This is a genomic window from Streptomyces sp. ISL-36 (assembly GCF_018614205.1).
Taxonomy (GTDB): domain Bacteria; phylum Actinomycetota; class Actinomycetes; order Streptomycetales; family Streptomycetaceae; genus Streptomyces.
This window is the reverse complement of the sequence record NZ_JAGGOS010000065.1, coordinates 1-43832: the sequence shown is the minus strand read 5'-3', so window position 1 is coordinate 43832 and position 43832 is coordinate 1. Positions and strand designations below refer to the sequence as shown.

Annotated in this window: 37 protein-coding genes; 12 read left to right on the top strand and 25 right to left on the bottom strand. The window is 70.9% G+C overall.

The genetic code is table 11. From position 1 onward, the window contains the following. The 3 genes from J7E93_RS17785 to ybaK form a co-directional block, all read left to right on the top strand. Positions 1-922, top strand: a 922-nt coding sequence (locus tag J7E93_RS17785) for a hypothetical protein (protein WP_251066689.1), incomplete at its 5' end; no start/stop codon positions are given. 5 nt (positions 923-927) lie between these two features. Continuing rightward, positions 928-1665 (top strand): LON peptidase substrate-binding domain-containing protein, encoded by a 738-nt coding sequence (locus J7E93_RS17780; RefSeq protein ID WP_215070540.1) that lies wholly within the window; start codon positions 928-930, stop codon positions 1663-1665. A gap of 13 nt (positions 1666-1678) precedes the next feature. After that, positions 1679-2182, top strand: a complete 504-nt coding sequence (gene ybaK, locus J7E93_RS17775; protein WP_215070539.1) for a Cys-tRNA(Pro) deacylase — start codon at positions 1679-1681, stop codon at positions 2180-2182. Between the two features lie 125 nt (positions 2183-2307). Here the strand turns inward: ybaK and J7E93_RS17770 are convergent, their stop codons facing one another. The 4 genes from J7E93_RS17770 to J7E93_RS17755 all read right to left on the bottom strand — a co-directional run bounded on the left by J7E93_RS17770 (position 2308) and on the right by J7E93_RS17755 (position 6195). Then, a complete protein-coding gene (locus J7E93_RS17770) occupies positions 2308-2943 on the bottom strand; it encodes a DUF2567 domain-containing protein (RefSeq protein WP_215070537.1) in 636 nt (211 codons plus the stop codon). A gap of 34 nt (positions 2944-2977) precedes the next feature. Further along, positions 2978-3805 (bottom strand): ABC transporter permease, encoded by an 828-nt coding sequence (locus J7E93_RS17765; protein ID WP_215070535.1) that lies wholly within the window; start codon positions 3803-3805, stop codon positions 2978-2980. 76 nt (positions 3806-3881) lie between these two features. Continuing rightward, the gene (locus J7E93_RS17760) at positions 3882-4853 is read right to left on the bottom strand and encodes an ABC transporter ATP-binding protein (RefSeq protein ID WP_215070548.1); all 972 of its coding nucleotides are present in this window, start codon (positions 4851-4853) and stop codon (positions 3882-3884) included. A gap of 37 nt (positions 4854-4890) precedes the next feature. Then, the gene (locus J7E93_RS17755; RefSeq protein WP_215070550.1) at positions 4891-6195 is read right to left on the bottom strand and encodes an NYN domain-containing protein; all 1305 of its coding nucleotides are present in this window, start codon (positions 6193-6195) and stop codon (positions 4891-4893) included. A gap of 223 nt (positions 6196-6418) precedes the next feature. Here J7E93_RS17755 and J7E93_RS17750 point away from each other — a divergent pair, with 223 nt between their 5' ends. Then, positions 6419-6592 carry a hypothetical protein gene (locus J7E93_RS17750; RefSeq protein ID WP_215070533.1) on the top strand — a complete coding sequence of 58 codons (174 nt, stop codon included), beginning with the start codon at positions 6419-6421 and terminating at the stop codon, positions 6590-6592. Between the two features lie 134 nt (positions 6593-6726). Here the strand turns inward: J7E93_RS17750 and dnaE are convergent, their stop codons facing one another. Further along, positions 6727-10266, bottom strand: coding sequence for a DNA polymerase III subunit alpha (gene dnaE / locus J7E93_RS17745; protein WP_215070531.1), 3540 nt, complete (start codon positions 10264-10266; stop codon positions 6727-6729). 224 nt (positions 10267-10490) lie between these two features. On the opposite strand from dnaE, the gene J7E93_RS17740 reads away from it, so the two are divergent. The 5 genes from J7E93_RS17740 (at position 10491) to J7E93_RS17720 (ending at position 16663) form a co-directional block, all read left to right on the top strand. Further along, positions 10491-11816 carry a DUF2252 domain-containing protein gene (locus J7E93_RS17740; protein ID WP_215070529.1) on the top strand — a complete coding sequence of 442 codons (1326 nt, stop codon included), beginning with the start codon at positions 10491-10493 and terminating at the stop codon, positions 11814-11816. A gap of 63 nt (positions 11817-11879) precedes the next feature. Further along, positions 11880-12566, top strand: a complete 687-nt coding sequence (locus tag J7E93_RS17735) for a hypothetical protein (RefSeq protein WP_215070527.1) — start codon at positions 11880-11882, stop codon at positions 12564-12566. 71 nt (positions 12567-12637) lie between these two features. Continuing rightward, positions 12638-13453: a DsbA family protein gene (locus J7E93_RS17730; protein WP_215070525.1), complete on the top strand. Its 816-nt coding sequence runs from the start codon at positions 12638-12640 to the stop codon at positions 13451-13453. A gap of 272 nt (positions 13454-13725) precedes the next feature. Beyond that, positions 13726-15375, top strand: coding sequence for an alkaline phosphatase (locus J7E93_RS17725; RefSeq protein ID WP_215070523.1), 1650 nt, complete (start codon positions 13726-13728; stop codon positions 15373-15375). A 325-nt stretch (positions 15376-15700) separates the two neighbouring features. Beyond that, positions 15701-16663 (top strand): zinc metalloprotease, encoded by a 963-nt coding sequence (locus tag J7E93_RS17720; RefSeq protein ID WP_251066687.1) that lies wholly within the window; start codon positions 15701-15703, stop codon positions 16661-16663. 60 nt (positions 16664-16723) lie between these two features. Here the strand turns inward: J7E93_RS17720 and J7E93_RS17715 are convergent, their stop codons facing one another. Further along, the gene (locus tag J7E93_RS17715; protein WP_215070521.1) at positions 16724-17302 is read right to left on the bottom strand and encodes a dienelactone hydrolase family protein; all 579 of its coding nucleotides are present in this window, start codon (positions 17300-17302) and stop codon (positions 16724-16726) included. Positions 17303-17349: 47 nt separating this feature from the next. On the opposite strand from J7E93_RS17715, the gene J7E93_RS17710 reads away from it, so the two are divergent. Next, complete coding sequence (locus J7E93_RS17710; RefSeq protein ID WP_215070519.1) at positions 17350-18507, top strand: mechanosensitive ion channel family protein; 1158 nt, start codon at positions 17350-17352, stop codon at positions 18505-18507. A gap of 12 nt (positions 18508-18519) precedes the next feature. Here J7E93_RS17710 and J7E93_RS17705 read toward each other — a convergent pair whose 3' ends face one another. From J7E93_RS17705 to J7E93_RS38075, 5 genes are all read right to left on the bottom strand, one after another. Continuing rightward, the gene (locus J7E93_RS17705) at positions 18520-20106 is read right to left on the bottom strand and encodes a Na+/H+ antiporter (RefSeq protein WP_215070517.1); all 1587 of its coding nucleotides are present in this window, start codon (positions 20104-20106) and stop codon (positions 18520-18522) included. Positions 20107-20312: 206 nt separating this feature from the next. Then, positions 20313-20780 (bottom strand): GNAT family N-acetyltransferase, encoded by a 468-nt coding sequence (locus tag J7E93_RS17700; RefSeq protein WP_215070515.1) that lies wholly within the window; start codon positions 20778-20780, stop codon positions 20313-20315. Next, positions 20777-21718 (bottom strand): RluA family pseudouridine synthase, encoded by a 942-nt coding sequence (locus J7E93_RS17695; protein ID WP_215070513.1) that lies wholly within the window; start codon positions 21716-21718, stop codon positions 20777-20779. Before J7E93_RS17695 ends, J7E93_RS17700 begins: the two co-directional genes overlap by 4 nt. A gap of 41 nt (positions 21719-21759) precedes the next feature. Further along, positions 21760-22326 carry a signal peptidase II gene (gene lspA, locus J7E93_RS17690; protein ID WP_215070511.1) on the bottom strand — a complete coding sequence of 189 codons (567 nt, stop codon included), beginning with the start codon at positions 22324-22326 and terminating at the stop codon, positions 21760-21762. Between the two features lie 84 nt (positions 22327-22410). Then, positions 22411-22986 (bottom strand): TraR/DksA C4-type zinc finger protein, encoded by a 576-nt coding sequence (locus J7E93_RS38075; protein WP_308368701.1) that lies wholly within the window; start codon positions 22984-22986, stop codon positions 22411-22413. Between J7E93_RS38075 and J7E93_RS38070 the strand changes: the two genes are divergently transcribed. Continuing rightward, on the top strand, positions 22943-23596 hold the full coding sequence (locus J7E93_RS38070; RefSeq protein ID WP_308368700.1) for a hypothetical protein: 654 nt from the start codon (positions 22943-22945) through the stop codon (positions 23594-23596). The genes J7E93_RS38075 and J7E93_RS38070 overlap by 44 nt on opposite strands. A gap of 541 nt (positions 23597-24137) precedes the next feature. Beyond that, on the top strand, positions 24138-27281 hold the full coding sequence (gene ileS, locus J7E93_RS17680) for an isoleucine--tRNA ligase (protein WP_215070507.1): 3144 nt from the start codon (positions 24138-24140) through the stop codon (positions 27279-27281). A gap of 333 nt (positions 27282-27614) precedes the next feature. Here the strand turns inward: ileS and J7E93_RS17675 are convergent, their stop codons facing one another. From J7E93_RS17675 to J7E93_RS17610, 14 genes are all read right to left on the bottom strand, one after another. Beyond that, on the bottom strand, positions 27615-28766 hold the full coding sequence (locus tag J7E93_RS17675; RefSeq protein WP_215070499.1) for a DivIVA domain-containing protein: 1152 nt from the start codon (positions 28764-28766) through the stop codon (positions 27615-27617). 55 nt (positions 28767-28821) lie between these two features. Continuing rightward, positions 28822-29112, bottom strand: a complete 291-nt coding sequence (locus J7E93_RS17670; protein ID WP_019885526.1) for a YggT family protein — start codon at positions 29110-29112, stop codon at positions 28822-28824. A 77-nt stretch (positions 29113-29189) separates the two neighbouring features. Further along, on the bottom strand, positions 29190-29816 hold the full coding sequence (locus J7E93_RS17665) for a cell division protein SepF (protein ID WP_215070497.1): 627 nt from the start codon (positions 29814-29816) through the stop codon (positions 29190-29192). Between the two features lie 124 nt (positions 29817-29940). Next, on the bottom strand, positions 29941-30660 hold the full coding sequence (locus J7E93_RS17660) for a YggS family pyridoxal phosphate-dependent enzyme (RefSeq protein ID WP_215070544.1): 720 nt from the start codon (positions 30658-30660) through the stop codon (positions 29941-29943). A gap of 16 nt (positions 30661-30676) precedes the next feature. After that, positions 30677-31408, bottom strand: coding sequence for a peptidoglycan editing factor PgeF (gene pgeF, locus J7E93_RS17655; protein WP_215070495.1), 732 nt, complete (start codon positions 31406-31408; stop codon positions 30677-30679). Further along, entirely contained in the window at positions 31405-32619 is a 1215-nt protein-coding gene (gene ftsZ, locus J7E93_RS17650) for a cell division protein FtsZ (RefSeq protein WP_215070493.1), read from the bottom strand. The genes pgeF and ftsZ overlap by 4 nt, the downstream gene beginning before the upstream one ends. 279 nt (positions 32620-32898) lie before the next feature. Then, positions 32899-33702: an FtsQ-type POTRA domain-containing protein gene (locus tag J7E93_RS17645; RefSeq protein ID WP_215070491.1), complete on the bottom strand. Its 804-nt coding sequence runs from the start codon at positions 33700-33702 to the stop codon at positions 32899-32901. A 28-nt stretch (positions 33703-33730) separates the two neighbouring features. After that, entirely contained in the window at positions 33731-34825 is a 1095-nt protein-coding gene (murG, locus tag J7E93_RS17640; protein WP_215070489.1) for an undecaprenyldiphospho-muramoylpentapeptide beta-N-acetylglucosaminyltransferase, read from the bottom strand. A 6-nt stretch (positions 34826-34831) separates the two neighbouring features. Next, positions 34832-36172 carry a putative lipid II flippase FtsW gene (gene ftsW / locus J7E93_RS17635; protein WP_215070487.1) on the bottom strand — a complete coding sequence of 447 codons (1341 nt, stop codon included), beginning with the start codon at positions 36170-36172 and terminating at the stop codon, positions 34832-34834. Positions 36173-36226: 54 nt separating this feature from the next. Further along, positions 36227-37666, bottom strand: a complete 1440-nt coding sequence (gene murD, locus J7E93_RS17630) for a UDP-N-acetylmuramoyl-L-alanine--D-glutamate ligase (protein ID WP_215070485.1) — start codon at positions 37664-37666, stop codon at positions 36227-36229. Then, a complete protein-coding gene (gene mraY, locus J7E93_RS17625) occupies positions 37648-38718 on the bottom strand; it encodes a phospho-N-acetylmuramoyl-pentapeptide-transferase (RefSeq protein ID WP_215070483.1) in 1071 nt (356 codons plus the stop codon). Before mraY ends, murD begins: the two co-directional genes overlap by 19 nt. Beyond that, on the bottom strand, positions 38715-40139 hold the full coding sequence (gene murF, locus J7E93_RS17620) for a UDP-N-acetylmuramoyl-tripeptide--D-alanyl-D-alanine ligase (RefSeq protein ID WP_215070481.1): 1425 nt from the start codon (positions 40137-40139) through the stop codon (positions 38715-38717). Before murF ends, mraY begins: the two co-directional genes overlap by 4 nt. Positions 40140-40142: 3 nt before the next feature. Continuing rightward, a complete protein-coding gene (locus tag J7E93_RS17615) occupies positions 40143-41798 on the bottom strand; it encodes a UDP-N-acetylmuramoyl-L-alanyl-D-glutamate--2,6-diaminopimelate ligase (RefSeq protein ID WP_215070479.1) in 1656 nt (551 codons plus the stop codon). A gap of 15 nt (positions 41799-41813) precedes the next feature. After that, on the bottom strand, positions 41814-43787 hold the full coding sequence (locus J7E93_RS17610; protein ID WP_308368702.1) for a penicillin-binding transpeptidase domain-containing protein: 1974 nt from the start codon (positions 43785-43787) through the stop codon (positions 41814-41816). Positions 43788-43832: the final 45 nt, after the last annotated feature.

Here is a 43832-nt window from a genome sequence, read left to right as displayed (position 1 = left end):
CGTGGCGGCGGCCCTGGCCGACCCCGAGCCCGCGGCCGAGCTGCTCGCGACGACCCGGGACGCCGCCGAGTGGGAGAACCGGGACCGTTACGTGGCGCGGCTGGCCACGTTCGCGTACAGCCGTGACGAGTGGCTGGCCCAGTGGCTGGCCGCCGCGCCCCGCGATCCGGACGCGCTGCTCGTCAAGGCGGAGCTCGCGGTGCGCAGGGCCTGGGAGTCGCCGGCCCGCGCGGAGCGGTTGCGCGAGCTCGGGCCGCTGATCGACGCCGCCGCCGAGGCTTCGCCGCGCGACCCGGTGCCGTGGCGGCTCGCGCTCGACCACGCGCGCGGCACCCACGCCGCGCACACGGCCTTCGAGTCGCTGTGGGAACAGGCCGTACGCCGCTCGCCGCACCACTACGGCTGCCATGTCGCCGCCCTGAAGTACCTCTCGGCCCAGTGGTACGGCTCGCACCGCGAGTGCCTGGACTTCGCCGAGCAGGCAGCGGAGGACGCGCTGCCCGGCTCGCTCGTCCAGGCCCTGCCCCTACGCGCCGCCTTCGCCCAGCTCCTCACCGGCTCCCTGCCCCTGCAGGAGGAGCGGATCGACGAGGCGGCGGACCGGGGCATCGCGCTGTCGCGGGAGTATCCGGCGGGCGATCCCTGGCCCGCCGAGGTCCGCAATCTGCTGGTGTGCGTGCTGCTCCGGAGGGGACGCTGGCCGGACGCGCTGGAGGAGTTCCGCAGGATCGGGCCGTACGCCACGTCCTTTCCGTGGGCCTTCGTCGGGGAGGATCCGCTCGGACGTTTCCTGGACGCGCGGGACGGCGTACGGGCGGAAGTCGCCCGCACGATGCCGCTGAGCGGAGCCTGGCGCGGAGCCGGCCGGGCAGCCCGGTGCGGACGGGCCGGACGACGCGGTCCCGGCGGCCATTACGCTTGACCGCTGTGACCACCGCTCGCCTGCCTCTCTTCCCGCTCAACGCGGTGCTGTTCCCGGGCCTCGTGCTGCCCCTGAACGTCTTCGAGGAGCGTTATCGCGCCATGATGCGCGAGCTGCTCAAGACCGACGAGTCGGAGCCGCGCCGCTTCGCCGTCGTCGCGATCCGCGACGGCCGTGAGGTCGCGCCGACCGCTCCGGGCATGCCCGACCCGACGGCACAGCCGGAGAAGGGGCCCGCCGCGGGGTTCGGCTCCGACCCCATCCAGGCCTTCCACCGGGTCGGCTGCGTCGCCGACGCGGCGTCGATCCGGGAGCGCGCGGACGGCAGCTTCGAGGTGATGGTCACCGGCACCACCCGGGTGAAGCTGCTGTCGGTGGACGCGAGCGGGCCGTTCCTGGTGGCCGAGGTGGAGGAGATCCCGGAGGAGCAGGGCGAAGAGGCGGGCACGCTCGCCGAGGGCGTGCTGCGGGCGTTCCGGAACTACCAGAAGCGGCTGGCGGGAGCGCGGGAGCGGTCACTGACGACGAGTGAGCTGCCGGACGACCCGTCGGTGGTGTCGTACCTGGTCGCCGCTGCGGCGGTGCTGGACACCCCGGCGAAGCAGCGGCTGCTGCAGGCGCCCGACACGGCGACGCGGCTGCGGGAGGAACTGACGCTGCTGCGGGCGGAGACGGCGGTGCTGCGGCATCTGCCGTCGCTTCCGGCGGTGGACCTGACGCGGGCGCCGACGAGCCCGAACTGACGGAGGAGTCCTGTTGGCGAAGAAGCAGAAGAAGCAGGCGAACGGCGGCGGCACCCCGGCGACGGTGGCCCTGACCGCGTCCGGGACCCCGTTCACTCTCCACTCCTACGAGCACGACCCGGCGTCGCCCTCGTACGGCGAGGAGGCGGCGGAGGCGCTCGGCGTCTCCCCCGACCGGGTCTTCAAGACCCTGGTCGCGGACGTCGACGGCGAACTGACGGTCGCGGTCGTCCCGGTCGCGGGCCAGCTGGACCTGAAGGCGCTCGCCTCGGCGGTCGGCGGCAAGCGGGCGGCCATGGCGGACCCGGCCGCGGCCGAACGCACCACGGGTTACGTCCGCGGCGGCATCTCCCCGCTGGGTCAGCGCAAGCGCCTGCGCACGGTCCTGGACGCGTCGGCCTCCGGCCACGCCACCATCTGCGTCTCGGCGGGCCGCCGCGGCCTGGAGGTCGAAGTGACCCCCTCGGACCTGGCGACCCTGACCTCGGCGGTCGTGGCCCCGATCGGCCGCGCATAGGTCATGACGGCGCCAGTCGGCCGCCCGAGGTCATGAGCGCGTAGGTCATGAGCGCGTAGGTCATGAGCACGTAGGTCATGAGCACGTAGGTCATGACCGGCCCGGTCGGCCGGGCGCGTCGGCCGTTACGGCGCCGGCGGTGTGTGGGTCTCCGGCGCGGGCCACTCCGGTTCCGGGTCGTGGGGGCCGAAGAGGGCCGTCAGGGCGAGGTGGACGATCATCGCCGCGATCGGCCACGCCAGCATCGCGCCGGCCCACATCTCCAGCTTCAGAGGCGCGTCGAACTCCACGTTGACCCCCACCGCCTTCGCATGCCCCACCACGTCGTGCGTCGGGCCCAGGAACGTCCCCACGCCCCATCCCAGCAGCGACCCCAGCACGCCTCCGACCGCGAGCGCGAGCACCAGGGCCACGCCGCCGTGCCGGTGGAAGAGGAGGACGAGGCCCGCCGCGACCGCCCCGAACGCGAGGGCGAGCAGCACGAACGTGCCGTCCGCCCCGATCGCCGACTCCCCCTCGCTGTGGCGCAGGAACACCGCCTTGCCGTCCGAGATCAGCGGCACCCGCGGAGCCAGCCACAGCCACAGCAGCCCCAGCGCCACTCCGGCGACCGTCGAGACGGCGGCCACCACGGAAGCCTGCCGGAGCTCCGTCGCCACGCTCGGGGCGCCGTCGGACTCGGGCAGCGGAGGATACGGCGCCGGCCATCCGTCGGAGTCGTGCGGCGGTGGCTGGTGAGGCGGTGTCAGAGGTGCGGTCACCCCGCCATCGTGCCAGGTGCGGACCGCCGCCGCCTCAGCGGACCGCCGCCCGCCGGTACGCCCACGTCGCGACCGCCAGCGACACGACCCCGACCGCCCCGCACACCGCGAGGTCGAGGCCGACCGCGGCCCAGTCCGGGTGCGGATCGAAGGTCCTGGCCAGTGCCTCCACCCCGTACGTCGACGGCAGCAGGTCCCGCGCCCAGCCGATCGGTCCCGGCAGCCGCTCCGCCGGCAGGACGCCGAGCAGCAGCGCCGCCGACATGCCGAGCTGGCCCAGCAACGTGGCCAGCTCCTGGCGGGGTGCCAGCAGCCCGAGCGCCGCGCCGAGCCCCGCGAGTGCGGCGCCCGAGAGCGGGACGACGGCCGCGAGGATCCACAGATGCCCGAGCGGCAGCCCGAAGAGAAGCGAGCCGATGACGGCCGTCACGACCGTCCCCGGCACGGTGAAGGAGGCGTAGGCCCCGGCCGCGCCGAGCACCACGGCCGCGGGCGGCACCGGCAGCGTGGCGTAGTGGTCGAGGCCGCCGCCCGCCCGCAGCTGCCCGAAGTACTGGGCGAGCAGGTTGAGGGCGACGAAGGCGACGACGAGGACGGCCGAGCCGGCCACGACGGCCCGCGCCTCCGAGCCGCCGTCGACGACCCCGCGCATGAGGACCATGATCCCGACGGACTGGAACGTCGCCACGAAGAGCAGCGGAATACGGGAGACCCGGGCGCGCGAGAGCTGTGCGCGGTACACGGCGGCGAGGGCCGGCAGCAGCCGGGCGCGCGGGGCGAGGGGCGCGGCGCCGTCCTCGTCACCCCGCACCGGGGCCGGGAGCGCCCCGGTCGACAGGGCCTCGGCGGGCACGATGCTCACTGCGTACTGCTCCTGTCACTCGGGCTCAAGCGATCCCTCACGCCGTCGGCCGGCCGCCCGTCGATCGGTCGGTCCTTCACGCCTTCACCAGTCCCTCGGTCGCGCCGCCCAGCGCCAGATACACGTCCTCCAGGCTCGGCGTCGCCAGCGTGAAGTCGTCCAGGGCGGCGAACGCCGCCCCTCCCGTCACCGCCGCGACCGCCGCCCGGGCCTCGTCCGGGGCCAGCCGGAGGGTCCAGCGCCGCCCCGATTCCTGGGCCAGTTGCCGCAGCGCGGCGACCTCGGGGACCTCCAGCGGTGGGTGTTCGCGCCAGACCAGGTCGACTCGGACCTCTCCGGCGACGCGTTCTTTCAGTCCGGCCGGGGTGTCGCAGGCGATGACCCGGCCGCGTTCGAGGACGGCGACCCGGTCCAGTACGGTCTCGGCCTCGATCACGTTGTGGGTGACGAGCAGCACCGTGGTGCCGTGTTCGGCGCGCCGCCGGTCGACGGCCGACCAGACGGCTCGCCGGGCGAGCGGGTCCATGCCGGTGGTGGGCTCGTCGAGGACCAGGACCGGCCGCTCGCCGACGAGGGCGGCGGCGACGCAGGCCAGTCGGCGCTGTCCGCCGGAGAGCTTCCTCAGGGGGCGGGCGGCGAGGGCGGTGAGGCCCAGTTCGTCCAGGACCGCGTCCCGCTCGGCCCGGGCGTCACGGGCGGAGAGCCCGCGCAGCCGCCCGGTTGTCTCGGCGGCGAGCGCGACGGTCAGTTCGTCGAGTGCGGTGGACTCCTGGCCGAGGTGGGCGAGAAGCCGAGAGGCCCGTTCCGGGTGGCGTACGAGATCGTGGCCGAGCATCCGGACCGTGCCGGAGTCGGGGCGCATCAGTCCGGTCAGCTGACGCACGAGCGTGGACTTGCCGGCGCCGTTGGGCCCGAGCAGACCGAAGATCTCGCCGCCGCGCACATCGAGGCTGATGCCGTCGGTGGCGCGGATCTCGGGGGTCGCGGGCGCTCCTCGCCTGCCGCGCGCGGCGGGGTACGTCTTGACCAGATCCCGCACCACGCACACCGTACTCACGAGGGATGAGCCTACGGGGTCCTGCCGCCTACTCCCCCGCGGGGGCGTGTTCCGCTGCGGCCCGGACGTCGATCTCGCGCCAGAATCCGGCCCTGATGGCGTACCGGTCGTGCTCGTCGATCTGGTCGTCCTTGTGGGCGAGCAGGCCGAACCTCGCCGCGTACCGGAGCAGTTCGCCGTCGATGCGGTGCGGGATGCGTGGGTACATCGTGGACAGCTTCTGGACGTGGCTCTGCTCGGGGAGCCGTTCCATCCACCGTCGGGCGAACACCTGTCCGACCTCGAAGGGGTCGCCGCCGACGGTGGTGATGTCCTCCTCACGGTCGGCCCACCGCTGCTCGGCGCTGGTGAGCTGGGCGAGGGTGGGCAGGGAGGCGGTCTCGGGGGGCTCGCCGAGCGCGCTGCCGCCGGGGCGTTCGATCCAGCCCTTGTCCGAGGACCAGCGGAGGGTGGCGCCGGCGGGCTGGGGGGCGGGGGCCGGGGCGCCGGGGGCGCGCAGTGCCGCGAGGTCCTTGGGGGTGGGGACGCCCTTTCCCGTGGCCGGTGCGGGGACGCCGGTGGCCGATCCGTTCTCGGCGGACGCGGTGGCGGAGGCGGAGGAGGATGCGGGCTCCGAGGGGGCGCCGGGCGCGGGCGCCCGGGTCCCGTTCCGTACGGCGGCCGCCGCTGCCGCCTCGGCGGCCCGTTCGGCGGAGGCGGCGAGCGCCGACTCGGGCAGCGGGGCGGAGAGGATCGCGGCGATCTCGGGGCGCGGGGCGGGCGGGGGCGCGCAGATACCGGTGAGGTCCTTGGCCCGGACGGCGCGGGTGATCCAGGCGCGGTCGAGGACCCGGCGCTCGTCGGCCTCGGCGACCAGGTCCTCGGACTGGTTGTAGTCGCCGTCGGCGGCCTGGACGGCCCAGAGGTGGACGGCGACGCCGTGTTCCTTCGCGGACATCAGGCCGGGCAGCAGGTCGCCGTCGCCGGTCACCAGGACCACGTCGGAGCAGGCACGGTTCCTGGCCAGCTCGGTGAGCTCGGCGTGCATGGCCGCGTCGACACCCTTCTGGGCCCAGCGGCCGTCGCTGCGGGTCAGGGCGCCCAGCCGGACGGTGACCCGGGGCATCACGCGCAGCCTGCGGTGCTCGGGCTGGGGCACCCGGTCGGGCGCGCCGTCGAACCAGTAGATGCGCAGCAGCGGCTGCTCGGTGTCCGCCTCGGCCCGTTCACGGAGTCCCTGGATGAGGGCGGCGTGGTCGACGGTGATCCGGGAGCGGGCCGGTTCCCCGGCGAGGAGGCTCGCGGCGGCGCCCAGCAGATAGCCGGCGTCCACGAGAACGACGCAGCGGTCCACGTGTTCCACCCTCTTTCGGGAACCTCGGGATCGGGAGTTGCTTCGAATTCCTTCGAGTCTGCCCGACCGCCGGGGGGTTGACGGCCGGAACTCGATCATCGGCGTGGCGAATGTCACGCTCCCCGACGCTCACCGTCCGTAATGATCCAAAATGCGGCGGTTCAGGCGGTATGTGAGTCTGGCAGCGGCCCTGGCCCCGAGATTCCCCTGAGGAGGCATCACCATGGCCAAGAACAAGAACCAGACCCGCAGCCAGAAGCAGCAGTCGCCGGCGGAGCGTGGCACCCAGCAGGCGCAGCAGTCCGCGATGGAGTCCCAGACCGAGCAGCGCACGTCGCAGGTGACCCCAGGCGATATGGCCCGCAAGGGCAGGCAGAAGCGCTTCGGCCACAACTGACGCTGCGGCCGTAACGGCAAGGGGCGCGCCCGTGACGACGGGCGCGCCCCTTCCGCGTGCGTGCGGCTTCCGTGCGCGTAACGGCTTCGTCCGCGTGCGGCTTCCGCGTGGGTGCGGCTTCCGCGTGCGTGCGGCTAGCCCGCCAGGCAGGACGGGCCGAGCAGCACCTTCAGATCGCCGAAGAGCGCCGGGTCGGGCTGGACCCGGTGGCGGTCGAGTCGCAGGACGGTCGTCTTCCGCGGGCCCTGGAGCTTGATCCGTACCTCGGTGTTGCCCTTGTGGTGGCCGAGGATCTCGCCGAGCCGGCTGATCATGGGCGGGGTGACCTTCACCGTCGGGATGGTCAGCACGACGGGCGCGTTGGTCCCGGCGTTCGACAGGTCGGGGACCATCAGCTCCATGGCGACCAGCCGGGGCACGTCCTCACGCTTGTCGAGCCGTCCCTTCACGAAGACGACCGTGTCCTCGACGAGCTGGGTGGAGACCAGCTGGTACGTGGCCGGGAAGAACATGCACTCGATGGAGCCGGCCAGGTCCTCGACGGTGGCGATCGCCCAGGCGTTGCCCTGCTTGGTCATCTTGCGCTGGAGCCCGGAGATGATGCCGCCGATGGTGACGACCGCGCCGTCGCTGTGCTCGCCGCCGGTGAGCTGGGAGATCGCCGCGTCCGTCTTGTCGGACAAGACGTGCTCGATACCGAAGAGCGGGTGGTCGGAGACGTAGAGGCCGAGCATCTCGCGCTCCTGGGCGAGCAGGTAGGACTTCTCCCACTCGACGTCGGAGAACTCGACGTCGAGGCCGAAGCCCGGCTCGTCGCCGGCCTCGTCGCTCATGCCGCCGAAGAGGTCGAACTGTCCCTCGGCCTCCTTGCGCTTGACCGCCACCACGTTGTCGATCATGGGTTCGTGGTGGGCGACGAGCCCCTTGCGGGTGTGGCCCATCTCGTCGAAGGCACCGGCCTTGATCAGCGACTCGATGGTCCGCTTGTTGCAGACGACCGCCTCGACCTTGTCGAGGAAGTCGGGGAAGGAGGAGTACTTCCCCTTCGCCTTGCGGGTCTTGATGATCGAATCGACGACGTTGGTACCGACGTTGCGGACGGCGGAGAGGCCGAAGAGGATCACGTCGTCGCCCTGGGCGGCGAAGTTCGACTCGGACTCGTTCACATTGGGCGGCAGGACCCTGATGCCCATGCGGCGGCACTCGTTGAGGTAGACCGCGGACTTGTCCTTGTCGTCCTTGACCGAGGTGAGCAGCCCCGCCATGTACTCGGCGGGGTGGTTGGCCTTGAGATACGCGGTCCAGTACGAGACCAGACCGTACGCGGCGGAGTGGGCCTTGTTGAAGGCGTAGCCGGCGAAGGGGACCAGGACGTCCCACAGGGCCTGGACGGCCTCGTCGCTGTACCCCTTGTCCCGGGCGCCCTTCTGGAAGAGGACGAAGTTCTTCGCCAGCTCCTCGGGCTTCTTCTTGCCCATCACGCGGCGGAGGATGTCGGCCTCGCCGAGGGAGTACCCGGCGATGATCTGGGCGGCCTTCTGCACCTGCTCCTGGTACACGATCAGGCCGTAGGTGACGTCCAGGACCTCCCTGAGCGGCTCCTCCAGCTCCGGGTGGATCGGCGTGATCTCCTGCTGCTTGTTCTTGCGCAGCGCGTAGTTCGTGTGGGAGTTCATGCCCATCGGGCCCGGGCGGTACAGGGCCGAGACGGCGGAGATGTCCTCGAAGTTGTCGGGCTTCATCAGCCGCAGCAGCGAGCGCATGGGGCCGCCGTCGAACTGGAAGACACCGAGGGTCTCACCGCGCTGGAGCAGTTCGAAGGTCTTGGGATCGTCCAGCGGCAGCGCCAGCAGGTCGAGGTCGATGCCCTTGTTGGCCTTCACCATCTTGACGGCGTCGTCCATGATGGTCAGGTTCCGCAGGCCCAGGAAGTCCATCTTGAGCAGGCCGAGCGACTCGCACTGCGGGTAGTCCCACTGCGTGATGGTCACGCCGTCCGTGTGCCGCACCCAGATCGGGGCGTGGTCGACGATGGGCTCGCTGGACATGATCACGCCGGCCGCGTGGACGCCCATCTGCCGGACCAGGCCCTCGACGCCCCTGGCGGTGTCGATGACCTTCTTCACGTCCGGCTCGTTCTCGTACATCGCCCGGATCTCGCCCGCCTCGCTGTAGCGCGGGTGGGAGGGGTCGGTGATGCCGTTGAGGTCGATGCCCTTGCCGAGGACGTCGGCGGGCATGGCCTTTGTGAGCCGGTCGCCCATGGCGTACGGGTAGCCGAGGACGCGGGCGGAGTCCTTGATCGCGTTCTTCGCCTTGATCTTGCCGTACGTGCCGATCATGGCGACCTTGTCGGAGCCGTACTTCTCCGTCACGTACCGGATGACCTCGACGCGCCGACGCTCGTCGAAGTCGATGTCGACATCGGGCATCGAGATGCGCTCGGGGTTGAGGAAGCGCTCGAAGATCAGGCCGTGCGGGATCGGGTCGAGGTCGGTGATGCCCAGGGCGTAGGCGACGATCGAGCCGGCCGCGGAGCCTCGGCCGGGGCCGACGGCGATGCCCTGCTTCTTGGCCCACATGATGAAGTCGGCGACGACGAGGAAGTAGCCGGGGAAGCCCATCGAGATGATCGTGTCCATCTCGTACTCGGCCTGCCGCATCCGGTCGTCGGGGATGCCGCCGGGGAAGCGCCGGTGCATACCGCGCATGGTCTCCTCGCGGAACCAGGTGACCTCGGTGTAGCCCTCGGGGATGTCGAACTTCGGCATGAGGTTCTTGGCCTCGAACATGCCGCTGGTGTCGATCTGGTCGGCGACCAGCTGCGTGTTGGCGCAGCCTTCCTGCCAGGCGTCGGAGGAGTCGATGGCGTACATCTCGTCCGTCGACTTCAGGTAGTAGCCGGTGCCGTCGAACTTGAAGCGGTCCGGGTCGGAGAGGTTCTTGCCGGTCTGGATGCACAGCAGGGCGTCGTGGGCGCCGGCCTCGTGCGCGTACGTGTAGTGCGAGTCGTTGGTGACCAGCGGGGGGATGCCGAGCTTCTTGCCGATCTCCAGGAGCCCGTCACGGACCCGGCGCTCGATCTCGATGCCGTGGTCCATCAGCTCCAGGAAGTACCGGTCCTTGCCGAAGATGTCCTGGTACTCGGAGGCGGACTTCAGGGCCTCGTCGAACTGGCCGAGGCGCAGCCGGGTCTGCAGCTCGCCGGAGGGGCAGCCGGTGGAGGCGATCAGCCCCTCGGACCACTGGGAGATGGTCTCCTTGTCCATCCGGGGCCACTTCTGCAGCCAGCCCTCGGCGTAGGCGTCGGAGGAGAGCTTGAAGAGGTTGTGCAGCCCCGTCGCGTTGGCCGCCCAGATCGTCTTGTGGGTGTAACCACCCGAACCGGAGACGTCGTCCTTCTTCTGGTGCGGCTGGCCCCACTGGATCTTCCGCTTGTTGCGCCGGGACTCGGGTGCGACGTAGGCCTCGATGCCGATGATCGGCGTCACGCCGGCCTTCTTCGCGGAGTGGAAGAAGTCGTACGCCCCGTGGAGGTTGCCGTGGTCGGACATGGCGATGTGGGACATGCCCATCTCGTTGCACGCCTCGAACATGTCCTTGAGCCGCGCGGCACCGTCCAGCAGGGAGTACTGGGTGTGGACGTGAAGGTGCGTGAAGGGCGGCTTGGTCACGGCGGAAGGCCTCCAAAACAGTCTGGGGGGACAGCGTGGAAGTCTACGTCTCCCCACTGACAACCCGGAGTGGAACACTGCGGGGCGGAGCCCTCCAGTGGGGGCGCCGGCCGGGCGACGGGTGGGCACTCCGGAGTACGGTCGCGCGTTGAGGACACGGAAACACGCGTCCTTTTTGTCATGCACCATTTTGCGCCACAGCCCGTACCAGGAGGCACCCACCGATGTCGGTCCCCCAGCCCACCGCCGCCGAGCGCGGTGAGCAGATCCTCGCCGTCTTCGACACCGCCTTCGGTGAGCTCCTCGCCGCCGACCCGGCCGCCTTCCGGGTCAAGTTCCGCAAGATGGCCGCCTCCGCCTTCGCCTTCTACCGGGGCACGGCCTGCCTGTTCTACGCGGACCTGGAGCGGGAGCGCCACGGCGGGCCGTACCTGGACGAGCGGACCGGCCGGGTCTGGATCCACGGCGACCTGCACGCCGAGAACTTCGGCACGTACATGGACGCCACCGGTCGGCTGATCTTCAACGTCAACGACTTCGACGAGGCGTACGTCGGCCCCTTCACCTGGGACCTCAAGCGGCTCTCCGCCTCCCTCGCGCTGATCGGCTACACCAAGGCGCTCGGTGACGAGCAGATCACGGAGCTGGTACGGATCTACGCCGCCGCCTACCGGGAGCGCATCCACGCCCTGGCGACCGGCGCCAAGGACGACGAGGTCCCGCCCTTCACCCTGGACACGGCCGAGGGGCCGCTCCTGGACGCCCTGCGCGACGCCCGCGGCATGACCCGCTTCGGGCTCCTGGACTCGATGACCGAGATCCGCGACTTCGAGCGCCGCTTCTCCTCGGGCGGCGGCGCCATCGAGCTGGACGCGGCCACCCGCTACAAGGTCCTGGCGGCCTTCGACGGCTACCTGGAGACCCTGCCGGAGTCGAGCCTGACCCGCCCGGACTCGTACCGGGTCAAGGACGTGGTCGGACGGCGGGGCGTCGGCATCGGCTCGGCCGGCCTCCCCTCGTACAACATCCTTCTGGAGGGCAACAGCGACGCCCTCGAGAACGACGTCGTGATCTACCTCAAGCAGGCGCAGACCCCGGCGGTGTCGCGCCATGTGACGGACGCGGCGGTACGGGAGTACTTCCAGCACGAGGGCCACCGCACGGTCATCTCCCAGCGGGCGCTGCAGGCGCACGCGGACCCGTGGCTGGGCTGGACCGAGCTCGACGGCTCGGGGCAGCTGGTCGCGGAGGTCTCGCCGTACGCGGTGGACCTGGACTGGTCGGACATCGACGACTCGGAGGAGATCGCTGCGACCGTGGCCGACCTCGGCCGGGCGACGGCGACGATGCACGCGGCCGCGGACGACTCAAGCGGCCACTCCCTGGTGCCGTTCTCGACCGAGCGGGCCATCGACGCGGCCATCGCGGCCGACGAGGAGGGCTTCGCGGAGCTGCTCGTCGACTTCGCGCACCGTTACGGCGCACGCGCGCGTGCCGACCACCAGATCTTCGTCGACCTGTTCCGCAACGGCCGGATCCCCGGCCTGTAGGCCGGTCCAGGGGCGCCCCTTCAGAGGGGTCCTACAGGAAGGCATGGCACACTCTCCAGCGCTATGGACATATCAGGGACGCGGCTCAGGGGGCTGCGGGCGGCGCTCTTCACGGCACTGGTCGTGACGCTGTCCGCCGGCTCCCATGTGCTGCTCTCCCGGGTGCCGCTGCCGCTGCTGACGGTGGGGCTCCTCTCGGCCGGCGTGTTCGCCGTGGCGTACGCGCTGGCCGGCCGCGAGCGCGGCTTCGGCCCGATCGCCGGGCTGCTCGTGCCGCTGGAGCTGGCGGCCGACACGGTCTTCACGACCGGCCAGACGGTCTGTTACGGCCCGTCCGGCGGACCGGTCGCCGGATCGCTGCGCGCGGTGGGCGTGGACGTGCTGTGCGGCGGCGCGATCGGCGCCCCGCTTCCGGGGGTGGCCGTCCCCGAGCACGGGGGCGCGGTGGCGCTGCTGAACTCCTCCGACCCGGCCCTGCCGTGGCTGCTGCTCGCGGCCCATGTGTCGGTGGGGCTGTGCGCGGCGGCCTGGCTGCTCCACGGCGAGCGGGCGCTGGCCCGGCTGATCGGCGCGGTGGCGGCGTTCGCGTTCCGGCCGCTGCTGCTCCTGTCCGCGCTGTGCGGCGCCCCGCGCCCGGCGCGGGGGCGCGGAGGGCGTCCTTCGGAGCGGCCGCGCCGGTCCCGTACCCGTCTTCTCGTGCACTCCGTCGGACGGCGGGGACCGCCGCGCTCGGGCTTCGCCCTCGTCTGAGCACCGCAGCTTCCTTCCCTTTCTGCCTCCGACGCCCCCGCGCGTCGGTTCGTCCCACGGAGATCACGACCATGAGTGCACGCAACAGCCAGGCCAACAAGGCGGCCGCCCGCGAGCGGCTGCGCATCGAGCGCGAGCGCCAGGCCAAGAAGGACAAGGCCCGCCGCCAGGTGATCGTCGGTGTCTCGGCCGTCGCCGTTCTGGCGGTCGCCGGCGGCATCGGTTACGCCGTCGTCCAGGCCAACAAGCCGTCCCACTGGGAGGCGATGGCCAAGGAGTCGAACGTCACCGCGCCCAAGAACACCGAGGGCACGAACGGCACGACGGTGGTCATCGGCAAGCCGATCGCGAAGAAGACGCTGGAGCTGTACGAGGACTCGCGCTGCCCGGTCTGCGCGACGTTCGAGCAGCAGGTCGGCGCGACGGTCGAGAAGGACGTCGAGGCCGGCAAGTACAAGATCAAGTACATCGGTGCGACCTTCATCGACAACGCCACCCAGGGCGAGGGGTCGAAGAACGCCCTGTCCGCCCTCGGCGCGGCGCTCGATGTGAGCCCCGAGGCGTTCATGAAGTACAAGGCGGCGCTCTACTCCCCGCAGTTCCACCCGGAGGAGAGCCAGGACAAGTTCGCCAAGGACTCCTACCTGCTGGAGGTCGCGAACTCGGTCCCGGCGCTGAAGGGCAACGCGGCGTTCAAGAAGAACGTGGAGAACGGCACCTTCGACGCCTGGGCGATGAAGATGTCCGCGGCCTTCGACGCCAGCGGCGTGACGGGGACGCCGACGCTGAAGATGGACGGCAAGACGCTGACCGCCAAGGGCACCGACAGCCCGCCGATGTCGGTGGAGGAGTTCAACGCCGCCATCACCCCGGCGCTCAAGGGCTGAGAGGTGTCCGGAGTCCCCGGCCCCCGGTGAGCCCGCCTCACCCGGGGCCGGCGGACTCCCGGGGGCTGTGGACTCACGGGGCCGGCGGACTTCCGGGACCGGCGGACTCCCGGGGGCTGTGGACTCACGGGGCCGGCGGACTTCCGGGACCGGCGGACTCCCGGGGGCTCCGGACTCACCAGGCGGACTTCCGGTGGCTCCTGACGTCCGGGCCGCGAACTTTCCGGTTTTCGCCTGCCTGTTCGTCATACTGATCAGTAATCTGACTGGCCGTGACCAGTCGACTCATATCCTCTGCCCCCACCCGCCGTACGGTCGTGAAGGCCGCAGCCGTCACGGCCGTCGCCACCCCGGCGCTGGTGGGCACGGCCTCCCCCGCCCTCGCGGGCACCGAGGCCCCCGCATTCCTCCACGGCGTCGCCTCCGGCGACCCGCTGCCCGACGGCGTCCTGCTCTGGACGCGCGTCACTCCCACCCCCGACGCGGTTCCCGGTTCCCGGCGGGGAGCCGATGCCGCGGTCGGCTGGGAGATCGCCGAGGACCGCGCCTTCGCCCGGACCGTGGCCCGCGGGGCCACCACCGCGACCGCCGCGTCCGACCACACCGTCAAGGTGGACGTGCGGGGCCTGCGCCCCTCGACCACCTATTGGTACCGCTTCACGGTCGGCACCACCGTCTCCTCCGTCGGCCGCACCCGCACCGCTCCGGCCACCGACGCCGCCACACCCGGCATCCGTTTCGGCGTCGTCTCCTGCGCCAACTGGGAGTCCGGCTACTTCTCCGCCTACCGTCACCTCGCGGCCCGCGCGGACCTGGACGCCGTCCTGCACCTCGGCGACTACCTCTACGAGTACGCCACCGGCGGCTATCCCGCGGCGAAGTACACCGTCCGGCCGCACGAGCCGGCCCACGAGATCGTCTCGCTCTCCGACTACCGCACGCGGCACGGCAAGTACAAGACGGACGCCGACCTGCAGGCGCTGCACGCCGCGCATCCGGTGATCGCGATCTGGGACGACCACGAGTTCGCCAACGACGCCTGGTCGGGCGGGGCGGAGAACCACACGCCGGGCGCCGAGGGCGAGTGGGCGGCCCGGGTCGCCGCCGCCAAGCAGGCGTACTTCGAGTGGATGCCGGTCCGCGCCTCGACCGAGGGCACGGTCTACCGGAGGCTGCGCTTCGGCAAGCTGGCCGATCTGCACCTGCTGGACCTGCGGTCCTTCCGCTCCCAGCAGGCGGGCATCGGCAACGGCGCGGTCGACGACCCGGAGCGCACGCTCACCGGCCGTGCCCAGCTGGACTGGCTGAAGTCGGGCCTCGCGGGCTCCGACGCGACCTGGAAGCTGGTCGGCACCTCGGTGATGATCTCGCCGGTCGCCTTCGGCGCCCTGCCGGCCCATCTGCTCGCTCCGCTGGCCGAGTTGCTCGGCCTGCCGAAGGAGGGGCTGGCGGTCAACGTCGACCAGTGGGACGGGTACACGGACGACCGCAGGGAGCTGCTCGATCATCTGACCGGGCGATCGGTCCGGAACACCGTCTTCCTGACCGGTGACATCCACATGGCCTGGGCCAACGACGTACCGGTGAAGGCGGCGACGTATCCGCTGTCGCCGTCGGCCGCGACCGAGTTCGTGGTGACCTCGGTGACCTCGGACAACCTCGACGACATCCTCCATGTGGCGCCGGGCACGGTCTCGGTGGTGGCGGCCGGAGCGGTCAAGGCCGCCAACCGCCATGTGAAGTGGGTGGACATGGACCACCACGGCTACGGCGTGCTCGACGTGACCGCGGAGCGCTCTCAGATGGACTACTACACGGTCTCCGACAAGGCGAGGGCGGACGCCACGACCGCCTGGGCCCGCTCGTACCGGACGCTCAGCGGAACGCAGCGTGTCGAGCGGGTGTACCAGCCGGTTCACTGACGTGACCTCATGGTCGACATTCGGCCATGATCAAGTTTGTTAACGGAAGATCACATCGCCGGGGCGGGTGGCCGATTCGAGAGATCGAATCCGGACACACCACCCGCCTTCGGCCCTCCGTTCGTTACGTCCACGTCTCAAACTCCGGAACGCGCACAAGTTTTTCTTCTCGATGTCCCCATTTGCCCGACGAATGATTGGGCTTGATCGATCCTCATCAACGTCTGACATGGACCCGTAATCTCCCCGCGGTGGCGAGGAAGTTCCTCTCCACAACCCCCCGCGAGGAGTCACCATGCGTGCTCTTACCCGTATATCGCCGCGTATGTCACGTCGTATGCTCGGCACCGCCGTCATGGCCGGAACCCTGGCCCTGGCCCCGCTCTCCGCCCCGTCGGCCGCCCCGGTCACCACGTCCGCCGCCGGCCTCTCCGCCGAGGAGTGCGCGGACGGTACGGACGTCCTCTCCGGCGCCCGTAAGTCCCGCGGCGCCGACGAGCACGGCCACGAGCCGAACGAGGTCTCCGCCGCCCAGGCCAAGGCCATGGACGCGGACCTGAAGAAGAGACTGGACTCGGCCCGCGCGAGCGGCATGAACGCCACCGCCGCCGTGGTGAACATCCCGGTCTACTTCCACGTCGTCCACAGCGGCACCACGGGCAAGCTCAGCGCCACCGACATCAACAACCAGATGTCCGTCCTGAACGCGGCCTACGGCGGCCAGGGCACCGGCAACGTGAACACCAACTTCCAGTTCACCCTTGCCTCGACCGATTACACGGACAACGCGACCTGGTACAACCTGACCTCCGGCTCCACCGCCGAGAAGCAGATGAAGCAGACGCTCCGCAAGGGCGGCGCGGGCGCGCTGAACTTCTACACCGCCAACCTCGGCGGCGGCCTGCTCGGCTGGGCGACCTTCCCGTCCTCGTACAACTCCAACCCGTCCATGGACGGTGTCGTCGTCCTCGACTCCTCGCTGCCGGGCGGCTCGGCGACCAACTACGACGAGGGTGACACCGCCACCCACGAGGTCGGTCACTGGCTGGGGCTGTACCACACGTTCCAGGGCGGCTGCAACGGAAACGGTGACTACGTCAGCGACACGCCGGCCGAGAAGAGCCCGGCGTACGAGTGCCCGGTCGGACGTGACAGCTGCGCGTCCAAGCCCGGTGTGGACCCGATCAAGAACTTCATGGACTACACGTACGACGCGTGCATGACGCAGTTCACCGTGGGCCAGGTCACGCGGATGAACGACGCCTGGACCGCGTACCGCGCCGGCTGACACCGGATCGTCTGAGGAAGGGCGCGGCGGGAGAGCCCCCGCCGCGCCCTTCCGTGCGTCCTACAGACTCTCCAGGAACCCCAGGGCGATCGACCAGGTCCGCTCGGCGGCGGCCTCGTCCCAGTCCGGCAGGTCCGGGTCGGTGTACAGGTGCCCCGCGCCCGGGTAGCGGTAGACCTCCACATCGGCCCCCGCCTTCCCCATCCGCAGATACCAGGACGTCAGCCAGTCGTGCGACTCGAAGGGGTCCGGGTCGGCGATGTGCAGCTGTACGGGAAGGTCGTCGACCGACGCGCTCTCGGCGATGTCCGAGGTGCCGTGCAGCAGCAGCAGCCCGCGCGCCTTCTCGTCACCCAGGGCCAGGGTCTGCGCGACCGAGGCGCCGAACGAGAAGCCGGCGTAGACGAGCCCGCGCTCCGAGTAGGGCGCGGAGGCGAGGACCGCCCGCTTCAGCAGCTCCTCCTTGCCGATCGACTTCTGGAGCTCCATCCCCTCCTCGACCGTCTCCGCGGTTTGCCCCCCGAAGAGGTCGGGCACGCGAACCTGGTGCCCGGCGTCCCGCAGCCGCTCGGCCGCGGCCTCCACCGCCGGACGCAGACCGTAGGTCGAGTGGAAAAGCATAATGTCCATGCGGACCATCCTGCCAGCCGGGCTCACCCAGTCGGAGACACGGAGGCCTCACGTCCATGGACAGCGCGCTGCGACCCCTGCTCGTCGTCGGCGGATCGGTACTGCTCACCCTGGTGGCCGGCTGGGCCGCCGACGTGCTGTTGCGCCGGGCCGACGCCCACCGCCACGACACCCCGCTGTGGGGACTTCTGCGCCGCTGCCGGCTGCCCCTGCAGGCGGTGCTGCTCACCTCCGTCCTGCGCGGCACCTACCGCGAGACCCGGTGGCGGACCGTCGAGGACCACGCGGCGGGAATAGGCCAGTTCCTCTCGCTCGTCCTCATCGGCTCCGGCGCCTGGCTGGTGACCCGCATCGCCGCGGCCGTGGTCGAGTCGAGCTTCGCGCGGTACGCCTCCTCCACCCGCGACCCGGCCCGCGTCCGCCGCGTGCGCACCCAGGTCACCCTGATCATGCGGATCGTGACGGCGGTCGTCGCCGTGGTCGCGGTGGCGGCCATGCTGCTGACCTTCCCGGCCCTGCGCACCGTCGGCACCTCGATGCTCGCCTCCGCGGGCATCATCGGGATCGTCGCGGGCATCGCGGCCCAGTCCACCCTCGGCAATCTCTTCGCCGGGTTCCAGATCGCCTTCGGCGACATGGTGCGGCTCGGCGACACCGTCGTCGTCGACGGCGAGTGGGGCGTGGTGGAGGAGGTCACCCTGACCTTCCTCGCGGTACGGACCTGGGACGAGCGCCGCATCACGATGCCGGTCTCGTACTTCACCAGCAAGCCCTTCGAGAACTGGTCCCGCGGCGGCGCCCAGATGACCGGCACGGTCTTCCTGCACCTGAACCACTCGGCGCCGGTCGCCTTGATGCGCGACAAGCTCAAGGAGATCCTGGCGGAGTGTCCGTCCTGGGACGGCCGCGACTGGAGCCTGGCCGTCACGGACACCACGCCCAGCACGATCCAGGTGCGCGCCGTGGTCACGGCGAAGGACGCGGACGACGTGTGGACCGTGCGGTGCACGGTCAGGGAGCAGCTCGTGGCCTGGCTGGCCGAGGAGCATCCGCACGCCCTTCCCCGGGTCGCGGTGTCGGACGCCGCCCCCGTGCCGCGGGATTCCCGGAGCCGGTTCGACGCCCCGCCGCCGCGGGCCGCCGAGGTGCACAGCAACAACGCGGCCGGGTACCGGACGGACGGCGACGAGCCGCCGCGTACCGGCCGCGGCTGAGGGGGTCACGGGTTACCTCATGCTGCGGACATCCAGGTGCCGCAGCACCCGGTCGACCACCTCGGGGTCGGCGCCCGGCTCGCTCCGTGCCGCCAGCACCTCGTGCCGGGCGGCGGACATCATCTCCCGCTGGATGCGCTGCACGGCCTTGAAGCGCCCCGCCCGCTCGACGAACGCGGCTCTGCGCTCCTCGTCCAGCATGTCGGGACTGATCCGTGCACCGATGTCGAAGGCCCCGCGCAGCAGCCGCTCCTGGACCTCCTCGGGCAGCTCCTCGACGTCCTCGATCTCCTTGAGCCTGCGCTTGGCCGCCTTCGCCGCGCGCAGGGCGAGATCGCGTTCGAAGGCGCGCTCGGCGTCCGCGTCGGCGCGGACGCCGAGCCGCTTCACCAGCCAGGGCAGGGTGAGGCCCTGGAAGACCAGCGTGGCCATGATCACGCAGAAGGCGACGAAGACGATCTCGTCCCGGCCGGGGAAGGGGGAACCGTCCTCCGTACGCAGCGGGATGGCGAGCGCCAGCGCCACCGAGGCCACCCCGCGCATCCCGGACCACCACATGACGACGGTCTCCCGCCAGCTCATGGGGATCTCCTCGGCGTAGTCGCGGCCGGTGTGCAGCCGCTTCGCCAGCCAGGTGGCGGGGAGCAGCCACAGCAGCCGGACGCCGACGACCACGCCCACCACCGCCGCGCCCCAGCCGAGCATCTCGCCCATCCGGCCGTCGGCGGTGCCGAAGACGTTGTGGAGTTCGAGTCCGATGAGCCCGAAGGCGATGCCGGTGACAAGGGTGTCGACGATCTGCCAGAAGGTCTGCCCGGCGAGCCGGCCCATGACGTCGTCGGCGTCGAGGGCGTGTTCGGCGAGGTAGAGGGCGACGACGAGCACCGCGAGGACGCCGGAGCCGCGGAGCTCCTCGGCGAGGACGTAGGCGACGAAGGGCACCAGCAGGGTGAGACCGGTCTGCAGGGTGGCCTCGCCGAGAAGGCCCATGAGCTTGTTGCTGATCAAGCCGAGGGCGAGGCCCACGGCGACGGCCACGACGGCGGAGAGCACCAGCTCGGCGCCCGCGCCCTCCCAGGAGAAGGTGCCGCCGACGGCCGCGCCGATCGCCACGTGGTAGAGCACGATCGCGGTGACGTCGTTGAAGAGGCCCTCGCCCTCCAGGATCGAGACGAGGCGGCGCGGCAGCCCGAGGGAGCCGGCGACGGCGGTCGCGGCGACCGGGTCGGGCGGCGCGACGAGCGCGCCGAGCGCGACGGCGGCGGCGATCGGGAGACCGGGGAGGAGGGCGTTCGCCACGGCGGCGACGGCCGCGGTGGTGACGAAGACGAGAGCGACGGCGAGCAGGAAGATGGGCCGCCTGTTGGCCGCGAACTGGCGCCAGGACGTGCGCTGCACGGAGGCGTAGAGGAGCGGCGGGAGGACGAGCGGAAGGATGTACTCGGGCGGGATCTGGACGTTGGGTACGAAGGGCAGGAACGCCAGCACGATCCCGATGAGGGTCATGAGCACCGGAGCCGGCAGCCCGAGCCGGTCCCCGAGCGGCACGGTGAGCAGCGCGCCGAGCAACAGCAGGAACAGCAGGGCCAATTGATCCACTGGTGTGCCCTTCCGGCCTCGCGGCACGGTCGACGGTCGGGCCTCAACCCTGCCACGCCGGGGCGAATCGGACCGAACCGCCGTGCGGCGCCGCTCGCGAGCGGCGTGCCGTGCCATGCCGTGCAGCAGGGGCACGGGACTCGTGGGGGTGCCTTGTCGATCAGGCCGGATCGGGAAGCACGACCCCGGCGCGATCGGCGAGACCCCTAGAGCATGCGGCGCATGGCGCGGTGCGGGATCCCCGCGTCCGGGAACTCCGGGCCGTACGCCTCGTAGCCGAGGCGTTCGTAGAAGCCGAGGGCATGGGTCTGGGCGTGCAGGTCCACGGCCTTCAGGCCGCGCTCGCGGGCCGCGTCCTCGATGGCGCGGACGAGCGCCACGCCGACGCCGAGCCCGCGCGCAGCCTTGGCGACGGCGAGCCGTCCCAGCGAACCCACCGACTCGTCACCGCCGGTCTTGCCGGCCGCGTCCGCGCCGTGCAGGAGCCGGCCCGTGCCGAGCGGCAGCCCGTCCTCACGGACGGCCAGCACGTGCACGGCCGTCTCGTCGTACCGGTCGTACTCGATCTCCTGCGGGACCCGCTGCTCGACCACGAAGACATCCCTGCGGACCGCGAAGCACGCCTCGCGGTCCTCGGGGCCCACCGCCTCCCGTACCGAGAACCCGGTGCTCATTCGCTCTCCGCCGCGATCCTGTCCAGCGCGTTCCGCAGGTCCGCCGGGTAGGTGCTCTCGAACTCGACCCACTGCCCGTCCGAGGGGTGCTCGAAGCCGAGCCGGACCGCGTGCAGCCACTGCCGGGTCAGCCCCAGCCGCTTCGCCATGGTCGGGTCGGCCCCGTACGTGAGGTCGCCGACGCAGGGGTGGCGGTGGGCCGACATGTGCACCCGGATCTGGTGCGTACGGCCGGTCTCCAGCTTGATGTCGAGCAGCGAGGCCGCCCGGTACGCCTCGATGAGGTCGTAGTGCGTCACCGAGGGCTTGCCCTCGGCCGTCACGGCCCACTTGTAGTCGTGCTGGGGGTGGCGCCCGATCGGTGCGTCGATCGTGCCGCTCATCGGATCGGGGTGTCCCTGCACCAGCGCGTGGTAGCGCTTGTCGACCACCCGCTCCTTGAACTGCGCCTTGAGCAGGGTGTACGCCCGCTCCGACTTGGCGACGACCATCAGCCCGGACGTGCCGACGTCCAGGCGGTGGACGATGCCCTGACGCTCGGCGGCGCCTGAGGTGGAGATGCGGTACCCGGCGGCGGCGAGGCCACCGATGACGGTGGTGCCGGTCCAGCCGGGGCTGGGGTGCGCGGCCACACCGACCGGCTTCATGATCACGACGATGTCGTCGTCGTCGTGGACGATCTCCATGCCCTCGACGGGCTCGGCGACGATCTGCACCGGCGCCGGGGCGCCGGGCATCTCGACCTCGAGCCAAGCGCCACCGCTGACCCGCTCGGACTTGCCGACGACGGCGCCGTCGACCTGGACCTTCCCGGAGGCGGCCAGCTCGGCGGCCTTGGTGCGGGAAAACCCGAACATACGGGCGATGGCGGCGTCGACGCGCTCGCCCTCCAGGCCGTCGGGAACGGGCAGCGTGCGGATCTCGGGACTCGTACTCACCCGTCGAGTATGCCTTGTGCCGCGGACACCACGTCCCGCGCTCAGTCCTTGTGGACGGTTCCGTCCGGGTCCAGGCCGCGGAAGGACAGGATCACGATCAGGAAGCCGCCGCAGACGATCGCCGAGTCGGCGAGGTTGAAGACGGCGAAGTGCGCGGGGGCGATGAAGTCGACGACCGCTCCCTCGAAGACGCCCGGCGAGCGGAAGATCCGGTCGGTGAGGTTGCCCAGCGCACCGCCGAGCAGCAGCCCGAGCGCGATCGCCCACGACGTGCTGTAGAGCTTGCGCGCCAGCCGCACGATCACGACGATCACCGTCGCCGCGATACAGGTGAAGATGATCGTGAACGCCTCGCCCATGCCGAAGGCGGCGCCCGGGTTCCGGATCGCGTGGAACCTCAGCAGGTCCCCGACGACCTCGATCGGCTCGTGGCCCTCCAGCTTGGCGACCACGAGCATCTTGCTGCCGAGGTCGAGCAGGTACGCGAACAGCGCCACGAGGAGAAGCGCGAGGATCTTGCGCTTCCCCTTCGGCCGCTCGGCCGGTGCGGCGGCCTCGTCGGCCCCCTCTGAATCGGGCGTACCGATGATGCGCTCCGCCTCTGTCACGTGAGTCCCTCAACGCTAGGTGCCTGACTGAGCACGAGGGTACGGCACACCTGTACGGCACCGTCAGGGACCGGGGCGGGGCTCTCAGCCGCGACGCTCCTGCTTCTGCTTGTCCTCGACGCACAGTGTGGCCCGCGGGAACGCCTGCATGCGCGCCTTGCCGATGGGCTTGCCGCAGACCTCGCAGAGGCCGTACGTGCCCGCGTCCAGCCGCTCCAGGGCGTGCTCGGTCTGCTCCAGCATCTCGCGGGCGTTGGCGGCCAGGGCCAGCTCGTGCTCACGGGTGATGTTCTTGGTGCCGGTGTCGGCCTCGTCGTGCCCCGCGCCGTCCCCGGGGTCCCGCATCAGACCGGTCAGCTCCTCCTGGGAGTGGAGCAGCTCGGCCCGGAGCCTGACCACCTCGCTCTCCAGCCCGGCGCGCGCCTCGGCGACCTCCTCCGGGGTCCAGGGGTCCTCGCCGGGGCGCACGGCGAGGTCTCCGGCACGGGCCGGAGGAACCGCGACCTCTTCCTCGGCCGTCGTGACGCCACCCGCGGTCTTCTTCGCTGCCACCGTCATGGCTCCTGTCTGCTCCACCTGCGCCGCGGAAGCGGCCTTCTTCTCGACTGTGGCCTTCTTGGCCGGAACCGCGGCCGCCTTCGCGGCTACGGCTTTCTTCACCGCGGCTTTCTTCGCCGGGGCCTTCTCCGCCGGGGCTTTCTTCACCACGGCTTTCTTCGCCGGGGTTTTCTTCGCCGCGGCTTTCCCCGCCGGGGCTTTCTTCACGGCGACCTTCCCGGCGGGGGTCGCCTTCTCTGCCGGTTCCTTCTTGGCGGCCGGTTCCTTCCCGGCCGGCGCCTTCTTCGCCGCCGATTGCTTCTTCGCCGCCGGTGCCTTCTTGGCGGGAGCCTTGCCGGCGGCGGCCTTCTTGCCCGCGGGCGCCTTCTTCGCGGCCGGCTCCTTCGCCGCGCTCCCGGCCGTACTCTTCGCCGCCGCTCTCCTCGCCGACGTGCCGGCCTCCGACGTGCTGGTCGCCGCCGCGCCCTTCGTTGTCGTGCTCTTCGCCGTGCCCTTCGTTGTCGTGCTCTTCGCCGTGCTCTTCGTTGCCGTGATCTTCGTTGCCGTGCTCTTGCGTGCCGGGGCCGCCGCCGTACCCGCCCTCTTCGCGACCGTCGTCTTCTTGCCGGCCACGTCCTTGGCGGACCCGCCCTTGCCGGTGGAACCGGCGGCCGGAGCCTTCTTCGCGGCGGTCTTCTTCGCCACCATGTCGCGGCCCCTTCACATTTTGTGATCTTGCTCGCGAATCGTGCTGGGACGATAAATCGGCCCAAGGCCCGCGGCAACGGGGCACGCCGCCGTTCGCACCCGCCCATGCCCCCGGCAAGGCGAGCCTGCCTCCGTTGTGCCCAGCTCCCCGCCCCGTAATCCGCCCCGCCGAGCCCGTCCGAAGTCCGATCGCGCCCGTATGGCCATTCGGGTCACGTCCGCCGTCCCCGCCCGCCCCCCGAAAAGCGGTCTGCCGACCCGCTCCCCGCCCCGTACACTGGGCGGAGCGAAAGGCTTGGATGGGGACGAGTAGCGTCGTACGCAGCCATGAGCGACCCGGGGACGGTGAGAGCCCGGGGGCGAGCCCGATGTGAAGCATCACCCCGGAGCCGCCGGAAGAACGCCGCGGGCATAGTCCGCGGCCATTAGACCCGGCATCGCGACCCCAATGAGGGGGCCACGGGCACACGCCCGGGGCCAAGGAGGGTGGTACCGCGGGAGCCGCGCAGCACGGCGCTCTCGTCCCTCCGGACGGAAACGAAGCAGTCCGCCGGAGGAAGTCGCCGATGAAACCGCCGCAGTACCGCCAGGTGCCCGCCCAGGTCGACCTGCCCGCGCTCGAGCACGCCGTGCTCGATTTCTGGCGCGAGAGCAAGGTCTTCGCCAAGACCCTCGCCCAGTCCGAGGGCCGCCCCGAGTGGGTGTTCTACGAGGGCCCGCCCACCGCGAACGGCATGCCCGGCGCCCACCACATCGAGGCCCGCGTCTTCAAGGACGTCTTCCCCCGCTTCCGGACCATGCGCGGGTACCACGTCGCCCGCAAGGCCGGCTGGGACTGCCACGGCCTGCCGGTCGAGCTGGCCGTCGAGAAGGAACTCGGCTTCGCCGGCAAGAAGGACATCGAGGCGTACGGCATCGCCGAGTTCAACGACAAGTGCCGGGAGTCCGTGACCCGCCACACCGACGCGTTCGCCGAGCTGACGACCCGGATGGGCTACTGGGTCGACCTCGACGACGCCTACCGGACGATGGACCCCGAGTACATCGAGTCGGTCTGGTGGTCGCTCAAGCAGATCTTCGACAAGGGCCTGCTCGTCCAGGACCACCGCGTCGCCCCCTGGTGCCCGCGCTGCGGCACCGGCCTCTCCGACCACGAGCTGGCGCAGGGCTACGAGACGGTCGTCGACCCGTCCGTCTTCGTCCGCTTCCCGCTGACCTCCGGCCCGCTCGCCGGCCAAGCCGCGCTCCTGGTCTGGACGACGACCCCCTGGACGCTGGTCTCCAACACGGCGGTCGCGGCCCACCCCGAGGTCACCTATGTCGTCGCGACCGACGGCGAGGAGAAGCTCGTCGTGGCCGCGCCGCTGGTCGAGAAGGCGCTCGGCGAGGGCTGGGTGACCACCGGCGAGACCTTCACGGGCGCCGAGATGGAGCGCTGGGCGTACGAGCGCCCGTTCTCCCTCGTCGACTTCCCCTCCGAGGCGCACTACGTCGTCAACGCCGACTACGTGACGACCGAGGACGGTACGGGTCTGGTCCACCAGTCCCCCGCCTTCGGTGAGGACGACCTCAAGGTCTGCCGCGCCTACGGCCTCCCGGTCGTGAACCCGGTCCGCCCCGACGGCACCTTCGAGGAGGACGTGCCGCTGGTCGGCGGCATCTTCTTCAAGAAGGCCGACGAGGCCCTCACCGCCGACCTGGGCGCGCGCGGCCTGCTCTTCAAGCACGTCCCGTACGAGCACAGCTACCCGCACTGCTGGCGCTGCCACACGGCCCTGCTCTACTACGCGCAGCCGTCCTGGTACATCCGGACGACCGCCGTGAAGGACCGTCTCCTCCAGGAGAACGAGAACACCAACTGGTTCCCGGACTCGGTCAAGCACGGCCGCTTCGGCGACTGGCTGAACAACAACATCGACTGGGCGCTCTCCCGCAGCCGCTACTGGGGCACCCCGCTGCCGCTGTGGCGCTGCGAGGACGACCACCTCACGTGCGTCGGCTCACGCGCCGAGCTGACCGAGCTGACGGGCACGGACCAGTCGGAGCTCGACCCGCACCGCCCGTACATCGACGACGTCACCTTCCCCTGCACGGCGGAGGGCTGCTCGAAGACGGCGACGCGCGTGCCGGAGGTGATCGACGCCTGGTACGACTCGGGCTCGATGCCGTTCGCGCAGTGGGGCTACCCGTACAAGAACAAGGAACTCTTCGAGTCCCGCTACCCGGCCCAGTTCATCTCCGAGGCCATCGACCAGACGCGCGGCTGGTTCTACACGCTGATGGCGGTCGGCACGCTCGTCTTCGACAAGTCCAGTTACGAGAACGTGGTCTGCCTGGGTCACATCCTCGCCGAGGACGGCCGCAAGATGTCCAAGCACCTGGGCAACATCCTGCAGCCGATCCCGCTGATGGACCAGCACGGCGCCGACGCGGTGCGCTGGTTCATGGCGGCCGGCGGCTCCCCGTGGGCGGCCCGCCGCGTCGGCCACGGCACCATCCAGGAGGTCGTCCGCAAGACCCTCCTGACGTACTGGAACACGGTCGCCTTCCAGGCGCTGTACGCCCGTACGTCGAACTGGGCGCCGTCCGCCGCCGACCCGGCGCCGGCCGACCGCACGGTCCTGGACCGCTGGCTGCTGAGTGAGCTCAACACGCTCGTGGAGCAGGTGACGGAGTCCCTCGAGGCCTACGACACCCAGCGCGCGGGCAAGCTGCTGTCGGGCTTCGTCGACGACCTGTCGAACTGGTACGTGCGTCGTTCGCGCCGCCGGTTCTGGCAGGGCGACAAGGCGGCCCTGCGCACCCTCCACGATGTCGTGGAGACCGTCACCCGCCTGATGGCCCCGCTGACCCCGTTCATCACGGAGCGGGTCTGGCAGGACCTGGTGGTCCCGGTGACGCCGGAGGCCCCCGAGTCGGTCCACCTCTCGTCGTGGCCCGAGGCCGACGCGTCCGCGATCGACCCGGAGCTGTCCCAGCAGATGCTGCTGGTCCGCCGCCTGGTCGAGCTCGGCCGTGCGACCCGCGCCGAGTCGGGCGTGAAGACCCGCCAGCCGCTCTCCCGGGCCCTGGTCGGGGCGACGGGCTTCGCCGCCCTCTCGCCGGAGCTCCAGGCCCAGATCACGGAGGAGCTGAACGTCTCCTCGCTGGCCTCGCTGTCGGAGGTCGGCGGCTCGCTGGTCGACACCACGGCGAAGGCGAACTTCCGCGCGCTGGGCAAGCGCTTCGGCAAGGGCGTCCAGGACGTGGCGAAGGCGGTCGCGGCGGCGGACGCGGCGGCGCTGTCGCTCGCGCTGCGGACGGGCAGCGCGGAGCTGACCGTGAACGGCGAGACGATCACCGTCACCCCCGAGGAGGTCATCATCACGGAGACCCCGCGGGAGGGCTGGTCGGTGGCCTCGGACGCGGGTGCGACGGTCGCCCTGGACCTGGAGATCACTCCGGAGCTCCGGCGGGCGGGCCTGGCACGCGACGCGATCCGGCTGATCCAGGAGGCCCGCAAGAACAGCGGCTTGGACGTGGCGGACCGTATCGCCCTGCGATGGACGTCGACGGACGCCGAGGTCGCCTCGGCCCTGGCGGACCACGGGGACCTGATCGCGGACGAGGTGCTGGCCACCGACTTCGCGTCGGGCGAAGCGGATGCCGCCTACGGCGCCCCCTTCACGGACGAGGGTCTGTCCCTGACCTTCCGCCTCCGCAAGGCGTAACCGTCATGGAACCGAGAAGGCCCGCCACCCACAGTGGCGGGCCTTCCGCTTTCCCGGGCTCCCGCCACGGCGGCGGCCCTGCCCGACTCGGCTCATGTCAGCCCGGCCCGGCTCGGCTCATGTCAGCCCGGCTCCGCTCGACCCGGCTCAGCCCGGCTCAGCTCGGCTCAGCTCAGCTCAGCTCATGGAGTCGTCCTCCCTCCGGCGAGTGGGGGCCCGCCCCGCCTTCCTCGCGCCACCCGCCCACGACAAAGGGCCGGGCCCAGGACTTTCGTCCCGGGCCCGGCCCTCAGCCTGCCGACGGCTACGCGCTCATCGCGCGGCCTGCCGCCGTCAGTTGTCGTCCTCGTCGATCAGGAAGCCACGCATCGGCGCCGGCGCCTGCTGCATCGGCTGCGGCGCCTGCGGCCGCACCGGTGCCATCGGCTGGGTCATCGCCGGAGACATCTGCTGCTGGCCACCGTAGGACGGGGCACCGCCCATGGACGGCCCGCCGCCCATCGTGCCGTTGCCGTACGACGGGGCGCTCGCGCCTGCCGAGGCCATCGAGGGCGACGGCGGCAGGGAGGCCGTGGCCGGCGTCCGCGGCGGAGCCAGCGAGTCGTCGGCCTGGGTCTCCAGCTGGCGCAGCTGCGACTCGAGGTAGGACTTCAGACGCGTGCGGTACTCGCGCTCGAAGCCGCGCAGGTCCTCGACCTTGCGCTCCAGCGTGGCGCGGGCGGACTCCAGCGAGCCCATCGCGACGCGGTGCTTCTCCTGCGCGTCCCGCTCCAGCGCGTCGGCCTTGGCGCGGGCGTCCCGCTCCAGGCCCTCGGCGCGCGAACGGGCCTCGCCGACGATCTTGTTGGCCTCGGAACGGGCCTCCGCGATCGCCTGGTCGGCCGTCTGCTGGGCCAGCGAGAGCACACGCGCGGCGCTGTCACCGCCCGGGCCCTGGCCCGGCTGCGGCAGCTGCTGCTGCATCTGCTGCTGGGGGTGACCCATGGGGCCGCCCATCTGCTGACCCATGGGGCCGCCCTGCATGGGGCCACCCTGCATCGGGCCGCCCTGCATCTGGCCACCCTGCATCTGGCCACCCTGCATCTGACCGGGGCCGCCCATGGGGCCACCCTGCATCGGGCCGGGGCCGTGGCCACCGGGGCCGGCAGGGAGCTGCGGGGCACCGGACGGCAGCTGCGGCGGGCCCATCTGCGGGGGCTGCTGCTGGACCGGCGGACCGGATATGGCGGCGGGCACGGGGGCGCCGGGACCGACGGGACGATCCTGCTGCTCCGGCGGCTTGCGCATGCCCTGCTGCTGGTTCTGCGCGGCGGCACGCGTCGCGGCGGCCAGCTTGGCGCGCAGATCCTCGTTCTCGCGGAGCAGGCGGTTCAGTTCGGCTTCGACCTCGTCGAGGAAGGCATCGACCTCGTCCTCGTCATAGCCTTCTCGAAGGCGGACGGTCGTGAACTGCTTGTTCCGCACGTCCTCGGGGGTCAGCGGCATCTCTTCTTCACCTCTACGTAGTCGTCGGCAGTCGGCAAGACCGTATCGTCCACATTCACCTCGCGAAGCTGCTCACGATGGAGATCAGGATGTAGACGATGATCATCAGAACGAAGAAGGACAGGTCGAGTGCCACGCCCCCGAGACGCAACGGCGGGATGAACCGCCGCAGAAGCTTGAGCGGTGGATCGGTGACAGTGTAGGTGGCCTCCAGAACGACCACCATCGCCTTACCGGGTTGCCATGACCGGGCGAACTGGAAGACGTAATCCATGACCAATCGGAAGATCAGCACGATGAGGAAGCACATCAGAGCGATGTAGACCACTTGTAGTGCGACGCCCATCCCGCGCTTCCCTCTCCCCTGGCTCTCGTGCTCTCGCTCGACCGGCCTCGCGGCCGGTCCGTTCCGGTGTCGTGTTCTCAGCTCTGGTTGAAGAATCCGCCCTCTGCGATGCGGGCCTTGTCCTCCGCCGTGACATCGACGTTAGCAGGCGACAACAGGAACACCTTCTGCGTCACGCGCTCAATGCTGCCATGGAGCCCGAAGACGAGTCCGGCGGCAAAGTCGACAAGTCGCTTCGCGTCCGTGTCGTCCATCTCCGTGAGGTTCATGATCACCGGGGTGCCCTCACGGAAGTGTTCCCCGATGGTACGGGCCTCGTTGTAGGTCCGCGGGTGCAGCGTGGTGATGCGGTACGGCTCCCGCTCGGACACGACCTTGGGCATGATCACGGGTGCGTTCTTCTCCATGCTCGGACGTTCGGGTGTGATGGATGCCACGGGGGCAATTCGTGCCGGACGTCCACTTTCGGCGGATAGCGGGGCGGAATGGGCGACCGGCTCGCGCTCGCGATCACGCTGGGCGGGAGGCTGCATCACCCGCACCGGCTCCTCGCGCTCCACCTGACGCGGAGGCTGGTGGCGCCGCTCGGGTTCCGGTTCCAGCTCGGGTTCGAAGTCGTCGTCGGGGTCGAATCCCCGGCCGTCGTACCCATCGTCCTCCACGAGGCCGAGGTAGACCGCCATCTTGCGCATCGCGCCGGCCATTCTCTGAGTCCTCCGCTCTGTGGTGGATCGGCATCGTCACCAAGTGCCCGCGATCCACGAGGTCTGCCCGCCTATTGGCGGAAATGACCATATTTTCTGCTGTGGTCCGACTTGCTTCGCGACGTTACCCGAGCCTGGGGCGGACACCCAGTACCGCCGTACCGATGCGCACATGTGTCGCTCCGGCCGCCACGGCCTCTTCGAGGTCCGCACTCATGCCTGCTGACACCATGTTCGCAGCCGGACGGGTCGCGCGCAGGACAGTCGACAAATCCATCAGCCGATCGAACGCGGCCCGTTGCCGCCCCGCGAACGGACCGGCGAGCGGCGCGACGGCCATCAGTCCGTCGAGCCGCAGTCCGGGTGCCGCGTCCACGGCCGCCGCCAACTCCTCGATGCCGTCCGGAGCCACGCCGCCCCGCTCGCCCCGCTCACCCGACTCGGCGTCGAGCGCGACCTGGACGAGACAGCCGAGCTCGCGCCCGGCCTTCTCCGCCGCCGCCGACAGAGCGGTGACGAGCTTCAAGCGGTCGACGGACTGCACGACATCCGCATAACTCGTCACAGATCGGACCTTGTTGGTCTGCAACTGGCCGACGAAGTGCCAGCGGAGGTCCAGATCCGCGCAGGCGGCGGCCTTGGGAGCGGCGTCCTGGTCCCGGTTCTCGGCGACGTTCCGTACGCCGAGTTCGTGAAGGAGTCTCACATCGCTCGCGGGGTAGGTCTTCGTGACCACGATGAGGGTCACATCCTCCCGCTTGCGACCGGCTGCCGAGCAGGCGGCGGCGATACGTTCCTCCACGCGCGCCAGATTCTCGGCGAGTTCGGCCTTGCGGCCCGTCATGCCCGTCATGTCTCTCTCAGTCCAACCAGACATATCCCGCGAGTCGCCCCGTGGTGCGATCGCGGCGGTACGAGTAGTGGTCGCCCGACTCGCGGGTGCAGACCTCGCCGGCCCGGCGGTCGGTGACACCGAGCCGTTCGAGCTGGGCGTGCACTCCGGCGGTGACGTCGACGGCGGGGGTCCCCCAGCTCGTCTCGGCCCAGGCCGCCGGTTCGGTCTCCGCAACCTCGGCGCGCATCGCCTCCGGCACTTCGTAGCAGCGCCCGCAGACGGCGGGACCGGTACGGGCGCTGATCCGGGCGGGGTCGGCGCCGAGTTCGATCATGGCCTTCACCGCGGCCGGGACGACCCCGGCCACCATCCCCGGCCGTCCGGCGTGGGCCGCGGCCACGACTCCGGCGACGGGATCGGCGAGGAGGACCGGGGTGCAGTCGGCGGTGAGGACCGCGAGGGCGAGTCCGCGCCGGGTGGTGACGATCGCGTCCACCGACGGGATGTCCCGGTCGGCCGGCCAGGGCCCGTCGACCACCGCGACATCGGATCCGTGCACCTGGTTCATCCAGACGACCCGACCGGGGTCGAGTCCCAGAGCGGTGGCGGCCCGGGCCCGGTTGGTCCGTACGGCCTCGGGGTCGTCCCCGACCGCGCCGCCGAGGTTGAGCTCCTCGTACGGAACGGCGCTCACCCCGCCCCACCTGTCGGTGAAAGCGAAGTGCGCGCCGTTCACGGGCTCCAGCCGGTCTATCACTTCAGGAAGTCCGGGACATCCAGCTCTTCGGCCGCGGTGTCCGGGTACGGGCGGGCCGGCGGGACCACCGGCGGGGTGACCGGCGGCAGCGAGGTCTCGTTGACCGCCGGGGCCGACTCGGCCGGGGTGGCCGGCTCGTCCCGGGGGGCGACGGTGCCCAGGCCGCCGAGGGGACGCGGGTTCTCGGTGACGCGCGGCGCGGGGGCCGGCTCCTCGCGCTTGGCGGAGGCCGAGCTGAGGATGTTGTCCCGGCGGGCCGGCGGCTGGCCGCCGTCGAAGCCGGCCGCGATGACCGTGACCCGCACCTCGTCGCCCAGGGCGTCGTCGATGACGGCGCCGAAGATGATGTTGGCCTCGGGGTGGGCGGCCTCGCTCACCAGCTGCGCGGCCTCGTTGATCTCGAAGAGGCCGAGGTCCGAGCCGCCGGAGATGGAGAGCAGCACGCCGCGGGCGCCGTCGATGGACGCCTCGAGGAGCGGCGAGGAGATCGCCATCTCGGCGGCGGCCACCGCGCGGTCGTCGCCGCGGGCGGAGCCGATGCCCATGAGGGCCGAACCGGCCTCGGACATGACCGACTTGACGTCGGCGAAGTCGAGGTTGATCAGGCCGGGGGTGGTGATGAGGTCGGTGATGCCCTGCACACCGCTCAGCAGCACCTGGTCGGCCGACTTGAAGGCGTCGAGCACGGAGACCTGGCGGTCCGAGATCGAGAGCAGCCGGTCGTTCGGGATGACGATGAGGGTGTCGACCTCTTCGCGGAGCTCGGCGATGCCGTCCTCCGCCTGGTTGGCCCGACGGCGTCCCTCGAAGGTGAACGGCCGGGTGACCACACCGATCGTCAGGGCGCCGAGGGAGCGTGCGATGTTGGCGACGACGGGTGCGCCGCCGGTGCCGGTGCCGCCGCCTTCGCCTGCGGTGACGAAGACCATGTCGGCCCCCTTGAGGACCTCCTCGATCTCCTCACGGTGGTCCTCTGCCGCCTTGCGACCGACGGCCGGGTTCGCCCCGGCCCCGAGGCCGCGGGTGAGTTCACGGCCGACGTCGAGCTTGACGTCGGCGTCGCTCATCAACAGCGCTTGCGCGTCGGTGTTGATCGCGATGAACTCGACGCCCTTGAGACCGACCTCGATCATTCGGTTGATGGCATTGACACCACCGCCGCCGACACCGATGACCTTGATGACTGCGAGGTAGTTCTGCGGTGCTGCCACGTCGAAGGCCTCTCGCCTCGAGTTACGTGTCGTCGCTTCGCGGTGCTAGTCGCGCTGCGCCGACGGATGCCGATGGGACGGTCCGAAACGCCGACCCAAACCCTAACGTTGAAGTTTAGGGTTACCAGTGTCTCTGTTCGCTGGACTCTTCCGAACAGGACACTAAGTCGACAAGTGGCGCACGTTCAACGAACACGCCGAACCTCCCGTTTTTCTTTTCACCCTATGTGATCACCCGGAGCCCTGGCCAACCAGGGTGCTGGCCAGCGGTGATGGGCGTCAACTCCCGGACGCGGCGGGGGCTGTGGGGGCGCTTACATCGAAGTGTCCCGCTTTGGGCATCGCCTTCATCAGCGCCGTGAGGACCCGCGCCTTGACGGCGCCGTCCTCACCACTGCCCCAGAAGACCGTGCGGCCCCCGTCGAGTTCCAGGGTGAGGGAGTCGTACGAGGTGACGCGGACGACACGAGTGTTCCGGGCGACTTTCTCGGGGAGTTCGCCCGTCGCGCGCACCGCCTCGCGCATCAGCCGGTCGGCGTCGAAGCGCCGCAGGCTCGGCGAGGAGCCGATGTCCAGGACGAGTTTCGGTACACCTCGGGGCGCTTTGTCCACCGTGGCGAATCGAGTTCCCGTGGAGTCCACTTCCGTGAACTTTCCGCCCTTTTCCACTACCAGAACCGGCTGTCGTTCCGTCACTTTCAGACCGATTCCGTGCGGCCAGGAGCGGACGACCTCCACCGTGTCGATCCGGGGCAGTTTCTGCCGCAGTCGCGCTTCGATCCCGCCGATGTCGACGGAGACGAGGGGGGATCCGATCGGTACGGCGGCCACCGCCTCCACCTCACGGACCGTCAGAACCCGCGTGCCGGAAGTCTTCACATGTTCCACACGCAGCCAGGAGGAGCCGTAGAGCGCCCACAGTCCGCCGGCCACGAGCACGGTCAGCGCGAGGGCGCTCAGCAGCACACGCGGACCGGGCACCCGGAATCGAGAATTCCGGGTGCCCGGCCGGGCCGACCGCTCCGACGAACCCTTGGGCCTGCTCGTGCCGCTCTTCTCGGCTGTCGTCGGTCCGGCTGCCACGCTGGCGTCCCTGCCTTCCGCTGCCCGCCTACGCCTGGCGGCGTGCGGCGATCGCCTCGTACACCATGCCGACGAGCAGGTCGTCGGCGTCCCTGCGGCCGAACTCGGCGGCGGCGCGGGACATCTCGTACAACCGGTGCGGATCGGCGAGCACGGGCAGGACGTTGCCCTGGACCCACTGCGGCGTCAGCTCCGCGTCGTCGACCAGCAGACCACCGCCGGCCTTGACCACCGGCTGGGCGTTGAGCCGCTGTTCCCCGTTGCCGATCGGCAGCGGGACATAGGCGGCGGGCAGCCCGACGGCGGAGAGTTCGGCGACGGTCATCGCGCCCGCGCGGCAGAGCATCATGTCGGCGGCGGCGTACGCGAGATCCATCCGGTCCACGTACGGTACCGGCACGTACGGCGGCATTCCGGGCATGTTGTCGACACGCGGCACTTCGTTCTTCGGGCCGACCGCGTGCAGGATCTGGATGCCCGAGCGCTGGAGCACCGGAGCGATCTGCTGGATGACCTCGTTGAGCCGGCGTGCGCCCTGCGAGCCGCCGGAGACCAGCAGCGTCGGCAGGTTCGGGTCGAGTCCGAACGCGGCCCGCGCCTCGGGCCGGACCCGCGCCCGGTCGAGGGTGGCGATGGTGTGCCGCAGCGGAATGCCGATGTAACGGGCGTTACGGAGCTTGGAGTCCGGCGTGGCGACGCCGACCCCGGCCGCGTACCGCGAGCCGATCTTGTTGGCCAGGCCCGGCCGGGCGTTGGCCTCGTGCACGACGATCGGCACCCCGAGCCGCTTGGCGGCGAGGTAGCCGGGCAGCGCCACGTAGCCACCGAAGCCGACCACGCAGTCCGCCTTGGTGCGCTCCAGGATCTGCTCGGCTGCCTTGATGGTGCCGCGCAGCCGCCCGGGGACGGTGATCAGCTCCGGGGTGGGCTTGCGCGGCAGGGGCACGGCGGGGATGAGGGCCAGCTCGTAGCCCCGCTCGGGCACGAGCCGGGTCTCCAGGCCCTTCTCCGTGCCGAGCGCCGTGATTCCCACGCTCGGGTCCTGCCTGCGCAGGGCGTCCGCGAGGGCCAGCGCCGGCTCGATGTGGCCGGCGGTCCCCCCGCCGGCGAGTACGACATGCACCGAAATTCACCGCTCTCCGGACGGACGCTTCTTGACGCGCCGTCGCATCGACTTCCATCTCACCCCGGCCCGCCTACCCCAGCCGGGGCGCCGCATGGCCAAGGCCGCTTTCGCGGCGGGTTCCTGTCGCGCGAAGGCGATGAGGAGCCCGACGGCGAACATGGTCGGCAGCAGGGCCGACCCTCCGTAGGAGAACAGCGGGAGCGGGACTCCGGCGATCGGCAGCAGGCCGAGCACCGCACCGATGTTGACCACGGCCTGGGCCGTGATCCAGGTGGTCACACCTCCCGCGGCGTACCTCACGAAGGGGTCCTCCGTGCGTCCGGCCACGCGGATACCCGCATAGCCTAGAGCCGCGAACAGGGCGAGTACCGACAGCGTCCCCGCAAGACCCAGTTCCTCCCCGGTGACGGCGAAGATGAAGTCGGTGTGCGCTTCGGGAAGTTGACCCCATTTCTCCACACTCGCACCCAGGCCGGAACCGAACCATCCGCCCGAGGCCAGAGCATAGATTCCGTGCGCCGCCTGGAGACAGGGGGCACCCTCTCCCCCGGGGTCGGTGGCGCCGATGCAGGCGAATCGCTTCATCCGGTTCTCGCTGGTCCTGATCAGCAGAAAACCGATCGTTCCCGCGACGGTGAGCACCCCGACGAAGAGCCGGGTGGGCGCGCCGGCCGTCCACAGCAGGCCGAAGAGGATGGCCGTGAGGACGATCGCCGTCCCCATGTCGCCGCCGAGCATGATCAGCCCGAGCAGCAGAAAGGCCCCGGGGACCAGCGGCACCAGCATGTGCTTCCACTGGGTGAGCAGTTTCATGTCCTGCTTGCGGGCGAGCAGGTCGGCCCCCCACAGGATCAGCGCAAGCTTGCCGAACTCGCTGGGCTGCAGCATGAACGGCCCGCCCAGCGAGATCCAGTTCTGGTTGCCGCCGACGGCACGCCCTATCCCCGGGATCTGCACGAGCACCATCAGGAAGACCGCGCCGACCAGGATCGGGTACGCGAGCGCCCGGTGCAGCTTGACCGGCATCCGGGAGGCCACCAGGAGCAGGCCGGTGCCGAGGACCGCGGCGAAGAACTGCTTGCGGAAGAAGTACGACGGCACGAGGTCGTACCGCAGCGCCGTGATCATGGACGCCGAATAGACCATCACGAGGCCGAGCGTGGTGATGAGCAGCCCCGCGCCGAGGATGACGTAGTACGCCGTCAGCGGCCGGTCCCAGGCCCGGCGCGCCCGCTCGTACGTCCGCCGTACCGCCTCGCCGCGGGGGCCCCGCGAAGCTGCGGGAACGCGGCCTCCGCCGCGTACGGCGGAGGGCCGACGAGTCCCGGCGGTTCTGCTCGGCATGGTCGCTGTCCCCTCCAGTCGTGCCCGGCTCCGCCGGACCTGTTGCTGGTCAGGTCAGGCGCGCCCGGTGGCGGCGAGGGCGCGGACCGCGTCCGCGAACGCCTCGCCACGCTTGTTGTAATTGGTGAACATGTCCATCGAGGCGCAGGCCGGGGCCAGCAGAACCGTGTCACCCGGCCGGGCGAGCCCAGCCGCCTCCTGGACCGCCGCAGACATCGCCCCAGTGTCGGTCCGGTCGAGGTCCACCACCGGGACCTCGGGGGCGTGTCGCGCCAGGGCTTCGCGGATCAGCGCACGGTCGGCGCCGATCAGCACGACCCCGCGCAGGCGCGCCGCCGACTTCTGGACCAGCTCGTCGAAGGTCGCGCCCTTGGCGAGGCCACCGGCGATCCAGACGATCGGGTCGTAGGCCGCCAACGAGGCTTCCGCGGCGTGGGTGTTGGTGGCCTTGGAGTCGTCGACGTACACCACGCCCTCGATGTCCTCGACCAGCTCGATCCGGTGCGGGTCGGGCCGGAAGGCGCGCAGCCCGTCCCGTACGGCCTTCGGCTCGACGCCGAAGGCGCGGGCCAGGGCCGCCGCGGCGAGCGCGTTGGCGATGTTGTGCGGGGCCGGGGGCTGGACGTCGGCGACCTCGGCGAGTTCCTGGGCCTGCTTCTGCCGGTTCTCGACGAAGGCCCGGTCGACGAGGATGCCCTCGACCACACCGAGCTGGGAGGGGCCGGGGGTGGCGAGGGTGAAGCCGATCGCCCGGCAACCCTCCTCGACGTCGGCCTCACGGACCAGGTCCTCGGTCGCCTTGTCGGCGGCGTTGTAGACGCAGGCGACGGTGTTGCCCTCGTAGATACGGCCCTTGGCGGCGGCGTACGCCTCCATGGAGCCGTGCCAGTCGAGGTGGTCGGGCGCCAGGTTGAGCACGGCGGCCGAATGGGCGCGCAGGCTCGGTGCCCAGTGGAGCTGGTAGCTGGAGAGCTCGACGGCGAGCACGTCGTACGTCTCGTCGCCGAGGACGGCGTCGAGGAGCGAGACGCCGATGTTGCCGACGGCCGCGGTCCGCAGCCCGGCCGCCTCCAGGATGGAGGCGAGCATCCGTACGGTCGTGGTCTTGCCGTTGGTGCCGGTGACCGCGAGCCAGGGCGCCGCTTCCGGGCCCCTGAGCCGCCAGGCCAGCTCGACGTCGCCCCACACCGGGACGCCCGCCTCGGCGGCGGCCGCGAACAGGGGCTTGTCGGGCTGCCAGCCGGGGGTGGTGACGATCAGCTCGGTGCCGGACGGCAGGGTCGCCCCGTCGCCGAGGCGGACGGTGATCCCCTCGGCCTCCAGTTCGGCGGCCTGCGCCCGGGAGCGCTCGTCGTCGCCGTCGTTGACGACGGTCACGACCGCGCCGAGGCCGTGCAGGACCCGGGCGGCGGGAATGCCGCTCACCCCGAGCCCGGCGACGGTGACGTTCTTGCCCTGCCAGTCCAGCTGATCGCTCACTTTTCGGATGCCCATCCCGCGTAGAAGAGACCGAGGCCGACGATCACGCACATGCCCTGGATGATCCAGAACCGGACCACCACGAGGACTTCGGACCACCCCTTGAGCTCGAAGTGGTGCTGCAGGGGCGCCATCCGGAAGACGCGCTTGCCGGTCATCTTGAACGAGCCGACCTGGATGACCACCGACATGGTGATCAGCACGAACAGGCCGCCGAGCAGGGCGATCAGCAGCTCCGTACGGGAGCAGATGGCGAGACCGGCGAGCGCGCCGCCGAGGGCCAGCGAACCGGTGTCGCCCATGAAGATCTTGGCGGGCGAGGTGTTCCACCACAGGAAGCCGAAGCAGGCACCCATCAGCGCGGAGGCGACGACCGCGAGGTCGAGCGGGTCGCGCACCTCGAAGCAGGCGTTGGGGTTGGTCAGGTCCATCGCGTTGGCGCAGGACTCCTGGAACTGCCACAGCCCGATGAACGTGTACGCGCCGAAGACCATCACCGACGCGCCGGTGGCCAGGCCGTCCAGACCGTCCGTCAGGTTCACGCCGTTCGACATGGCCAGGATCATGAAGAGAGCCCAGACCACGAAGAGCACCGGCCCGATGGACCAGCCGAAGTCGGCGATGAAGGAGAGCTTCGTGGAGGCCGGGGTCAGTCCGCGCAGATCGGCGAACTGCAGGGCGAGCACCGCGAAGGCGATGCCGACGATCAGCTGGCCGGCCATCTTCGCCTTGGCCCGCAGACCCAGCGACCGCTGCTTGACGATCTTGATGTAGTCGTCGAGGAAGCCGACCAGGCCCATGCCGGCCATCAGGAAGAGGACCAGCACACCGGAGTACGTGGGGTCTTCACCGGTGATGACCTTGGCGAGCGCGTACGCGATGAGCGTGGCCAGGATGAAGGAGATGCCGCCCATGGTGGGCGTCCCCTTCTTCCCGGCGTGGCCGCGCGGGCCGTCGTCCCGGATGAACTGCCCGTACCCCTTGCGGGCAAGCAGCTTGATGAGCAGCGGAGTCCCGATCAGGGTCAGGAAGAGCCCGATGGCCCCCGCGAAGAGGATCTGCCTCATCGGCCCGAGACCTCGCTCTCGGAGTCGAGGAGGGCCAGGGCGACCTGTTCCAGGCCGACGGACCTGGAAGCCTTCACAAGGACGACGTCTCCCGGGCGCAGCTCACTGCGCAACAGGTCGACCGCCGCCTGCGCGTCGGACACGTGCACCGACTCCTCACCCCACGAACCCTCGTTATATGCGCCCAGTTGCAGCCAGGACGCTTCCCTGTCCCCGACCGCGACGAGCTTGCTGACGTTGAGCCGGACGGCGAGCCGTCCGACCGCGTCGTGCTCGGCGAGCGATGCGTCACCGAGCTCGGCCATCTTGCCGAGCACCGCCCACGTGCGGCCCCCCTGGGCCTGTGCGGCCCGGCCCATGGCCGCGAGCGCGCGCAGGGCGGCTCGCATGGACTCGGGGTTCGCGTTGTAGGCGTCGTTGACGATCGTCACGCCGTCCGGACGCTCGGTGACCTCCATGCGCCAGCGCGACAGGGAGCCCGCCTCGGAGAGCGCGGTGGCGATCTCGTGGACGGGCATGCCCAGCTCATGGGCGACGGCGGCCGCGGCGAGCGCGTTCGACACGTGGTGCTCACCGTACAGGCGCAAGGTCACGTCACTGCACCCGGTGGGTGTGTGAAGCCTGAAAGAGGGCTGTCCGTTCTCTGTGAGCCGGACATTCTCGGCACGAACGTCGGCGTCGTCGGCCTCTCCGAACCGGATCACGCGCGCCTGGGTCCGCGCGGCCATGGCCCGGACGAGCGGGTCGTCGGCGTTGAGGACCGCCACTCCGCCCTTCTCGGCCGAGGGAAGGGCTTCGACGAGTTCGCCCTTGGCCTGGGCGATCTGCTCGCGTCCGCCGAACTCGCCGATGTGGGCGGTGCCCACGTTCAGGACGAGTCCGATGCGCGGCGGGGTCAGTCCGGTGAGGTAGCGGATGTGACCGATGCCGCGGGCGCCCATCTCGAGGACCAGGTGCTGGGTCTCGTCGCTCGCGCGCAGCGCCGTCAGCGGGAGGCCGATCTCGTTGTTGAGCGAGCCGGGCGTCCACACGGTCGGGCCGTGGTGCTGCAGGACCTGGGCGATCAGGTCCTTGGTGGAGGTCTTGCCCGCCGAGCCGGTGAGGGCGACGACGTCGGTGCCGAGGCGTTCGACGACGTGGCGGGCGAGGGCGCCGAGCGCCGTCTGGACGTCGTCCACGACGATGGCGGGTACGCCGACGGGGCGGGCGGCCAGCACGGCTGCCGCACCCGCCTCGACGGCACGTTGCGCGTAGTCGTGGCCGTCGACCTGTTCGCCGGCGAAGGCGGCGAACAGGCTGCCGGTCTTCACCTCACGGGAGTCGATGACGACGGGGCCCGTGATCAGGACGGCCGGATCCGGTATGTCGTACGACTGCCCGCCGACGATTTCGGTGATCTCGGCGAGGGAGAGGGCGATCACAACTTATCCCTGACTGTTCTTGAGGCTGCGTTCAATCGCTTCGCGCAGGACCTGGCGGTCGTCGAAGGGGCGGACCACACCGGCGATGTCCTGGCCCTGTTCATGGCCCTTGCCGGCGACGAGCACGGTGTCGCCGGGCTGTGCGCGGGCCACGGCCGCGGCGACGGCGGCGGCCCGGTCGGCGTCGACCAGCACGTCGCCGCGCTCGTGCGCGGGCACTTCGGCGGCGCCCGCGAGCATCGCGGCGAGGATCGCGAGGGGGTCCTCGGAGCGGGGGTTGTCCGAGGTCAGTACGGCGGTGTCGGCGAGGCGCGCCGCGGCGGCGCCCATCGGGCCGCGTTTGGTGATGTCGCGGTCGCCGCCGCAGCCGAGCACGATGTGGATCCTGCCCTCGGTGACCTTCCGCAGCGAGCGCAGGACCGATTCGACGGCGTCGGTCTTGTGGGCGTAGTCGACGACCGCGAGGTACGGCTGGCCGGCGTCGACGCGCTCCAGGCGGCCCGGCACGCCGGGGACGGCGGCGACCCCCTCGGCGGCGGTCCGCGGGTCGAGCCCGGCGACGGCGAGCGTGACGATCGCGGCGAGGGAGTTGGCGACGTTGAACGGGCCGGGGAGCGGGGCGGTGGCGGGGAACCGCTCGCCCTGCGGGCCGACGACGGTGAAGGTCGATCCGACCGCGCCGAGTTCGACGTCCTCGGCGCGCCAGTCGGCGTCCGGGTTGCCCTCGGCGGAGAAGGTGACGACCGGTACGGAGGCCTCCTTCACCAGCCTGCGGCCGTAGGCGTCGTCGAGGTTCACCACGCCCTGTTTGCTGCGTTCCGGCGTGAACAGCTGCGCCTTGGCGGCGAAGTAGTCCTCCATGCCGGAGTGGAACTCCATGTGCTCCGGGCTGAGGTTGTTGAAGACGGCGACGTCGAAGACGCAGCCGTCGACCCGGCCGAGCACGAGGGCGTGGCTGGAGACCTCCATGGCGACCGAGGTGACCCCGCGCTCGCGCATGACGGCGAAGAGGGCCTGCAGGTCGGTGGCTTCGGGGGTCGTGCGCTCCGACTTGATGCGCTCGTCGCCGATCCGCATCTCGACCGTGCCGATGAGCCCGGTCCGGTGGCCGGCCGCCTTGAGGCCGCCTTCGACGAGGTAGGCCGTGGTGGTCTTGCCGGAGGTGCCGGTGATGCCGATCTGGAGCAGGTCCGTGCCGGGCCGGCCGTAGATCTCGGCGGCGAGCTCACCCATGCGGCCGCGTGGATCCTCGACGACCAGGACCGGCAGGCCGGTCGCGGCGGCGCGCTCGGCGCCCGCCGGGTCGGTGAGGACGGCGACCGCGCCGAGGCCGGCGGCCTGGTCGGCGAAGTCCGCGCCGTGCAGCCGGGCGCCGGGCAGGGCCGCGTACACGTCCCCGGGGCGGACGGCCCGCGAGTCGTGGGTGATGCCCGATACGTCGACACGGCCGCCGCCGGGCGTCTCGATCCCGAGCCGGGTGGCCAGGTCGCCCAGGGGTGTCGGGCGGGCCTGCTCCGGGCGGGGCGGGGTGGTTCGGTACTGATCAGCGTGTGGCACGGCGGTGAGCGTACCGGGCTGACCCGCCGCGGGGCCAAAAGAGGCCCGGGAGTCGGCGGAGTTCGATTTCCGGTTCCCGGAATCGGGGGTGATCGTCGTCACTGGTGCTCCCGAGTGTCACTCACTGGCCTGGAAGGTCACCGGCATCCGGGCGGGCTCGCTGCCCGTCGGGGCGACGTGGAGCGTCTTGAGCGCGAACTCCATGACCTTCTTGTAGATGGGTCCGCAGATCTTGCCGCCGTAGTAGTCCCCCTTGGTGGGGTTCTGGATGGCGCAGTAGACGGTGATCTGCGGGTCGTCCGCGGGCGCGAAGCCCGCGAAGGAGGCGGTGTAGCCCTTGTAGCGGCCGAGTTCGGGGTCGACGCGGTTGGCGGTTCCGGTCTTGCCCGCGACCCGGTAGCCGGGGATACGGGCCCTGGTGCCGGTGCCCTCCTCGTCGCCGACCACGGACTCCAGCATCTGGGCGAGGGTTCTGGCCGTCTTCTCGCTCACCACCCGGGTCTGTTTCGGCGCGGGTGCGGCGGTGAACCGTCCGTCGGGTCCCCTGATGCCGCGGACGAGCGTGGGTTCGATCCGTACGCCGCCGTTGGCGATGGTCGAGTAGACCGAGGCGGCCTGCATGGCGTTGACGGAGAGGCCCTGGCCGAAGGGGATCGTGTACTGCTGCGAGGTCGACCAGTTCTGGGGCTTGGCCAGGATGCCCGAGGTCTCGCCGGGGTAGCCGAGCCCGGTGGGGCTGCCGATGCCGAACTTGCGCAGGTACGTGTGGAGGACCCGGTTCGACTCGGCCTGGGTGCGGCCGAGCTGGCCGGTGGCGAGGATCGTGCCGATGTTGCTGGACTTGGCGAGGACGCCGTTGAGGGTGAGGTACCAGGTGCGGTGGTCGATGTCGTCCTTGAAGAGACGGTCGCCCCGGTGCAGCCGGTTGGGGACGGTGACGTGCGTGCCGGGGGTCGCGACGCCCTCCTCCAGGACGGCGGCCATGGACATGACCTTGCTGGTGGAGCCGGGTTCGTAGGCGTCCTGGAGGGCCGCGTTGCCCATGGCCGCGGCGTTGGCCGCGGACAGGTCGTTGGGGTCGAAGCCGGGTGCGTTGGCCATGGCGAGGACCTCGCCGGTCCTGGTGTTCTGCACGATGACGTACCCGCGGTCGGCCCTGGACTTCCGTACCTGCTCGGTGATGGCCTGCTGGGCGGCCCACTGGATGTCCCGGTCGATGGTCAGCTCGATGTCGGAGCCGGGCACCGCCGGGCTTCCCTCGGAGCCCGCGGTGGGGACCCGCCGTCCGCCCGACTGGGCGAACCTGATCTTGCCGTCCTTGCCCGCCAGCTCCTTGTCGAGCATGGACTCCAGGCCGCCGGCGCCGCGGCCCTCCGCGTTGACGTAGCCCAGTATTCCGGCGGCGAGCTCCCCGTTGGGGTACACCCGCTTGGTGGAGGGCTCGCTGAGGATGCCGCCGAGCAGGTTGATCCCGTTGCCGCCCTCGGCGGGCTTGGCCTTCTGCTCGTAGACCTTCTTCAGGTCCTTGATCTGGTTCCAGACCTGCGGGGTCTGCTTGCGGGCGAGCAGGGTGTAGCGGGAGTCGGGGGTGCGGAGCTTCTTGGCCAGCTCGGCGGGCTCCTTGCCCAGGAGCGGCGCGAGGAGGGCGGCGGCCTGCTCGGGGGCGTCCCGCAGCTTGCTCTCCTCGGGTGTGAAGAGCTTGGGATCGGCCGTGATGTCGTACGCGTCGACGCTGGCGGCCAGGGCGATCCCAGCGCGGTCGGTGATCTCGCCCCGGTCCGCGGAGAGCGTGTACTCCTGGTAGCGGTGGGCCTCCGCCTTGGCGGCCAGCGCGCTGGCGTCGACGGCCTGCACCTGGAGCAGGCGGGCGACGAACGCCACCATCACGAGGGTCAGGCCGAGGGAGACCAGTCGGAGCCGGGGCTTGGGGCTGCCGAGCCGGATGGTGCGCGGCTTGGGCCGGACGGGCGGCCGGGAGGTACGGCGCGGGGCCGGCCGCGCGGGCTGGGTGGGGCGGCCGGCGGCGGGCCGGGGACGCGAGGGCCGGGCGGGGCCGGGCACCTGGCGGCGCGGGGGCTCCTTGGGAGGCACTTCGGTCACCTGCCGGAGGTCGTCGGGGCGGGCGCGGTCGTGGCG

Bases quoted from the DNA above. Each gene is read 5' to 3' on its own strand.
- J7E93_RS17750 (WP_215070533.1), top strand. From the start codon at position 6,419: ATGGCCAAGAACAAGAACCAGACCCGCAGCCAGAAGCAGCAGTCGCCG.
- J7E93_RS17740 (WP_215070529.1), top strand. From the start codon at position 10,491: ATGTCGGTCCCCCAGCCCACCGCCGCCGAGCGCGGTGAGCAGATCCTC.
- J7E93_RS17735 (WP_215070527.1), top strand. From the start codon at position 11,880: ATGGACATATCAGGGACGCGGCTCAGGGGGCTGCGGGCGGCGCTCTTC.
- J7E93_RS17730 (WP_215070525.1), top strand. From the start codon at position 12,638: ATGAGTGCACGCAACAGCCAGGCCAACAAGGCGGCCGCCCGCGAGCGG.
- J7E93_RS17720 (WP_251066687.1), top strand. From the start codon at position 15,701: ATGTCACGTCGTATGCTCGGCACCGCCGTCATGGCCGGAACCCTGGCC.
- J7E93_RS17715 (WP_215070521.1), bottom strand. From the start codon at position 17,302: ATGGTCCGCATGGACATTATGCTTTTCCACTCGACCTACGGTCTGCGT.
- J7E93_RS17710 (WP_215070519.1), top strand. From the start codon at position 17,350: ATGGACAGCGCGCTGCGACCCCTGCTCGTCGTCGGCGGATCGGTACTG.
- J7E93_RS17700 (WP_215070515.1), bottom strand. From the start codon at position 20,780: ATGAGCACCGGGTTCTCGGTACGGGAGGCGGTGGGCCCCGAGGACCGC.
- ileS (WP_215070507.1), top strand. From the start codon at position 24,138: ATGAAACCGCCGCAGTACCGCCAGGTGCCCGCCCAGGTCGACCTGCCC.
- J7E93_RS17675 (WP_215070499.1), bottom strand. From the start codon at position 28,766: ATGCCGCTGACCCCCGAGGACGTGCGGAACAAGCAGTTCACGACCGTC.
- J7E93_RS17670 (WP_019885526.1), bottom strand. From the start codon at position 29,112: ATGGGCGTCGCACTACAAGTGGTCTACATCGCTCTGATGTGCTTCCTC.
- J7E93_RS17665 (WP_215070497.1), bottom strand. From the start codon at position 29,816: ATGGCCGGCGCGATGCGCAAGATGGCGGTCTACCTCGGCCTCGTGGAG.
- J7E93_RS17660 (WP_215070544.1), bottom strand. From the start codon at position 30,660: ATGACGGGCCGCAAGGCCGAACTCGCCGAGAATCTGGCGCGCGTGGAG.
- ftsW (WP_215070487.1), bottom strand. From the start codon at position 36,172: ATGCCGAGCAGAACCGCCGGGACTCGTCGGCCCTCCGCCGTACGCGGC.
- murD (WP_215070485.1), bottom strand. From the start codon at position 37,666: ATGGGCATCCGAAAAGTGAGCGATCAGCTGGACTGGCAGGGCAAGAAC.
- mraY (WP_215070483.1), bottom strand. From the start codon at position 38,718: ATGAGGCAGATCCTCTTCGCGGGGGCCATCGGGCTCTTCCTGACCCTG.